61 protein-coding genes and 1 pseudogene (2 of these 62 running past the window's edge) are annotated in these 54,925 nt (G+C 68.8%); 34 read left to right on the top strand and 28 right to left on the bottom strand.

All coding sequences use genetic code 11. The annotated features are described in order from the left end of the window. From WKC72_RS02165 to WKC72_RS02100, 14 genes are all read left to right on the top strand, one after another. Window positions 1–1,376, top strand: the 3' portion of a protein-coding gene (locus WKC72_RS02165; protein WP_370181594.1) for an aldehyde dehydrogenase. 133 nt of this gene lie to the left of the window's left edge; 1,376 of the gene's 1,509 nt are visible here — the last part of the coding sequence; its start codon lies off the left edge, out of view; it ends in the stop codon at window positions 1,374–1,376. 190 nt (window positions 1,377–1,566) lie between these two features. After that, window positions 1,567–2,496, top strand: coding sequence for a VOC family protein (locus tag WKC72_RS02160; RefSeq protein ID WP_005254764.1), 930 nt, complete (start codon window positions 1,567–1,569; stop codon window positions 2,494–2,496). After that, the gene (locus WKC72_RS02155) at window positions 2,493–3,275 is read left to right on the top strand and encodes an alpha/beta fold hydrolase (RefSeq protein WP_370181593.1); all 783 of its coding nucleotides are present in this window, start codon (window positions 2,493–2,495) and stop codon (window positions 3,273–3,275) included. Before WKC72_RS02160 ends, WKC72_RS02155 begins: the two co-directional genes overlap by 4 nt. A 14-nt stretch (window positions 3,276–3,289) precedes the next feature. Beyond that, a complete protein-coding gene (locus WKC72_RS02150; RefSeq protein WP_005248926.1) occupies window positions 3,290–3,796 on the top strand; it encodes a cupin domain-containing protein in 507 nt (168 codons plus the stop codon). A gap of 2 nt (window positions 3,797–3,798) precedes the next feature. Continuing rightward, window positions 3,799–4,548 carry a 3-oxoacyl-ACP reductase family protein gene (locus WKC72_RS02145; RefSeq protein ID WP_037228344.1) on the top strand — a complete coding sequence of 250 codons (750 nt, stop codon included), beginning with the start codon at window positions 3,799–3,801 and terminating at the stop codon, window positions 4,546–4,548. 16 nt (window positions 4,549–4,564) lie between these two features. Continuing rightward, the gene (locus tag WKC72_RS02140) at window positions 4,565–5,347 is read left to right on the top strand and encodes an SDR family oxidoreductase (protein WP_112301545.1); all 783 of its coding nucleotides are present in this window, start codon (window positions 4,565–4,567) and stop codon (window positions 5,345–5,347) included. Then, window positions 5,340–6,989: a thiamine pyrophosphate-binding protein gene (locus WKC72_RS02135; protein ID WP_370181591.1), complete on the top strand. Its 1,650-nt coding sequence runs from the start codon at window positions 5,340–5,342 to the stop codon at window positions 6,987–6,989. The genes WKC72_RS02140 and WKC72_RS02135 overlap by 8 nt, the downstream gene beginning before the upstream one ends. After that, window positions 6,986–8,116: an FAD-dependent monooxygenase gene (locus WKC72_RS02130; RefSeq protein ID WP_370181589.1), complete on the top strand. Its 1,131-nt coding sequence runs from the start codon at window positions 6,986–6,988 to the stop codon at window positions 8,114–8,116. The genes WKC72_RS02135 and WKC72_RS02130 overlap by 4 nt, the downstream gene beginning before the upstream one ends. Then, window positions 8,117–9,265: an MBL fold metallo-hydrolase gene (locus WKC72_RS02125; RefSeq protein ID WP_037228335.1), complete on the top strand. Its 1,149-nt coding sequence runs from the start codon at window positions 8,117–8,119 to the stop codon at window positions 9,263–9,265. It abuts the gene before it with no gap. A gap of 88 nt (window positions 9,266–9,353) precedes the next feature. After that, window positions 9,354–10,088, top strand: a complete 735-nt coding sequence (locus WKC72_RS02120; RefSeq protein ID WP_037228332.1) for an MBL fold metallo-hydrolase — start codon at window positions 9,354–9,356, stop codon at window positions 10,086–10,088. A 110-nt stretch (window positions 10,089–10,198) separates the two neighbouring features. Next, window positions 10,199–11,158, top strand: coding sequence for a PDR/VanB family oxidoreductase (locus WKC72_RS02115; RefSeq protein WP_052032926.1), 960 nt, complete (start codon window positions 10,199–10,201; stop codon window positions 11,156–11,158). A gap of 12 nt (window positions 11,159–11,170) precedes the next feature. Further along, complete coding sequence (locus WKC72_RS02110; RefSeq protein ID WP_005248918.1) at window positions 11,171–11,383, top strand: recombinase-like helix-turn-helix domain-containing protein; 213 nt, start codon at window positions 11,171–11,173, stop codon at window positions 11,381–11,383. A gap of 1 nt (window position 11,384) precedes the next feature. Continuing rightward, the gene (locus tag WKC72_RS02105; protein ID WP_037228329.1) at window positions 11,385–12,416 is read left to right on the top strand and encodes an aromatic ring-hydroxylating dioxygenase subunit alpha; all 1,032 of its coding nucleotides are present in this window, start codon (window positions 11,385–11,387) and stop codon (window positions 12,414–12,416) included. A gap of 20 nt (window positions 12,417–12,436) precedes the next feature. Next, complete coding sequence (locus tag WKC72_RS02100) at window positions 12,437–13,126, top strand: TetR/AcrR family transcriptional regulator (RefSeq protein ID WP_037228327.1); 690 nt, start codon at window positions 12,437–12,439, stop codon at window positions 13,124–13,126. Window positions 13,127–13,135: 9 nt separating this feature from the next. Here the strand turns inward: WKC72_RS02100 and WKC72_RS02095 are convergent, their stop codons facing one another. Continuing rightward, entirely contained in the window at window positions 13,136–13,696 is a 561-nt protein-coding gene (locus WKC72_RS02095) for a MarR family winged helix-turn-helix transcriptional regulator (RefSeq protein ID WP_174233872.1), read from the bottom strand. Between the two features lie 108 nt (window positions 13,697–13,804). After that, on the bottom strand, window positions 13,805–14,170 hold the full coding sequence (locus WKC72_RS02090; protein WP_009477076.1) for a RidA family protein: 366 nt from the start codon (window positions 14,168–14,170) through the stop codon (window positions 13,805–13,807). A gap of 64 nt (window positions 14,171–14,234) precedes the next feature. Between WKC72_RS02090 and WKC72_RS02085 the strand changes: the two are divergent. Continuing rightward, a pseudogene (locus tag WKC72_RS02085) lies at window positions 14,235–14,348 on the top strand (uracil-DNA glycosylase); the annotation flags it as partial. 58 nt (window positions 14,349–14,406) lie between these two features. Next, complete coding sequence (locus tag WKC72_RS02080; RefSeq protein ID WP_370181588.1) at window positions 14,407–15,336, top strand: NADP-dependent oxidoreductase; 930 nt, start codon at window positions 14,407–14,409, stop codon at window positions 15,334–15,336. Between the two features lie 50 nt (window positions 15,337–15,386). Here WKC72_RS02080 and WKC72_RS02075 read toward each other — a convergent pair whose 3' ends face one another. The 5 genes from WKC72_RS02075 to WKC72_RS02055 are packed head-to-tail and all read right to left on the bottom strand — an operon-like array spanning window position 15,387 to window position 18,760. Then, window positions 15,387–16,325, bottom strand: a complete 939-nt coding sequence (locus WKC72_RS02075) for a CopD family protein (RefSeq protein ID WP_370181587.1) — start codon at window positions 16,323–16,325, stop codon at window positions 15,387–15,389. 5 nt (window positions 16,326–16,330) lie between these two features. Next, window positions 16,331–16,864 (bottom strand): copper resistance CopC family protein, encoded by a 534-nt coding sequence (locus WKC72_RS02070; protein ID WP_112301550.1) that lies wholly within the window; start codon window positions 16,862–16,864, stop codon window positions 16,331–16,333. Further along, window positions 16,861–17,529, bottom strand: coding sequence for a YcnI family protein (locus WKC72_RS02065; RefSeq protein ID WP_128640343.1), 669 nt, complete (start codon window positions 17,527–17,529; stop codon window positions 16,861–16,863). The genes WKC72_RS02070 and WKC72_RS02065 overlap by 4 nt, the downstream gene beginning before the upstream one ends. 41 nt (window positions 17,530–17,570) lie before the next feature. After that, window positions 17,571–18,089, bottom strand: a complete 519-nt coding sequence (locus WKC72_RS02060; protein WP_037228316.1) for a hypothetical protein — start codon at window positions 18,087–18,089, stop codon at window positions 17,571–17,573. Between the two features lie 17 nt (window positions 18,090–18,106). Further along, a complete protein-coding gene (locus WKC72_RS02055) occupies window positions 18,107–18,760 on the bottom strand; it encodes a DUF6474 family protein (protein WP_370181586.1) in 654 nt (217 codons plus the stop codon). Window positions 18,761–18,922: 162 nt separating this feature from the next. Between WKC72_RS02055 and WKC72_RS02050 the strand changes: the two genes are divergently transcribed. After that, window positions 18,923–20,479 (top strand): TM0106 family RecB-like putative nuclease, encoded by a 1,557-nt coding sequence (locus WKC72_RS02050; RefSeq protein ID WP_128640341.1) that lies wholly within the window; start codon window positions 18,923–18,925, stop codon window positions 20,477–20,479. Between the two features lie 37 nt (window positions 20,480–20,516). Continuing rightward, entirely contained in the window at window positions 20,517–21,191 is a 675-nt protein-coding gene (locus tag WKC72_RS02045; RefSeq protein ID WP_128640340.1) for a YoaK family protein, read from the top strand. A gap of 24 nt (window positions 21,192–21,215) precedes the next feature. Here the strand turns inward: WKC72_RS02045 and WKC72_RS02040 are convergent, their stop codons facing one another. Both WKC72_RS02040 and WKC72_RS02035 read right to left on the bottom strand, forming a co-directional pair. After that, the gene (locus WKC72_RS02040) at window positions 21,216–21,845 is read right to left on the bottom strand and encodes a class I SAM-dependent methyltransferase (protein ID WP_370181585.1); all 630 of its coding nucleotides are present in this window, start codon (window positions 21,843–21,845) and stop codon (window positions 21,216–21,218) included. 33 nt (window positions 21,846–21,878) lie between these two features. Further along, window positions 21,879–22,646, bottom strand: a complete 768-nt coding sequence (locus WKC72_RS02035) for an SDR family NAD(P)-dependent oxidoreductase (protein ID WP_005562584.1) — start codon at window positions 22,644–22,646, stop codon at window positions 21,879–21,881. Between the two features lie 172 nt (window positions 22,647–22,818). Here WKC72_RS02035 and WKC72_RS02030 point away from each other — a divergent pair, with 172 nt between their 5' ends. Further along, the gene (locus WKC72_RS02030; RefSeq protein ID WP_128640338.1) at window positions 22,819–23,184 is read left to right on the top strand and encodes a hypothetical protein; all 366 of its coding nucleotides are present in this window, start codon (window positions 22,819–22,821) and stop codon (window positions 23,182–23,184) included. On the opposite strand, the gene WKC72_RS02025 is transcribed toward WKC72_RS02030, so the two are convergent. The 5 genes from WKC72_RS02025 to WKC72_RS02005 form a co-directional block, all read right to left on the bottom strand. Further along, window positions 23,178–23,525 carry a UBP-type zinc finger domain-containing protein gene (locus tag WKC72_RS02025; RefSeq protein WP_370181584.1) on the bottom strand — a complete coding sequence of 116 codons (348 nt, stop codon included), beginning with the start codon at window positions 23,523–23,525 and terminating at the stop codon, window positions 23,178–23,180. The genes WKC72_RS02030 and WKC72_RS02025 overlap by 7 nt on opposite strands. Further along, complete coding sequence (locus WKC72_RS02020) at window positions 23,518–24,966, bottom strand: ATP-binding protein (protein WP_370181583.1); 1,449 nt, start codon at window positions 24,964–24,966, stop codon at window positions 23,518–23,520. Before WKC72_RS02020 ends, WKC72_RS02025 begins: the two co-directional genes overlap by 8 nt. A 13-nt stretch (window positions 24,967–24,979) precedes the next feature. Further along, window positions 24,980–26,656: an FAD-dependent oxidoreductase gene (locus WKC72_RS02015; RefSeq protein ID WP_112301557.1), complete on the bottom strand. Its 1,677-nt coding sequence runs from the start codon at window positions 26,654–26,656 to the stop codon at window positions 24,980–24,982. An 82-nt stretch (window positions 26,657–26,738) separates the two neighbouring features. After that, the gene (locus tag WKC72_RS02010) at window positions 26,739–27,449 is read right to left on the bottom strand and encodes a TMEM165/GDT1 family protein (RefSeq protein WP_370181582.1); all 711 of its coding nucleotides are present in this window, start codon (window positions 27,447–27,449) and stop codon (window positions 26,739–26,741) included. A gap of 276 nt (window positions 27,450–27,725) precedes the next feature. Continuing rightward, complete coding sequence (locus WKC72_RS02005) at window positions 27,726–28,253, bottom strand: hypothetical protein (protein ID WP_005248897.1); 528 nt, start codon at window positions 28,251–28,253, stop codon at window positions 27,726–27,728. Between the two features lie 199 nt (window positions 28,254–28,452). On the opposite strand from WKC72_RS02005, the gene WKC72_RS02000 reads away from it, so the two are divergent. Then, a complete protein-coding gene (locus WKC72_RS02000) occupies window positions 28,453–29,802 on the top strand; it encodes a hypothetical protein (protein WP_370181581.1) in 1,350 nt (449 codons plus the stop codon). A 3-nt stretch (window positions 29,803–29,805) separates the two neighbouring features. Here the strand turns inward: WKC72_RS02000 and WKC72_RS01995 are convergent, their stop codons facing one another. Further along, on the bottom strand, window positions 29,806–31,245 hold the full coding sequence (locus WKC72_RS01995) for an amidase (protein WP_370181580.1): 1,440 nt from the start codon (window positions 31,243–31,245) through the stop codon (window positions 29,806–29,808). Between the two features lie 114 nt (window positions 31,246–31,359). Continuing rightward, window positions 31,360–31,983: a superoxide dismutase gene (locus WKC72_RS01990; RefSeq protein WP_005248891.1), complete on the bottom strand. Its 624-nt coding sequence runs from the start codon at window positions 31,981–31,983 to the stop codon at window positions 31,360–31,362. A 257-nt stretch (window positions 31,984–32,240) separates the two neighbouring features. Here WKC72_RS01990 and WKC72_RS01985 point away from each other — a divergent pair, with 257 nt between their 5' ends. Together WKC72_RS01985 and msrA are read left to right on the top strand one after the other, a co-directional pair. Next, entirely contained in the window at window positions 32,241–33,434 is a 1,194-nt protein-coding gene (locus tag WKC72_RS01985) for an acyltransferase family protein (RefSeq protein WP_370181579.1), read from the top strand. Beyond that, window positions 33,394–34,104: a peptide-methionine (S)-S-oxide reductase MsrA gene (gene msrA, locus WKC72_RS01980; RefSeq protein WP_037204971.1), complete on the top strand. Its 711-nt coding sequence runs from the start codon at window positions 33,394–33,396 to the stop codon at window positions 34,102–34,104. Before WKC72_RS01985 ends, msrA begins: the two co-directional genes overlap by 41 nt. A gap of 9 nt (window positions 34,105–34,113) precedes the next feature. On the opposite strand, the gene WKC72_RS01975 is transcribed toward msrA, so the two are convergent. Both WKC72_RS01975 and WKC72_RS01970 read right to left on the bottom strand, forming a co-directional pair. Further along, window positions 34,114–34,581: a DUF1772 domain-containing protein gene (locus WKC72_RS01975; RefSeq protein ID WP_037228292.1), complete on the bottom strand. Its 468-nt coding sequence runs from the start codon at window positions 34,579–34,581 to the stop codon at window positions 34,114–34,116. 2 nt (window positions 34,582–34,583) lie between these two features. Beyond that, window positions 34,584–35,414 carry an NmrA family transcriptional regulator gene (locus WKC72_RS01970; protein ID WP_128640333.1) on the bottom strand — a complete coding sequence of 277 codons (831 nt, stop codon included), beginning with the start codon at window positions 35,412–35,414 and terminating at the stop codon, window positions 34,584–34,586. 81 nt (window positions 35,415–35,495) lie between these two features. Between WKC72_RS01970 and WKC72_RS01965 the strand changes: the two genes are divergently transcribed. Further along, window positions 35,496–36,437: an AraC family transcriptional regulator gene (locus WKC72_RS01965; RefSeq protein WP_037228289.1), complete on the top strand. Its 942-nt coding sequence runs from the start codon at window positions 35,496–35,498 to the stop codon at window positions 36,435–36,437. 108 nt (window positions 36,438–36,545) lie between these two features. Continuing rightward, a complete protein-coding gene (locus WKC72_RS01960) occupies window positions 36,546–37,139 on the top strand; it encodes a hypothetical protein (protein WP_370181578.1) in 594 nt (197 codons plus the stop codon). 6 nt (window positions 37,140–37,145) lie between these two features. Here WKC72_RS01960 and WKC72_RS01955 read toward each other — a convergent pair whose 3' ends face one another. After that, entirely contained in the window at window positions 37,146–37,457 is a 312-nt protein-coding gene (locus tag WKC72_RS01955; protein WP_370181577.1) for a DUF3303 domain-containing protein, read from the bottom strand. 26 nt (window positions 37,458–37,483) lie between these two features. Further along, complete coding sequence (locus tag WKC72_RS01950; RefSeq protein ID WP_037228283.1) at window positions 37,484–37,897, bottom strand: ester cyclase; 414 nt, start codon at window positions 37,895–37,897, stop codon at window positions 37,484–37,486. A gap of 127 nt (window positions 37,898–38,024) precedes the next feature. Between WKC72_RS01950 and WKC72_RS01945 the strand changes: the two genes are divergently transcribed. Next, entirely contained in the window at window positions 38,025–38,504 is a 480-nt protein-coding gene (locus tag WKC72_RS01945) for a RidA family protein (RefSeq protein WP_128640331.1), read from the top strand. Here the strand turns inward: WKC72_RS01945 and WKC72_RS01940 are convergent. Then, window positions 38,501–39,430: an LLM class F420-dependent oxidoreductase gene (locus WKC72_RS01940; protein WP_370181576.1), complete on the bottom strand. Its 930-nt coding sequence runs from the start codon at window positions 39,428–39,430 to the stop codon at window positions 38,501–38,503. The genes WKC72_RS01945 and WKC72_RS01940 overlap by 4 nt on opposite strands. Window positions 39,431–39,471: 41 nt before the next feature. On the opposite strand from WKC72_RS01940, the gene WKC72_RS01935 reads away from it, so the two are divergent. Next, the gene (locus WKC72_RS01935; RefSeq protein ID WP_370181575.1) at window positions 39,472–40,338 is read left to right on the top strand and encodes a S49 family peptidase; all 867 of its coding nucleotides are present in this window, start codon (window positions 39,472–39,474) and stop codon (window positions 40,336–40,338) included. Here the strand turns inward: WKC72_RS01935 and WKC72_RS01930 are convergent, their stop codons facing one another. Further along, window positions 40,339–42,120, bottom strand: a complete 1,782-nt coding sequence (locus WKC72_RS01930) for a hypothetical protein (protein ID WP_370181574.1) — start codon at window positions 42,118–42,120, stop codon at window positions 40,339–40,341. A 456-nt stretch (window positions 42,121–42,576) separates the two neighbouring features. Here WKC72_RS01930 and WKC72_RS01925 point away from each other — a divergent pair, with 456 nt between their 5' ends. From WKC72_RS01925 to WKC72_RS01915, 3 genes are read left to right on the top strand one after another with little or no spacing between them, the layout of a single operon-like run. Then, complete coding sequence (locus WKC72_RS01925; protein WP_370181573.1) at window positions 42,577–43,560, top strand: DUF4328 domain-containing protein; 984 nt, start codon at window positions 42,577–42,579, stop codon at window positions 43,558–43,560. Next, entirely contained in the window at window positions 43,557–44,321 is a 765-nt protein-coding gene (locus WKC72_RS01920; RefSeq protein WP_112301569.1) for a glycerophosphodiester phosphodiesterase, read from the top strand. Before WKC72_RS01925 ends, WKC72_RS01920 begins: the two co-directional genes overlap by 4 nt. 33 nt (window positions 44,322–44,354) lie before the next feature. Beyond that, on the top strand, window positions 44,355–45,269 hold the full coding sequence (locus WKC72_RS01915; RefSeq protein WP_370181572.1) for a DUF5926 family protein: 915 nt from the start codon (window positions 44,355–44,357) through the stop codon (window positions 45,267–45,269). A 68-nt stretch (window positions 45,270–45,337) separates the two neighbouring features. On the opposite strand, the gene WKC72_RS01910 is transcribed toward WKC72_RS01915, so the two are convergent. Beyond that, window positions 45,338–45,883 carry a ferritin gene (locus tag WKC72_RS01910; protein ID WP_037228262.1) on the bottom strand — a complete coding sequence of 182 codons (546 nt, stop codon included), beginning with the start codon at window positions 45,881–45,883 and terminating at the stop codon, window positions 45,338–45,340. A 228-nt stretch (window positions 45,884–46,111) separates the two neighbouring features. On the opposite strand from WKC72_RS01910, the gene WKC72_RS01905 reads away from it, so the two are divergent. Further along, window positions 46,112–47,302, top strand: a complete 1,191-nt coding sequence (locus WKC72_RS01905) for a lipase family protein (RefSeq protein ID WP_037228261.1) — start codon at window positions 46,112–46,114, stop codon at window positions 47,300–47,302. A gap of 10 nt (window positions 47,303–47,312) precedes the next feature. On the opposite strand, the gene WKC72_RS01900 is transcribed toward WKC72_RS01905, so the two are convergent. From WKC72_RS01900 to WKC72_RS01885, 4 genes are all read right to left on the bottom strand, one after another. Further along, window positions 47,313–47,864, bottom strand: coding sequence for a ferritin (locus tag WKC72_RS01900; RefSeq protein ID WP_037228259.1), 552 nt, complete (start codon window positions 47,862–47,864; stop codon window positions 47,313–47,315). A 23-nt stretch (window positions 47,865–47,887) separates the two neighbouring features. Then, window positions 47,888–49,099 carry an LCP family protein gene (locus WKC72_RS01895; RefSeq protein WP_235214550.1) on the bottom strand — a complete coding sequence of 404 codons (1,212 nt, stop codon included), beginning with the start codon at window positions 49,097–49,099 and terminating at the stop codon, window positions 47,888–47,890. A 264-nt stretch (window positions 49,100–49,363) separates the two neighbouring features. Further along, window positions 49,364–50,182: a CPBP family intramembrane glutamic endopeptidase gene (locus WKC72_RS01890; protein WP_037228257.1), complete on the bottom strand. Its 819-nt coding sequence runs from the start codon at window positions 50,180–50,182 to the stop codon at window positions 49,364–49,366. 37 nt (window positions 50,183–50,219) lie between these two features. Further along, window positions 50,220–50,984, bottom strand: coding sequence for a DUF2470 domain-containing protein (locus tag WKC72_RS01885; protein ID WP_007298301.1), 765 nt, complete (start codon window positions 50,982–50,984; stop codon window positions 50,220–50,222). Between the two features lie 116 nt (window positions 50,985–51,100). Here WKC72_RS01885 and WKC72_RS01880 point away from each other — a divergent pair, with 116 nt between their 5' ends. The 4 genes from WKC72_RS01880 to WKC72_RS01865 are packed head-to-tail and all read left to right on the top strand — an operon-like array spanning window position 51,101 to window position 54,892. Continuing rightward, window positions 51,101–51,793 carry a hypothetical protein gene (locus WKC72_RS01880; RefSeq protein ID WP_370181571.1) on the top strand — a complete coding sequence of 231 codons (693 nt, stop codon included), beginning with the start codon at window positions 51,101–51,103 and terminating at the stop codon, window positions 51,791–51,793. A 54-nt stretch (window positions 51,794–51,847) separates the two neighbouring features. After that, window positions 51,848–52,765, top strand: a complete 918-nt coding sequence (gene pheA / locus WKC72_RS01875) for a prephenate dehydratase (protein WP_112301574.1) — start codon at window positions 51,848–51,850, stop codon at window positions 52,763–52,765. Then, a complete protein-coding gene (locus WKC72_RS01870; protein ID WP_112301575.1) occupies window positions 52,762–53,433 on the top strand; it encodes a histidine phosphatase family protein in 672 nt (223 codons plus the stop codon). The genes pheA and WKC72_RS01870 overlap by 4 nt, the downstream gene beginning before the upstream one ends. Before the next feature lie 55 nt (window positions 53,434–53,488). Further along, window positions 53,489–54,892 (top strand): lipase maturation factor family protein, encoded by a 1,404-nt coding sequence (locus WKC72_RS01865; RefSeq protein WP_370181570.1) that lies wholly within the window; start codon window positions 53,489–53,491, stop codon window positions 54,890–54,892. A gap of 1 nt (window position 54,893) precedes the next feature. Here the strand turns inward: WKC72_RS01865 and WKC72_RS01860 are convergent, their stop codons facing one another. Beyond that, on the bottom strand, window positions 54,894–54,925 hold the end of the coding sequence (locus WKC72_RS01860; protein ID WP_370181569.1) for an ESX secretion-associated protein EspG. Its footprint extends 763 nt past the window's final position; 32 of the gene's 795 nt are visible here — the last part of the coding sequence; its start codon lies beyond the right edge, outside the window — the gene reads right to left on this strand; the stop codon is at window positions 54,894–54,896.

Raw genomic sequence — 54,925 nt, 5'->3', positions numbered from 1 at the left:
TGCAGGTGATCCACCAGGCCACCGCCGACGACGCCGACGAGGCGGTCCGGAAGGGCCGCGCCGCCGCCGACGACCCGGCATGGCGGGCGCTGCTCCCGCACCAGCGGGCCAAGTACCTGCACCGCATCGCCGACACCATCGAGGCGAACACGTCCCGGCTCGCGCTGCTGCAGAGCTACAACACCGGCAAGACGGTCGCCGAGACCACGGCCCTCGTCGGCAGCGCGGCGGGCACGTTCCGTTACTTCGCCGCCGTCCTCGAAACCGCGGACGACGACCTCACCACCCCGCGCGGCAACTTCCTCACGATGAGCGTTCTCGAGCCCATCGGCGTGGTCGGCGCCATCGCACCGTGGAACTCGCCGGTGGCCAGCGACGCGCAGAAGATCGCCCCCGCCCTGGCGGCAGGCAACGCCGTCGTCCTCAAGCCCGCCGAGTGGACGCCGCTGGTGTCGCTGGAACTGGCGCGGCTCATCGACGAATCGGGATTGCCGAAGGGTCTGCTGTCGGTGCTGCCGGGCAAGGGCTCGGTGGTCGGCGACGCCATCGTCACCCACCCCGGCGTCGGGAAGGTGACCTTCACCGGCGGCACCAACACCGGACGGTCCATCGCGCACGCCGCAGCCGACAAGCTGATGCCCGTGTCGCTGGAACTCGGCGGCAAGTCGCCGACAATCGTGCTGGACGACGCCGACCTCGACGCCGCCGTGAACGGCGTGATGTACGGGATCTTCTCGTCCACCGGGCAGAGCTGCATCGCAGGGTCCCGGCTGTTCGTCGACCGCCGCATCTACGACGAGTTCCTCGCGAAGCTGGTGGTCAAGACGCAGCAACTGCGCCTCGGTCCCGGCCGCGACCCCGACACTCAGGTCGGGCCGATGGTCCACCGCAAGCACCGCGACAGCGTCGCCGCGTACGTCGACCTCGCTCGCGAAGAGGGCGGACGAGTGTTGTGCGGCGGGGCGATCCCCGACGACGAGCGACTGCGCGACGGCGCGTACTACCTGCCGACGATCATCGACGGGCTCCCCAACGGGTCACGCACCTGCCAGGAGGAGATATTCGGACCCGTCCTCGTGGTCCTGCCGTTCGACGGCGACACGGATCTGGTTGCCCAGGCCAATGATTCGGTGTTCGGTCTGGCGTCCGGAATCTGGACCGGCGACTACCGTCGCGCCTGGAAACTCGCCCGCCGACTGCAGGCCGGCACCGTGTGGATCAACACCTACAAACAGTTCAGCATCTCGACGCCGTTCGGCGGCGTCAAGGAGAGCGGACTCGGGGTGGAGAAGGGGCGCAGCGGTATCGCCGCCTACTCGCGGCAGAAGAGCATCTACTGGGGCCTCGACGAGGAACCCAACCCGTGGGCAAATTGAGCGACCCGCTCGTGGGCAGATTAATCTGCGTCGCCGAATGTCACACGAGTTCCGTCTGACTGAACCGCTGTCACATCGGCCCACGGGGAAGCTGAAGTAGTAGGTCGTCCGGAAAGAAATTTCCGTCAGCTCTGTACGACCTATTACTTTAGCGCTAAGATATTGAGACCTAAGCAACTGGAGGCATGCGATGAACCAACCCATAGCCCGGCTGCGGTGCCTGCGCTCCGTCGAACTGCGCACGCAGGCCAGCATCGAATCCACCGACTTCTACTCGGAGGTCTGGGGGCTGCGCGTGGTCGAGCAGGGCACGGACGGTGCCTGGCTGCGGGGGACCGGTGAGCACCACCACGCGCTGCAACTCACCCAGGCCGAGCGGAACGGCCTCGGCCGCATCACGTTCGCCGTCGCCACGCCGGCCGAGGTCGACGAGGCCGCCCGCCGACTCGAACTCCGCGGCGTCCCGATCGTCAGCGGCCCGGGGCCGGTCGACGATCTCGGCGGCGGCTACGGCGTGAGCCTGGTCGACCCCGAGGGCCGCGTCGTCGAACTGCTCGCCGACGCACTGGCGGTCCCGAAGCTCGGCCGCGAGGACGCCGTGCCGGTCGGCGTCACGCACGTCGTCCTCAACACCGTCGACATCGACGCCGCGGTGACGTTCTACTGCGACGTCCTGGGCATGCGGGTCTCCGACTGGTCCGAGCACCAGATGGCGTTCCTGCGCTGCAACACCGACCATCACAGCATCGCGTTCAACCAGGCCGAGTGGACGTCGGTCAATCACGTCGCCTACGAGATGCCCACCGTGGACCACTTCATGCGCGGCATCGGCCGGTTGCGTCATCACGGCACCGTGCCGCTGTGGGGTCCGGGCAAGCACGGCCCCGGCGACAACACGTTCTCCTACTTCGCCGACCCGGCAGGGCTGGTGTGCGAGTACACGTCCGGCATCGCGCAGGTCGACGAGGACCGGTGGCTGTGCAAGGTGTGGCGCCGGGTTCCGGAACTCTCCGACCTCTGGGGCACCGCGGGCCCGCCGTCCAAGCAGGTCCGCGACCACATGGCCGGCATTCCCGACCCGGGTGCGTTCGAGCGCTTCGACCTCGGGCGGGCGTCGTGACGCACGTCGTCGAATCCGGTTCCGGCCCCGCGCTGCTCCTGCTGCACGGGATCGGCGGCAGCGCCGACAGTTTCGCGCCGCAGTTCGACGAACTGTCGTCGTCGCTGCGATTGCTGGCCTGGGACGCTCCCGGCTACGGCCGCAGCGAAGACCCCGGCCGACCGTTCGACCTCGACGACTACGCCGACGCCGCCGCCGACGTGATCCGCGACCGTTGCGGTGACGCGGGAGCGCACGTCCTGGGAATGTCGTGGGGTGGCGTGACCGCCACCCGGCTGGCGATGCGCCACCCGGGGCTCGTGCGGAGTCTGCTGCTCGGCAGTTCCACCGTCGGCTCGGGGGCGGACGACGACGCCGCCGCCCGCATGCTCGCCCGGGCCGCGACGCTCGAGCAGGAGGGCGCGGAAGCGTTTGCCGCCGAACGGGCCCCGCGCCTGCTGTCCGGTACGGCCGACGACGAACTGACCGCGAAGGCCACGGCGATCATGGCCTCGTCGATCCGGCTGCCCGGCTACGGGTACGCCGCCGAGTCGATGGCGGCCACCGATCACACGGCCGATCTGCCGAAGATCGACATCCCCACACTCGTCCTCGGTGGGGACGAGGACGGGGTGACCGGGGTTCCCGCGAGCCAGGTTCTCGCCGGAGGAATTCCGGGCGCCGTGTTCGTCACCATCCGGGGTGCCGGACACCTCGCGAACCAGGAGCGGCCGGAGGCCTTCAACGCCTGGGTCGAGTCCTTCATCCACATCACCGAACGCCTACGCAACCACCTCTAGAGAAGGAGCACGACATGACACTCGAATACGGCACCGCCGACCTGAAGGAATTCACCGACTCGCTGATCCTCACCCGTGGCTCCCGCCACGAGGACTGGGACACCCTGGGTTTCCAGGCCAAGGCCGGCGACCAGTTCAAGCGCGCGCAGATCCGCTACGTCGGCTCCGGTGCGACGGGTAACCACGAGAACGACAACCGCACCATCGTCTCGCGCGGATTCACGTTCTCCAACATGCTGCTTCCCCCCGGAGCCGAGGGCCCGGAGCACACCCACCACGACGCCGAGGAAGCCTTCTTCGTCCTCGAGGGCGAGGTGGAGGTCGGCGTCCACCGCGACGGCCAGGTGGAGAAGCGCACCCTCGGCTACCGCGACATGATCGTCGTGCCGGCCGGGGTGCCGCGCAGCCTGAAGAACAACGGCGACAAGGACGCTCTGTTCTGCGTCATCATCGGCGCGCAGAAGCCGCAGATCCCGACGTACCCCGAGACGTCGGCCATGCACGGCGTCACGCGGGACTGACCATGAGTCTCGACGGCCGCAGCATTCTCGTCACCGGGGCGGGGCGGGGTCTCGGCCTCGCCCTGGCCCGCCGGCTCGGCGAGGACGGCGCCACCCTGTGGCTCGCCGACATCCGCGAGGACTGGGGCGAGGACGCGGCGGAGAGCCTGCGCGCCGACGGCGTCAAGGCACAGTTCGTCCGGGTCGATCTCCGCGACGCGGAGTCCGTCGACGCGATGGCGGCCACCGTCACCTCCGGCGGCCCGCTGTACGGCCTCGTCAACAACGCGGCCCTCGCGGACGGCGTGGGCGGCAAACCGATTCACGAACTCGGCATCGACGAGTGGGACCGTGTGCTGGGCGTCAACCTGCGCGGCACGTTCCTCGTGAGCAGGGCGATCGTTCCCTCCATCATCGGGAATGGAGGCGGACGAGTCGTCACCATCGGCTCGGACGCCGCCCTGTACGGTTCGCCGCGCCTCGCGCACTACATCGCTTCCAAGGGTGGGGTGGCCGCGCTGACCCGCGCCATGTCCCGCGACCTCGGCCCGCACGGCATCACCGTCAACACCGTCTCGCCCGGTCTGACCGAAAGCGAATCGGCGCAGCAGGTTCCGGAGCACCGGCACGAGCTGTACCGCCTCAACCGGGCGCTCGAACGGCCGCAGCAACCGTCGGATCTCGTCGGCGCGGTCGCGTTCCTGATGGGACCCGAGGCGTCGTACATCACCGGTCAGCAACTCGTCGTCAACGGCGGATTCGTCCTGAACTAGAGAAGGGGACCACGTCGTGGACCTGCAACTGAAAGACCGCACCCACCTGGTGACCGGCGGAAGCTCGGGGGTCGGGCTCGCCACTGTCGCGATGCTGCTCGAGGAGGGTGCCAACGTCGTCACCTGCGCGCGCGACCGCGACCGGCTCGACTCCGTGATCGCGCCGCTGCCCGGCAGCGACCGTGTCCTCACCGCGTCCTGCGACGTCCGGGACCCGGCCGCGGTCGCTGCGCTGGTCGACGCCGGTGTCGCCCGATTCGGCGGCCTCGACGGTCTGGTCAACAACGCAGGCAAGTCCCGCATGGTCCCGCGCGGCGAGGCGACGCTCGACGACTGGCGCGACGAACTCGACCTCAAGTTCTCCAGCGTCCTCAACACGGTCGAGGCCGCCCTGCCGGCGCTGCGCAAGTCCGACGCCGCGGCCATCGTCAACATCTCGGCGGTGCTCGCACGTCAGCCCGAGCCGCGGCTGGTCACCACCAGCGCCGCCCGGGCCGGGCTGCTGAACCTCAGCAAGTCGCTGTCACTGGAACTCGCCGCCGACGGCATCCGCGTCAATTCGGTGTCGCTCGGACTGGTCGACACCGGCCAGTGGCGGCGCCGCTACGAGGAATCCGGCACCGACGCCACATTCGCCGAATGGGAGGCGGAGATCGCCCAGGACCGCGGCATCGGCCTCGGCCGGTTCGGCCGCGCCGACGAGGTGGCCGCCATGATCGTGACCCTGCTGTCCCCCCGCTCGTCCTATGTGACGGGCACCAGCCTCGACGTCTGCGGAGGCGTCGCGCGTTATGTCTGAGAGGAACACCATGTCTGTGGGTAATGGGGGCGACCTGCTCGTCCAGGTGCTGCGCGAGGCCGGGGTCGACACCGTCTTCGGCATCGTGAGCGTCCACAACCAGCCCCTGGTGCAGGCGGTCAGCAAGCACCTGCGGTTCGTGCCGGTCCGGCACGAGGCCACCGCCGTCAGCGCGGCGGACGGGTACGCCCGGGCCACCGGCGGACTCGGCTGCGCTCTCACGAGTACCGGCACGGGTGCCGGCAACGCGGCCGGGTCGCTGATCGAATCGCTCAGCGCCGGAACGTCGGTGCTGCACGTGACGGGCAACGTCGAGAGCCGGTACCTCGGCTCTGGTCGCGGGTTCATTCACGAGACCAAGGATCAGCTGGGGATGCTGACGGCGACGTCGAAGCATGCCGCCACCATCCTCGACACCGACAGCGCCGGAAAGGTGTTGCGGGAAGGCGTCGCTGCCGCCCTCGCCGCGCCCGGCGGCCCGTCGAGCATCGAATGGCCGATCGACCTCCAGTACGCGGAGCACGTCATCGACGTGGTCGAGCCGGTGTCGGAGTCGCCGCGCACGCCGGACGCCGACGAGCTGGCCGTCGCCTTCGCCCTGCTGCGGTCGGCGGAACGCCCGGTGATCTGGGCGGGCGGCGGTGTCGCGACAGCCGGTGCCGAGCTGACCGAACTGGTGGAGCAGTGGGGAGTCCCGTTGCTCACCAGCAACTCCGGCCGCGGCGCCGTGCCCGAGGACCATCCGCTGTGCATCGGCAACTACGGCAACACCCCGGTCGGGCGTGAGCTCCTCCAGGATGCCGACGTGCTGCTGTCGCTGGGCACCCACTTCCGGTCCAACGAGACCGGCGACTACTCCATGCCCGTCCCCGCCGTGCACGTGCAGGTCGATATCGATGCGGCCGCGGTCGGACGCGTCTACCCGGCGCAGGCCGGGGTCACCGCCGACATCGCCACGTTCCTCCGTCAACTGCCGGGCCTGGCGCCCGTCGACGCCGCCTGGACCGAACGTGCCCGCACCACCCGTGAACTCGTCCGCAGCAAGCAGCGCGCCGGACTCGGCGACCACGCGGTGCTGTGCGACGCCGTGCGTGCCGCGTTCCCGCAGGATTCCGTGATCGCCCGCGACGTGACCATCGCGTCGAGTTCCTGGGGCAACCGACTGCTGCCGATGTTCGACCCCAAGTCCAACGTTTTCCCCCGCGGCGGCGGCATCGGACAGGGCCTCGGCATGGCCATCGGTTCCGCACTGGCCGACGAGACCCGGCCCACCCTCGCGCTCGTCGGCGACGGCGGCCTGGCCGTCCACTTCGGCGAGATCCTGACCATGGCGCAGGAGAAGCCGTGGCTGGTGCTGCTCGTGTTCAACGACGGCGGCTACGGCGTGCTGCGCAACATGCAGAAGGGCGGCGGCGAAGACACCTACGCCGTCGACCTCGTCACCCCCGACTTCCCGTTGCTGGCGCAGTCCATCGGCGTGCCGTACCTGCGGATCGGTGGCGCCGCCGAGGCCCACGAGGTGCTCGCCGACGCCGTGTCGCGGCAGGCGCCGGTGATCGTCGAGGTCGATCTCGCCGCCTACGGCGACATGCCGGCACCGTTCACGCCGCCCGTCACGGTGCCCGGAAAGGGTGCACAGTGACCACGGTTGCCGTCTGCGGCGGCGGCATCGGCGGACTCGCCACGGCGATCGCCCTCCGCAAGTTCGGTCTCGACGTCACGGTCTACGAGCAGACGAGGCAGTTCGCCCGCGTCGGCGCCGACATCAACCTCACCCCCAACGCGGTCCGGGCTCTCGACGGACTCGGCATCGGGCCGGCGATCCGCGAATCCGCCGCCCGCCCGCAGTTCCGGATCAGCCGCACGTGGGACACGGGTGCCGAAACGTCCCGGCTGCCGATGGGCGACAGCGCGGAACAGCAGTACGGTGCACCGCAGTTGACCATGCACCGGGGCGACCTCATGACCGCGCTCGAGAACCGGTTGCCGTCGGGTGTCGTCGAAATGGGTCGCCGCGTCAGCGGCGCTGCGGACGGCCGCATCGAGTTCACCGACGGCAGTGCCGTTTCCGCGGACGTGATCGTCGGTGCCGACGGCATCCACTCGGCGGTCCGGACCTCGCTGCTCGGGCGCGAACAGCCGACGTTCACAGGGGTCGTGGCGTTCCGCGCCGTCGTCCCCACCGAACGCGTCGGCAACCTGCCCAACCTGGACTGCTTCACCAAGTGGTGGGGGCCGAATCCGTCGACGCAGATCGTGACGTTCCCCCTCAATCAGGGCAAGGACATCTTCGTCTTCGCCACCTGCGCGCAGCAGGAATGGACCGAGGAATCGTGGACCACACCCGGTTCCGTCACCGAACTGCGTGAGCTGTACCGCGACTTCCACCCCGAGGCACGAGCCTTGCTCGACGCCTGCGACGACGTCCTGAAATCGGCTCTCTACGTTCGTGACCCGCTGGAATCGTGGACCGACGGGCGCGCCGTGCTCCTCGGCGACGCGGCCCATCCGATGATGCCGTTCATGGCGCAGGGCGCCGGTATGGCCATCGAAGACGCCGTCGTCCTGTCCCGCTGCCTGAGCCTGTTCGACGACCCCGCAGTCGCGCTGCAGACCTACCAGGACACGCGACTGCAGCGGACCTCGCGCATCCAGCGCGGCTCTCGGTCCAACGAATGGCTGAAGGTCGCGGGCAACGGCGACTGGGTCTACGAATACGACGCCTGGCACGTGCCGTTGGAGTTGGCCGCGGCCCGAGCGGGCGCATAGATGGAACCTGTCGGTCGACAAGGGCTGTCGAGGCGAAGGGCGCTGGCGCTGCTGGGGTCTGCGGCCACCGCCGTCGCCGCGACGAGCTGCGCATCGCACACCTCGGACGCGCAGCCGAGCGGCGCCACGCCACCGGACGCCTACGAGTTGTCCGGTGACGTCGACGGCTACGCGACGACGCTGATTCTGCTCGGCACGGCGGCCGGACCCATCGCCGTGCCGGGGCGGAGCGGCACGTCCAGTGTGCTCGTCGTCGGCGACAGACCGTACCTGATCGACGCGGGTCCGTGGTCGAGCCGCAAGCTGATCCAGGCCGGTATCGCCGCGGATTCGCTCGGTGGCGTCTTCGTCACGCACATGCACAGCGATCACATCGCCGACCTGTTCAACGTCTTCTGGCTGCCGGGCGGGACCCCGTCCTACACGTTCCGCAACGTGGTGCCGGTGTACGGCCCCGGCTCGGCGGGCCGACTGTCGGCACCGCGCGGCGGACAGAGTATTCCGATCCAGAGTCCGGCATCGCCGACACCCGGACTGACTGATCTGTTCGCGGGCGTCCTCGACGCATTCGCCTACGACATCAACATCCGCAACGTCGAAAAGGGTGCCCAGTCCGACTACGGACAGCGGTTGTCGCTGCACGACGTACTGCCGCCGGAGTCGGCGGGCGCGTCCGCCGACAACACCGCCCCGGAGATGGAACCCTTCCCGGTCTTCGAAGACGACCGCGTCCGGGTCACCGCGACGCTCGTTCCACACGGCCCGGTCTACCCGTCGCTGGCGTACCGGTTCGACACGGCGGACGGTGCCGTCACGTTCTCCGGCGACACCGCGAAATCGCCGAACGTGGTTCGGCTCGCTCAGGGATCCGACATCCTCGTCCACGAGGTCATCGACGTCGACTTCTACGCCGCGACTTCAGGTCCCGCACTGGTCGAGCACATGATTCAGGCGCACACCACCGCGCAGGACGTCGGGCGCGTCGCCACGGACGCGGATGTCCGCCAGGTGGTTCTCTCCCACATCGGACCGGGCGACCCTCGGCAGGTCACCGACGACCAGTGGGAACGCGGCGTGAAGTCCACGTTCGCCGGCACCGTCACAGTCGGGCACGACCTCGTCCGGATCGGCGTCGGGCAACGACGGTGACCCCGTCGCGGACCCGCAGGATCTTGCGCGCCGCCGCTGTCCCGAGAAGGCTGGATCTCACGACACCGTGACGTGATCGGAGCCAGGGATGGACACCACGATTACCGAGATCGCTCCCGACATCTACCGGCTGTCCACGTATCTGGACGAGCCGAACCTGATCATGAACCAGTTCCTCGTCGACGGTGAGGAACCGCTGCTGTTCCACACCGGCCAGCGTGCGCTGTTCCCGTCCGTGTCCGAGGCGGTCGGCCGGCTGATTCCTCTCGACAGGCTGCGGTGGATCACGTTCGGGCACGTCGAGGCCGACGAGTGCGGCGCGATGAACTCGTGGCTGGCGGCCGCGCCGAACGCCGAGGTCGCGCACGGGGCGTTGGGGTGCTTCGTACAGGTCAACGACCTCGCCGATCGGATGCCGCGTCCCCTGCAGTACGGCGACGTGATGGAGACGGGCACCAGACGGGTCCGTCACCTCGACACTCCGCACGTTCCGCACGGGTGGGACGCCGGGCTGGTTTTCGAGGAGACGACGCAGACACTGTTCTGTGGCGACCTGTTCACCGCGTTCGGTCATCACCCGCCTGCCACGGAGGAGGAGATCGTCGGCCCGGCGATCGCGGCCGAGGACATGGGGAACGCGACGTGCTTGACGCCGGCGCTCGGACCCACGATCCGGGGACTCGCCGATCTCGAGCCCCTGCTGCTGGCGCCGATGCACGCGCCGGTGTTCACCGGTGACTGCGTGCAGGCTCTGCACGACCTCGCGCAGGCGTACGAGGAGCGGCTCGCGGCCGAGACCGTGCGGTACCGCGAAGCGGAGTAGCTCGGCCTGTACTCGACGAATTTCCCCTCAACTGTGGCGCACGATACATCTTAGTGCTAAATTATTGAGCACTAAGGAACTATGCCTTCGGTTGAGCCTGGGAGTGAGCGATGACAACAGACGCAGACACCGTCCCCATGATGGTGCGTCAGATGCGGGTCGAGTCCTCGGGCGTGGTCTCGCTCCGCCTCGAACGACAAGACGGCGGCGCGGTCGACCGGTGGACGCCGGGCGCCCACCTGGACCTGCACCTGAACCGCGGGACCATCCGCCAGTACTCCCTGTGCGGAGACCCCGACGACAAGACCGGGTACCGCGTCGCGATCCTCCACGAGGTGACCGGCCGAGGCGGCTCCCGGCACGTCCACGAGACGCTGCGGCCCGGCGACAGCCTGTCGGTGAGCGCGCCCCGCAACAACTTCGAACTCCTGCCCTCGCCGCGCTACGTGTTCATCGCCGGCGGCATCGGCATCACGCCGATCCTCGCGATGATCGGGGAAGCCGAACGCATGGGCGCCGAATGGGAACTGCACTACGGCGGCCGTGCCCGCGCGTCGATGGCGTTCCTCGACGAACTGTCCGCATACGGCGACCGCGTGCACGTCGTCACCGAGGAGGCCGACGGCATCCTCGATCTGGCCGCCATCCTCGGCGCCGCCCGCGCGGAGACACTCGTCTACGCCTGCGGCCCCGAGGGCCTGCTCGGCGCGGTCGAGGGATACACCGGCTCCTGGCCGGACGGCGCGATCCGGCTCGAGCGGTTCAAGGCGAAGGAGATCCCCGCCGACACCCTCGCCGGCGACCGTCCCGTCCGCGTGATCTGCGAACGATCCGGCATCTCGGCCACCGTCGCCCCCGACCGGACCATCCTCGACACCCTCGAGGAATCCGGCGTCGACGTCCCCAACTCCTGCCGCGAGGGCATCTGCGGAACGTGCGAAACCCGCGTCCTCGCCGGCACCCCCGACCACCGCGACTCCCTGCTCTCCAGCTCCGAGCAGGAGTCCGGCACCACCATCATGATCTGCGTTTCCCGCGCCCGCTCCGACGAGCTCGTGCTGGATCTCTAGAAGGGAAGAACCATGAGCCTGTATCTGCAACCACGCCAGTCCGGCACGGCACCCACCCCGTACGAACGGAAGCTGGCCGGTGCGATCGAAGAGGTCTTCGGCACCGGTGTGCACCACCTCGAAGGCCTGGTGAAGGGTTTGAACGCCCTCGGCATCCACAGTCCCGGCGGCGACGCCTGGACCACCGACACTTTCACGGACGAGATCCGACGGATGGGGGCCTGACATGGTGAACCGACTGCGCAAGGCGGCACTGACCGGCGACGAGATCTTCGCGACCGGGATGCGCGACCAGTGGCACGCGGTGTGCCCATCCGACTTCGTCGCGCGCGGCGACATGAAGAAGGTGCGGCGCCTCGGCGAGGACTGGCTGCTGTTCCGTCAGTCCGACGGCACCCTCCGCATGCTCGCCGACCGCTGCCCGCACCGCGGCGCCCCGCTGTCGCAGGGCCAGCACCTCGGTGATCGGGTCGCCTGCCAGTACCACGGCGTGCAGGTGGACGGCGGCGGCACCGTCGTCTCCGTCCCCGGAATGCCCGGCTGCAACCTCGAGGGCAAACGGCTGGTGACCAGCCTCCCCGTGCAGGAAGTGGCCGGCGCCGTGCTCGCCTGGTTCGGCACCGACCCCGACGCCGAACCCGCGCCCCTGGAACTGCCCGAGCGCCTCACGGACGACGGCATCTCACACTTCCTCTGCTACGCGGAGTGGAAGGCGCCGTGGCGGTTCACGCTGGAGAACCTGCTCGACCCGATGCACGGAGCGTTCCTGCACCGCGAATCGCACTCGATGTTCGGCGGCGAGACGTCCGCGAAGTTCCGGATCCGCGAAACCGATCGCGGGTTCTTCTTCGAGAAGACCGACCAGCGGGGTGTGAACTTCGACTGGGTCGAGTTCTGCCGTACCGGCATCGACTGGGTGGATCTCGAGATCCCGTACCCGCCGACCGCCGGCCCGGGTGGCTCGTTCGGCATCGTCGGCATGGGAACGCCGATCGACGCCGAGACCACCGCGGTGTTCTTCTGGCGCTACCGCCGCGTCGAGGGCTGGGAACGCGACGTCTGGCGGTTCCTGTACCGCACCAAGCTCGAGGAGCGGCACTGGGTGGTGCTCGAGCAGGACCGCACCATGCTCGAGGCGATGGCATCCGACGCGGACCAGGCGGAGAACCTGTACCAGCACGACCTCGGCGTCATCCGGCTCCGCCGGCTCTACCGGGCGCAGGCCGAGGCCCAGGCGAAGGCACTTCAGGAGGCGTAGGGTCGCGCGGGTTGACGTGAATGAAATGTCAACTAAGAATGTGTGACGGCCGACACGTCGGGCGCCGGCCGGGGTACGAGGAGGCGCGAGCGGTGCTTACGAACGGTGACGATCGAGGTCGGCTCGCGTTGGTCGAGGCGGCGGGGCGGTGCTTCGCCGAGCTGGGATACGAGCGCACCTCCGAGGCGGTCATCGCCGCTGCCGCCGGGGTGTCGCAGGCCGAATTCTCCGCCCGGTTCGCATCCCGGGACGACGCCTTCCGTGCCGTCGCCGCCGCGGTGTTCGACACGTTCGTCGAGGCTCAGCGCATCCCGGTCCCGCCGGACGCGGACCCGCGCAGCGTCCTGCGGGCGGCCACCGCGGCGTTCATCGAGACCGTCTACAGCAGCGGACGCCTGTTCACGATGATCGAGGACCGCGCCGCCGTCGACCCCGTGATCGGGGAACAGCTCGAGGCGGCACACAACCGGATCCTCGGCCGGTACATCCGATTCATCGAACGGCTCAACCAGGCCGGGATCGCGACGCCGTGCGCCGAACCCGCCCAGCTCGCCCGCAAACTGTCCGAGGCGCAGTGGACGGGTGCGGCGCGCCTGATCGGTGCGTCGCAGGACGAGCAGCGACGGTTCATCGTGGAGATGACGGCGGCGTCCGAACGGTTCATCGGATTCGGTGAGGTCGCCGACCTGACCGTCCGCGCGGCCAGCTGACTCTTCCGGTCAGGCGGTGGGGGCCTGGTTCTCGACGATCGAGTGCTCGAGCTTGCGGAGCAGTTCGGCCAGCGCCGCCTGATCGTCCGTCGACATCCCGCTGAGGATCTGCGACTCGTTGGCGAAGTGGGCCTCCGCGACCTTCTCGATCACCCGCAGTCCCTCGTCGGTGAGTTGGGCGTGCACGATCCGGCGGTCCTCGGCGTCGCGCTCCCGCTGCACGAGTCCCGCCTTCTCCAGGCGGTCGACGCGCAGCGTGACTCCACCGGTGGTGACGAGGGCGGATTCCGCCAGCTGTCCGGACGTCATCCGGTACGGCGGACCCGAACGTCGGAGGGCGGCCAGAACGTCGAACGACGCCATGTTGATGCCGTGCTCCTCGAACACGGCGGCGAGGGACGTCTGGTAGCGCAGATACGAACGGTGCAGGCGGCCCAGCACTTTCAGCGGGCTCACATCCAGTTCGGGCCACTGGTGGGCCCACTGGTCGACGATGTCGTCGACGGCATCGCGATCTGGAACGGGGCGTTGCGTCACCGGGCGCACCTCCTGGATCCTCGAGGGTCTCATCTGTTTAGTACCAAGATATCTAACGAAGCATAAGTGACGGCGACGCGCCGCGGGTCCCCGCCGATTCGTCGGAACGGGGACCCGCGGCGCTGCCGGGCAGGTGCGGTGTCAGCGTCCCTCGACCGCCGCGACGGCGTCGATCTCGGCGATGGCGCCGTAGGGGAGGCTGCTGACCTCGAGGAACGTGCGCGCGGGACGCGGCTCGTCGAAGATGCGCTCGAACTGGCGGTTCGCCTCCTCGCGCAGCGACAGGTCGGTGACGTAGTAGGTGAGCTTGACGACGTCCTTCAGCTGTCCGCCGACGGTGGCGAGGCGATCGACCATGCGGTCGACGGCGGCGTCGAGTGCCTCGGTGCGGCCAGGGACGGCGGTGCCCTCGGCATCGACGGACAGTGCGCCGGAGACGAACGCGAGTCCGCCCGCGACCACGGCCGGGCTGTAGGGGTGGTGGGCGGTGACTTCGGTGAGAGACATGGAGGCTCGCTTTCTCGGTGGGCTTCTCCGGTGATTATATCTTAGCGCTAAACTAATTGACAGGGAGAAGCCGAATCGCACCGAGAGCGTCGCATGCCGGCCGTGGCTGATCGCCGAACTGGCGGCCGTGCAGCCCGACGTCGATCCGGACGTCTTCGCGATGATCCACCCGCTCGCCGCATGATCCAGCAGCCGAATCTCTGGCGCGACGGACCGCCGAGGACGAGATTGTTGGCATGACGAATTCCAACCCGAAGCAGACCATGAAGGCAGTCTCCTACTCGTCCTACGGTGGTCCCGAGGTGCTCGAGACCCACGACGTGCCGGTGCCCGAGCCCACCGGCAACCAGGTACGCCTCGTCATCCGGGCCGCCGGGGTGAACCCGATCGACTGGAAGCTGCGGTCGGGGTCGATGGCCGAGGTGATGTCGGTGCAGTTCCCGAAGATCCCGGGTAGCGAAGTGGCCGGCGTGGTCGACGCGGTCGGTCCGGACGCGACCGGTGTGGTGGTCGGCGACGAGGTGTTCGGCTGGTCCGACACCGGTGGCTACGCCGAGTACGCGCTCGCGTCGATCGTCGTGCCGAAGCCGAAAGGGTTGAGCTGGACGGACGCCGCCACCATCCCCGTCGCAGGCGAGGCCGCCACTCGCGGACTGCGGCTCCTGAAGCTGACGTCCGGTGAGACGTTGCTGGTGAACGGCGCGTCCGGGGCGGTGGGAACCATTGCGGCGCAACTGGCGCTGGATTCGGGCGTCACCGTGATCGGCACCGCGAGCGAGAAACACCACGACGCGTTGCGGGAGCTGGGCGTGACCCCCACGACGTACGGCGAGGGACTGGCGGCCCGGGTCCGCGAACTCGCCCCGAACGGTGTGGACGCCGTCCTCGACGCCGGCTTCGGCGGACTCGAGGCGGCGATGGAACTGCGTGGAGGCACCGACCGGATCGTGACGCTGTCGGACGGTGCCGCGTTCGGGCTGGGAATCACGTTCTCGTCCGGCAACGCCGGCGATCGGAACGCGGAGACACTGCGCCGGCTGGGCGCCCTCGCCGCGGACGGGAAGCTGGCCCTCCCGCCGGCCCGCACGTTCCCGCTGACCGATGCGGCCGACGCGCAGCGCGCCGGCGAGAAGGGCGGCAGCCGCGGGAAGATCCTCTTGCGCTGACGCGCCCGTGAGTACTTATTAACCGCCGGACGTTAATAAGTGCTCACGGGTCAGGCGGTGGTGGCCAGGGCGGCGGCGAGACCGAACGGAACGGCCATCACCACCACCTCCACGATCGCGCGCCGCAGGGACGCTTCGGCGCTGATCCGGTGCGCGGCCGCCTGCCCGACCCACGTACGCCGCCACCACCAGCCGAGCCCGAGGAGCGCCGCCAACGCCACCGCCTTGGCGAGGACGATGCGGCCGTACCCGGTGTCGAACAGCGGCGTCACCCCACCCAGCCGGACCGCGGCGTCGACGACACCGGTCGCGGTCAGCAACCACACGCACCGCCACGCGACGACGGAATACCGCGGCAACCACGACGACCAGTCGCCGCGCGACCGGAGCATCAGACCGAGAGCGGCGAGGAGCCCGAACCACACGGCGGCGGCCAGGGCATGGACGACATCGAGAACCGAGCCGAGAACCTGCTGCGACATGTGGCCGGTGATCGGCCGGGCCACCAGGGCGAGCGCCGCGAGCACCAGCACCGGGACGGGGAGCCGGGCGTCGCTGCGGCGGAACGCGACCGCCGACCACGCGGTGGCCGCGGCCGTGCACACGAGAACGGCGAGGTCGACGCGTCCCGCGCTGATCTCGGTCACATACGACCCGAACCGACCGACCGACAGTTCCGACAACGCCAGGGCGTCGGCCTCCGCCGCCGTCATCGACAGCAGCACGGCCTCGGCGAGCATCCACGCACCGGCGACCGCGGTCGACAACCGCCACAGCCGTTCGTCCCGCACGAGGGGACGGCTGTCCGCGCGACTCCACCAGCCCAGCGCGGCGAGACCGAGCACCGCCGAACCGAGCACCAGGCACAGCGCGCGGACCGCGCTCGACGGTGAGGGGTCTTCCGGTTGCGCGATCGCCCAACCACAGGCGACTCCGACGAGCGATGTGGGTACAGCGAACAGCAGCCAGGACTGTCGCGCCGTACCCACCGTGCTCAGTTCTCGCCGCGCGGCTTGCGGAGCGCGAACCACAGCCCGCCGCCGAACACGAGCACACCGGCAACGATGAACGGCCACAACGGAACACCGCCGCTACCGGATTCACCCGAGCTGTCCGCCGCGGCGCCGGGCGTGCCCGACCCCTCCTCGGTGAGGGTGAACGTGCGGGTTCCGCTCACCGGATGCCCGTCGGCGGACGTGACGCGGAATGCGACGGTGTACACGCCGGCCGGCCCCAGCTCGCCGAGTTCGGCACTGACCGTGGGTCCCTCGACGGCCGGGTCACCCTTGGTCCACAGGTTGCCGTCCGGACCCACCACGGTGAGGGACGCGAACGATTCCTGCAGCGCCTCGTTGAACGTGACGCTCACCCGTTCCGGGCCGGCCGCGATCTCCGCGCCGTTCTCGGGGGTCGAGCTGATCACGACGGAATGGGCGACCGCGGTGCCGGCCCCGAGCATGCTCGCGAGCATGGTCAGCAGCCCGACCGCGATCACCTTCACCGACGTGAAGGTGGTGCGTCTTCTCATGAGCGACGGCTCCGGACCATGGCGCCGAGGCCGAGGGCCGCACCGAGCGCGCCGAGGACCAGGCCGATGCCGCCCAGCCAGCGGGCGGTGTCGTCGGTGCCGGACGCCGTCGTCTCGGTCTCCTCGGACGTCGTGGCGCCGCCCGCGTCGTGGCTGTGGTCGTCGCCGCTCGCCGCGGCCAGCGTGAGGGTGGGTGCCGGCTTGTCGGGCTCCGCGCCGTCGGCGCCGACCGCCTGATCCCAGTTGACGACCTCGCCGTCGCTGTACGTCTGGGCTGCCGGGAACGACACCTCGTCCTGCTCCGGCAACGGTCCGGCGGACAGTTCGAACTGCTGGAACTGGCCGGGCGCGACACCGACACCGGGGTCGGCGGTCCAGGTCACGGACTTCGCCAGCTTGGACGTCGGGTCCTTCTCGACGACGGACGTCCACCCCGGCAGCGGGGTGGTGCGGGCCGACTTCAGGTCGGGGAGTGTGACGGTCAGCTTGGTGGTGGATGCCGTCTCGGACTCGGTGGGAACGCGGAACGTCAGTACGGAGTAGCCGCCCTGTTCGGCGCCGGGGGCGACGACCGTCACGTGGGCGGCGGCGACACCGGCCGCGAGCAGCATGGCGCCGCCGGCCGCACCGGCCGTGAAAAGGGCACGGGAAACGAGGGAATTCATGGAAGGTCCTTTGAGGGTCTGAACGGAGAAAGAGGTGAGAGTCAGACCAGGACCGGGGGACCGCGACGCGAAATGCTCGCGCGCAGCAGGGCGTCCACGGGGTTCGCGGGACGCGCCGGGACGTGCGTCGTCGTCACCACCGAAATGCGCTGCGGTGCGCCGCGGAGCACCACCCGCCAGACGTGGACGAGGGGGCCGTACAGCCGCTCGGCGTTCGCGATCAGCAGCGCGCAGATCACGGTGGCGGCGGCGTGCGCGGCCAGCATCGGCACGGCGGGGACCGCCGAGTGCACGTGCGAGGTGAGCGTGAGCGCGAAGTGTCCGGCCACCTGGCCGACACCGAGGACACCGGCGAGCGCGAGCGGTCCGTGGACACGGGCGGGCAGCTGCGCGGTTACCGCGCCGACACCGCTGCACGTGACGAACAGCAGGGTCAGGGCCGCGGATTCGGGGAGGCCGCCCCCACCGATGCCGTGCGCGGCGACCGCGAGAGCGGCCACGAGCGCGCCGACCGCCGAGCCCCGAAGGGTGGCGGTCGCGGCGGGGCGGGCGGGGGACATTGCGGTGGGTCGGTCGTTCAGCGCACGCCGAGGCGGGCGAGGAGATCGGCTTCGACTCCGTCGAGTTCGGACGAGATGGCGTGATGGGCGGCCTTGCGGCGGGCTTGCGGCATCTGCTCGGCCGCGCGGACGGCGGTGCTGAGATCACCGAGGCGGTCGCGGATGGCGGCGGCGAACTTCTGCGTCTCCGCGTCGTCCGGCTTCTGCCCGAGGATCTCCGTGGTGGAGCTTTCGGCGCCGGCGATGCGGGCGCTGAGCTTGGCGCCGTGCCCGGTGAAGTTGGTGAGCTGGTCGATGTCGACGCCCATCCGGTCGGCACGGCGGGCATCGATCTGCCCGCGCACGACCGTGGCGGCGCGGTAGGCGATCGGCAGCAGCACCGGCGTCAGCAGGCGTGCGACACCGAGGTACTTGCGGACGGCGGCGACCGTGAAACCCTTCTGGGCTGCGGCCTTCTCCTCGGCCTTCAACGCAGCGATCTGAGCCTTCTCGACCTTCTTCAGCGACCTCAGCTCGGCAGCCTCGAGCTTGCGGCCGGCCTTGGCGGCCTGCTTGTCGCGCTTCCGTTCGTTTCGCGCGCTCAGCTTCGCCTCCACTCCAGCCTTGTGCCTGAGTGCCTTGGCTTCCGCCTTGCGGGTGGCTCGGGACTTACGTTTCTTCAACAACCCCATCGAAAAGACCCCTTTTCCTGGTGTTTCAGCGCAGCCCACGCTACCAACTGCATCCGGTGCTTCGGGATCAGCCTAGGGGAGCACATAATCTTCGTCATCGTGTGTTCCCATATCGGTCAGCAATCAGAACCCGACGCCTCTCCCGGAAAGGCGTCGGGGACGGTGATCGATGCCAGCGCACTGACGCGGTGCCGCCACCGGGTGCACCTCGATGCGGCGTTCCCCGAACAACTCGCGGCCGCACCCGAGGACCCGGGGGTCCGCCAGCGTCAGGATGCCGCCGCCGCCAAGCGCGAAGACGTCCGCCGGATCCTCACCGATCATGCGCCGGAACGGTGGGTGCAGATCGACACCGAGCAGAGCCTGCGCCTGCGGGCCGAGGACACCCTGGCCGCGTGCGAGGCGGGCGCGGACCGGATCTGGGGAGCCGTGCTCCCACTCGACCGGGTCGCCGGCCGGCGGGCACGCTGCGAGATCCTCATCCGTGACGAGGACCACGGCGGGTACATCCCGGTGATCGTCGTCAACCACAAGGTCACCGACCCCGGCCGCGGCGCGGTGACATCGGACATGTTCGAGTGGAAGCCGCGGGAGGACGCGGCGCGGAAGCCGCGCAGTCAGGTCCGCGACCAGATGCGCGTCGCGCAGGTGTACCGGATGCTCGAGCGGCACGGGTACGCGAGTCCGGCCCTCGTGGCAGGCGCGATCGGCTACGGCTCCGACGTCATCTTCGTGCACGACCTCACCACCATCCTCGACGACTACGACGAACGCTTCGCCGACCGGCTCGCCGTCGCCCGCGGGGAATCGGCGACCGTGCCGTCGAGGATCGGCGAATGCCGTTCCTGCCCGTGGTGGCCCGGCTGCGAGGAGCAGCTGACCCAGACACACGACGTGAGCCTGGTGGCCACCGGTTCGCGCGCCGACATGCTGCGCGACGCGGGCTGCCACACCATCGACGACCTCGCGGCGTGGGACCGCGAACCGCTCGAGGACTGGCCGCACGGCGCGTTCGAGGACGCCGTCGTCACCGCGAAGGCGTGGCTCGCCGGAGCGCCGCTGGTGCGGCGGTTCCCGGAGATCCGGGTGACCCGTGCCGACGTCGAGGTCGACGTCGACATGGAGAGCTACCAGGAACACGGCGCCTACCTGTGGGGCACGCTCCTCAACGTGGACGGGGTGTCGGCGTACCGGCCGTTCGTCAGCTGGGATCCGGTGCCGACGCAGGACGAGGCGCGGTCGTTCGCGGAATTCTGGACGTGGCTGATGGCCGAGCGGGAAGCGGCGGCGCTGAGCGGCAGGACCTTCGCCGCGTACTGCTATTCGCGGTCCGCGGAGGACAAGTGGCTGCTGGACTCCGCCCGCCGGTTCGCCGGCGCGCCCGGCATCCCCACCGAGGCCGAGATCCGCGAATTCATCGACAGCCCACAATGGGTCGACATCTACCAGGCCGTCAGCGACCAGTTCATCTGCCCGGGCGGCAAGGGTCTCAAGAAGATCGCCCCGGTCGCCGGATTCCGGTGGCGCGACGCCGACGCCGGCGGTGAAGCGTCGATGAGCTGGTACCGCGAAGCCGTCGGCTACGACGGCGAACCCGACCTCACCCAGCGCGAACGACTGCTGCAATACAACGAGGACGATGTCATCGCCACGAAAGTACTGCGCGAATGGATGTCGGATCGGGCCGAGAAGGAGATCCCGCTCGCGTCCGACCTCTAGGCTGCAAGACAGGGCCCGATTCGGTAGGGGTGGTCAGGTGGAGGTGCCGAAGACATCCACGACGCTGCGGTTCGCTCTGCTCCTCACCGCCGCGGGCGGCTTCCTCGACGCCTACACCTACATCAGCCGCGGCGGGGTCTTCGCGAACGCCCAGACCGGCAACGTCATCCTCATGGCCATCGACCTGTCGGAGCGGCACTTCCACGCCGCCCGGGCACACCTGTGGCCGATCCTCGCGTTCATCGTCGGTGTCGCGTTCGCGCACCTGCTCAAGGGCGAACTCGCCCACAGCGTCTTCGACCACCCGATCCGGATCGCCATGGGCGCGCAGGTCGTCGTCCTCGTCGCGGTCGCGTTCGTTCCCCCGGACGTCCCCAACGCGCTGGTCACCGTTCCCATCGCTTTCGTCGCCGCCATGCAGTTCGGCCTGTTCCGCACCATCGGGTCGCTGTCGTACATCGCCGTCGCCACCACCGGCAACCTCATGCGCTTCACCGAATCGGCGTACGCCGCATTCATCGAGAAGGTCCCCGAATCGCGTCAGCACACCCGGGTGTACGCCGCCATCGTCAGCAGCTTCGCCGGTGGGGCCGTCGTCGGAGCGTTCGCCACCCGCTACTTCGGCGGATCCGCCGCCTGGATCCCCGCCGCCCTCCTGTGCGGAGCCCTCGTGCTGTTCTACATCGACGACAGGCGGCGCCGCCGCCTGTGAGCGGTTGACGAGTCCCTGGACTCTTCAGGCACGCACGGGCGGCGAAGCCGCAACTCCGAGGGAATAGGCGCCGACGATCTTCGGCGTAGATGTCTCGTAGAACCGGTCGAGGTCTGTCATCTCGAATCCGGCGTTCGTCACCAGGGTGGGAATGTCGCGGGTGAGGTGGCATCCACCGGCGACCGTCTTCTGGATCGGTTCGAGCCGGCGCTGCCACCGCTGGACGTTCTCGTCCGGGGCGAGACCGTGCTCGACGAAATGCAATGTGCCGCCCGGTTTCAGGACACGCCGGACCTCCCGGAGCGCGGCGTCGACGTCCGGGATGGTGCACATCGTCCACGTCGACAGTGCGGTGTCGAAACTGTTGTCCGGGAAGGGGAGCGACTGGCCGTCCAGGCCGGACCGTTCGACCGGGGTCGTCGACGCGTCCAGGCGCTTGCGCGCCAGCTTCCAGCCGAGGTCGGCGGGTTCGACGGCGCTCACCGAATCGACGGCGGCCGGGTAGAACGGGACGTTGAGGCCCGACCCGAATCCGATCTCCACCACGCGCCCGTGCAGACCGGCGCAGACGCGTCGCCGCGTCGGCTCCGTGAACTTCATCCCGCAACTGATGTCGACGAGTCGCGGAACGATCCGGTCCGAGTAGAAACCCATGCTCACCTCCCAGCGAGGGCGCGGCGGAGCCGCCTACCGCGGCGCCATGCGCAGAGCGCCGTCCATACGAATGGTCTCACCGTTGAGGTAATCGTGTTCGACGATCATCTGGGCGAGCTGTGCGTATTCGGCGGGCTGACCGAGGCGGGAGGGGAACGGGACACCCGCTTCGAGGCCCTTGCGGTATTCGTCGGTGACGCCGGCGAGCATCGGGGTGTCGATGATGCCGGGGGCGATGGTGTTGACGCGGATGCCGAACTGCGCGAGGTCGCGGGCGGCGGGGACGGTCATGCCGTGCACGCCGCCCTTGGACGCGGAGTACGCGATCTGGCCGATCTGGCCCTCGAACGCGGCGACGGACGCGGTGTTGATGATGACGCCGCGCTGCCCGGACTCGTCGACGGTGTCGGTCTTGGCGATGGCGTCGGCGGCGAGGCGCATCACGTTGAACGTGCCGAGGAGGTTGACGGTGATGACGGTGCGGAACAGTTCGAGGTCGTGCGGGCCCTTCTTCGACAGGATGCGGCCGGCCCAGCCGACGCCGGCGCAGTTGACGACGATGCGCAGCGGCAGACCCGATTCGACGATCTTCTCGATCGCGGCCTGGACCTCGTCGCCGCTGGTGACATCGGTGGCGAGGAGGGTCACGCCGTCGGGGACATTGTCGCCGGCGCGCTCGATGGACTGCTGCAGGTCGAGTCCGAACACGGTGGCTCCGGCGTCGGCGAGACGCTTGGCGGTGGCGGCGCCGAGCCCGGAGGCCGCTCCGGTGACCAGTGCGGCGGTTCCCTGAATTTCCACAGTTCGCATCCTTACGTTCCCGGCGACCTCCGTTGGCCGACCCTGGTGACCTGCACCATAACGCCCGCTCGGTGTGACGGCAGAGGCGAGGGAAACCTCGTGGGCGCGGGGAGCGGGTAGTTTGTCTTCTCGCGCGGATCAGGGGACGCGCACGACGACCGTAGGGGGACGGATGACCGAGGACCGGCTCGAAGTGGACCGCGACGCGTTGGTGCGGTGCATCGCCGCATGCGCCGTGCTGGCGGCCGACATGCAGGATCTTCGAGAGCGCGCGCACCGCGAACTCGCGCCCGAGAGCTTCGGTCTCGGCGAAACCCATCTGCGGTCGGCGGCGGTACTGGCTGCGCGGTTCCGGGCGACGGCGATCGGCGGCCCGGGCGTCGCCGTCGAGAACTCGGCGGCCGGGACGTTCGCGGCGCACGAGCGTTACGCGCTGGACCTGAAGGCGACGTTCGAAGCGGCGCTGGCCCGGTACGACGAACAGGACGCGGCGACGGCACACCGCCTCGAACAACTCCGACCACACGCGAGTCAGTGAATGAAGGCCTGCCAGTTCGGCGGAACCCGGGAGCCGGGACCGGGGATGGTCTGGTCGATCGGATGATGTTGCGGCGGGACGAGTTCGGGGCCCTCGAAGGCCGTCTCGGTGGCGTAGTTCCAAAACCAGTTCTCGCCCGGTTCGAAGCTCCGCACGACGGGGTGGCCGGTGTCGGCGGCGTGCTTGGTGGCGTGCTGTTCCGGTGAGGAGTCACAGCACCCGATGTGGCCGCACTGCGCACACCGGCGCAGGTGCACCCACCACCCGCCGTCGCTGTCGCATTCGGCGCATCCGTCTCCGCTCGGCGGCACGCTCGGGTCGATTCCCTCCAGCTCACCCATCTGAGGCTCCTTCTGCTTCTGCGACTTCGGGTTCGATCGGAATGCGGACCTGGAACCGGGTGTCGCCCGGTTCGGACTCGACGCGCAGGTCACCGCGATGCTTTTTCACGACGATGCGCCAGGAGATGTCGAGGCCGAGCCCGGTTCCCTCGCCCACGGGTTTCGTGGTGAAGAACGGCTCGAAGATGCGTGACCGGATCTCTTCGGGCACACCCGGTCCGGTGTCGCCGATCTCGATGAGCGCCATCTCGCCGTCGCGGCGGGTGCGGACGGTGAGGGTGCCGCGGCCGTCCATGGCGGCGACGGCGTTGTCGATGAGGTTCGTCCACACCTGGTTGAGTTCCGCGGCGTACGCGGGGATCTGCGGCAGTGTCGGGTCGTACTCCTTCACTACCGTGACGGAGTCGCCGATCTTGCGGCCGAGCATCACCAGCGAACTGTCGAGCAGTTCCCGCAGATCGACGCGCTGGTACGGGGCACGGTCCATCTGCGAATACTGCTTCGCGGCGTTCACGAGCGTGGAGACCCTGGCCGTCGAGTCGGCGATCTCATTCATCAGCAGTTCGGTCTCGATGGTGTAGTTGAGCCAGCGGATCGCGCTCTCGACCATCGATTCGTCGTCGACGCTGGCGACGATCCGCTCGAGCCACGGCACATCGAGACCCGCCTGCACGAACGTGGGCGCCAGGTCCCAGCCCCCGGAGACACCGTGGTCGTCGAACCAGTCGCCGAGTTCGTCCTCGCGGTCGGAGGCTTCGAGCGGGGTCAGCGTCGGCGCCTTCGCCACCAGTTCGGCGGCCTCCTCCTGCAACCGGATCAACGTGGCCAGCGCCTGACTGTCGTATACGCCCGAGGCGATCACGCTCAGCTTCTGCCGCATGTGCGACACCCGGTCGCGGAGCGATGCCGTCGCCCGGACCGCGGCCGCCGCCGGGTTGTTGAGCTCGTGCGTGAGCCCCGCCGACAGCGACCCCAGCGCGAGGAGGCGTTCCCGCTGATCGACGACCTGCTTCGCGCTCTGTTTACCGAAGAACAGCCCCTCCAGCAGGTGCACGGCCATCGGGAACCACTCACGCATCAGCTGCCCGAAACGGTCGGCGTCGAGGACGAAGAACCTCGACGGGGCGGTGACGCGCATCGACGCGGTGTACGTCTGGGGTGCGCGGTCACCGAGGTACGACTGCCAGGCCCCGGCGTACACGCCGCGCTGCGATGTCCGGTTGAACTCGATCTCCTCGCCACCCGACAGCTTGCTCAGCACGAGCTCGCCTTCGATCAGCACGTAGAAGCACGTCGCGACCTCACCCTCCGCGTACACGGGGCCGGGTTCGATCAGTTCGACGTGCCCTTTCTCGCACAGCTGCTCGAGCTGGTGGTCGGTGAGCTTCTCGAAGAGGAACAACGTCCTCAGCTCGGGGGGATTGCACGAAAGTTGGGTCATGGTCTGCCCCCGGTCACGGTTGGCCGATGTAGCGGTGGACGAGCATCACGGCCATGGCGCCTTCCCCGACCGCCGACGCCACCCGCTTCGCCGATTCGGAGCGCACGTCACCGGCCGCGAAGATCCCCGGGACGCTCGTCTCGAGGTGATGCGGAAGACGGTCGAGGGGCCAGCCGCTCGGTGGTTTCCCGTCGACGACGAGGTCTGGTCCGGACACGACGAACCCGTTCTCGTCCCGCGCGACGACGCCCTCGAGCCACTCGGTCCGCGGGGCGGCGCCGATGAACAGGAACAGGAACCCGGCGTCGACGGTCTCCTCGTCGCCGGTCGCGTTGTTGCGCAGCCGGATCTTCTCGAGGTGACCCTCGCCCTCGACGCCGATCACCTCGGTGCACGGCCGGACGCGGATGCGCGGGTTCCGGTCGATCTGCTGGACGAGGTAGTACGACATCGACTCCTCGAGCGACTGCGCCCGCACGACGATGGTGACCGAGCGGGCGCCCCGCGACAGGTAGACCGCCGCCTGTCCGGCGGAGTTGGCCCCGCCGACGATGTAGACGTCCTGGTCGGTGCAGCGGGCGGCCTCGGTGACGGCGGAGCCGTAGTAGACGCCGCGGCCGGTGAGGTCGTCGACTCCGGGCGCGGGATGACGTCGGTAGGAGACGCCGGTCGCCAGGATCACCGTGTGCGCGTCGAGGGTGTCGCCGTCCGCGAACCGGACGGTCCGTGCCGATCCGTTGACCTCGAGCGCAACGACGTCGCGGGTGGTGATCAGTTCGGCCCCGAATCGGGTGGCCTGCCTGCGGGCCCGTTCGGCGAGCTGCGCGCCGGACACGCCGTCGGGGAAACCGAGGTAGTTCTCGATGCGTGAGCTCTGACCCGCCTGCCCACCGGTCGCCGTCCGCTCGATCAGGGCGGTGCGCAGACCTTCCGAGGCGCCGTACACGGCGGCGCCCAGACCGGCCGGTCCGCCACCGACGACGACGAGGTCGTAGAAGTTCTCCGACGGGTCGGTCCGGAGTCCGAGATGCCGTCCCAGTTCGGTGTCCGACGGCTCCACCAGGCATTCGCCGTCGGAGCAGATCACCACGGGCAGGCGCCGGCCGTCCTCGCCGGCGGCGTCGAGCAGCCGCCCGCCCTCCGGCTCGTCCGACATGTACCAGCGGTACGACAGCTGGTTGCGGGCCAGGAACTCGCGCACTTCCGAGGACCGCGGTGCCCAGCGATGACCCACGACCTTCGTCTCTTCGGCGGGGTGCTGATCCGACGACGCCCACGCCTCGAGCAGGGCGTCGACCACCGGGTACAGCTTCTCCTCGGGCGGGTCCCACGGCTTGAGCAGGTAGTGGTCGAGGTCGATGACGTTGATCGCCTCGATGGCCGCGTCGGTGTCGGCGTAGGCCGTGAGCAGCACTCGCCGCGCGACCGGATACAGGTCCATGGCCTTCTCGAGGAATTCGATCCCGCTCATCGACGGCATCCGGTAGTCCGCCAGGATCGCTGCGACGGGATCCCCGCGCAGTTTCATCTGCTTCATCGCGTCGAGTGCGGACTCGCCGGATTCGGCGCGGATGATCCGGTACTTCTCGCCGTACCGGCGCCGGAGATCGCGGGCGACGGCGCGCGATACTCCGGGATCGTCGTCGACGGTGAGAATCGCAGGCTTGCCGCTTGCTACGGGATGGTTCACACACGCCCTCTCGTCCGTGAGAACTGCGAGGTACTCCAAGGCTTCCGAGTATTGCCCCAGGGCGCCTCTTTGTCGACCGGGTTCAGTCCTGGTGCTGCATCTGTTCGGGCTCTGCCGAAGCACCGCGGCGGCGCCGTGACCACACTGCGCGACCGGCAGCACCAGCCAGCGCCAGAACGACGACGGCGACGCCGGCGATCGGGCCGGCCGCGTTTCCGGGGAGCAGACCCTCGAGCAGCAACCAGATGCCGAACGCGAAGAACAGAACCGCCGCACCGATGCGGATGACACTCTCGGGCAGATGCTTACCCAGTACGGCGCCGACGACGATGGCCAGGGCGTCGGCCGCGACCATGCCGACGGTCGAGCCGATCCACACGCCGACCGTGTCGTGGTCGGTGGCGAGCGTGATGGTGGCGAGCATTGTCTTGTCGCCGAGTTCGGCGAGGAAGAACGCGGACGTGACGGCCAGGAACGCCGAACGGGTGGCCCGCCCGGCCTTGAGTTGCTCGTCCTCGCTGAGGTCGTCGCCGCGCAGCGTCCACGCACCGAAGATCAGGAAGGCGGCACCGCCGACGATGCTGATGGCCGCGGTCGGGAGTGCGACACCGAGGTAGTGGCCGACGGCGACGGACACCAGGTGGACCACGGTGGTCGCGACGGTGATGCCGGCGATCACGACCCACCAGCTGTAGCGCAGCGCGAACGTCATCGCCATCAGCTGGGATTTGTCTCCCAATTCTGCGACGAAGATCACGCCGAAACTCAGCAGTGCGGCGGTCAGCACGGGCATCCTCCTCCAGTAGTCGGTCGGAGGATGACAGGTGGATTCCTCCGGCCTGGCAGACGCGGGTACGTCTGTCCGGCCGAAGGTCTCGCCCACCGGCGCCGGGTGATCCGGCGACGGTTCGCCAGGCCGGGTCCGGTGCGGTGAAGCAACGAGCCAGTATGTCGACGCAGGCGATTGGGGGCTACTCCCCTTCGATGTCCGTAACGTTAGCGTGACTTATCCGAAAAGGCAAAGGCGGCAATAAGTTTGGGGCACCGACCGCAGAAACTTCGGGTTCCCTCACGAGGCCAGTAGCATGGCCAAAACGGCAGTGTCGGGATCGCTGATCGGGTCGATGCCCACCCGGCTGACCATGGACGTCACCGTCCCGTCCGCCTCTGCTTCCACCCACGCCGCCCGGTGTTCCAACCCCAGGTGGGGGAGACCGGGAAGCAGAACACAGCCCGAAGCGGCGCCCGCGCACTCCGGGAGCGACGGCGTGGTCTCGGACGGCGGGTGCAGCATCATCAGCGCCGGCGGCTGATGATCCGCGAAGCGACCGGGAGCGAGCGCGAACTCCCCGAGAACGGTGCCCTCGGCCACCACGAGGCCGACGGTCTCGGGCTCGGGCTCCTCGGGCAGGTCCTCGTGCGCGCCGAAGACGGTCGTGGTGTGGAGCAGCCCCGGAACGCACGCCACCCGCACGGCGAGCGCGAGCAACTGGGCCCATTCCTTGGTGGTGTCGGGCCAGCGCCCGGAAATGACGAATCCCCGCAAGGTACCCGCGGCCTGGAAGGGCGAGATGCCGATGTAGCCGTCCCTGTTCATCTCTGCCTCCTCGGTGTGATGACACGCTGCGAACACGACTGGTTCTGCACACCTCGTTGGGTACTTGAAGAATGCGCCCGACAGTGCCTGGCACACAAGAGCAGGGGAGTGCTAACCGGTCTTCGGGCGGGCAGACATCTCAGAGAATCCTCAGAATCGTCACAATGTGCCGCTACGAAGGCCACCTATCCTCACCGGAATGACCTCTGAGCGCGCACGGAATCCCGCGAATCACGCCCGAACCGAGTCGACGCGAAAGGTCCTCACTTCGCGGCGCGTCGCCGCGGCCGCCATGGCCGGCCTGGTCCTGGCGTCCGCGGGGGGACTCGGGTACGTGTTCCTCGGTGGCAGCGCGGCCGACAGCCGGACCGTGGCGATCGTCAACACGGACGCAGGCGCGACCGTGGACGGAAAACCGGTGCGTGCGAGCGACACCCTGATCGAGAAGCTCGAGGCGAACGAGGCCTTCGGCTGGCAGGTGGTCGACGCGGACGCGGCGGCGGGCGGCGACTGGTTCGCCACGGTGACCGTGCCCGAGGACTTCAGCGAGGCGGTGTCCTCGGTGTGGGGCGCGAAGCCGCGGCAGGCGACCCTCGACCTCGACGTCGCGGGTTCCGACACCGGTGCGTCCGAGGAACTCTCCGGAGTGGTGTCCTCCCAGATCGGCGCGGACGGCATCACGGATCTGCTGGCGGACATGTCCTCGTCGCGGACGCGGTTCCAGCAGGCGGGAATGACGGCCGGGTTCCTCGCGGCCGGCACGGCCGCGGCGGACGATGCGGCACAACAGCTCACGGAAGGCGCCGACACGCTGCTCCCGTATCTCGAGACGGCACGGTCGGGCTCGGTGCAACTGCTGGGCGTCGCCGACCAGGTGGCGGGCGTCGTCGACCAGACGTCGGGAACGGCCGACGACCTCGCGGACCGGTTGAGTGCGCTGGGCCTGACGCTGGGCGAGGCGAACGACAGCGCCACCCGGATGCGTACCAGACTCGACGAGGCGATCCGCGTTCTCGACGCCACTCCCGTTGCCTCGGACGTGGTCCCGTCGCTCCGTCAGGTCAGTGCCGACCTCGGTCTGTTTTCCTCACAGCTGGGTTCGGTGCCCGGTCTGCTGGGCGGCGGGGTCGGCCCCGACACGGACCTGGGCGAACTCGTGCGCGTCGCGATGGGCCAGCTGACCGACGCCAGCAATCAGCTGAGCAGCGGGGCGCGGCAGCTGAACGACGGCATCGTCCCGATCGCCGATCAGGCACCGGAGATGCTCGAAGGCGCCACCTCGCAGATCGTCGACGGGTTCGCGAAGCTGAAGACGTTGTCCGGGCAGCTGTCCACCGACCTCAACAACGGTGTCGCGGCGATGCCGGTGCGCGCGGCGGCACAGCAGAACCAGTTGGCGACGGTGCTCGCCGAACCGGTCGCGGTGACCCGCACACTCTCCGCGCCGTCACCGATCCTCACCGCCGAGCACCTCGCCGCCGGCTTCGGGGTCACCACCGTGCTGCTGGCGGGTGCCGTCGTGTGGATGGCCGTGCGGCGCAGGGCCTGACCGTCAGCGGGCGTCCTGGATGCGACGCCACGGCGTGGCCTGCTCGAGCTCGAACGCCAACTCGAGCAGCGTCCGCTCGTCGCCGTGGTCGGCGGAGAAGTGCGACGCCAGCGGCAGGCCGCGGGACGTCTCGTGCATCGGCAGCGAGATGGCCGGTCCGCCCGAAGCGTTGTTCAGCGGCGTGAACGCCGTATAGGCGATCAGCTTGTCGAAGAGCTCCTCGAAACTCTGTGTCGGCGAAAGGTATCCGAGTTCCGGCGTCGTGTGGGCGAGGGTGGGCGACAGGATCACGTCGTACTTCTGGAAGATCTGCGCGTAGTCACGGTACGTGCGACGCAACCGGTAGAGCACCCGTGGAGTCTTCGTGATGTTCTTGCGGTACATCGCGGCGAGTCCGCGCGTCAGGTTGTCCGTGGCGTCGCGGTCGAAGTCCGGTCCGAGCATCCGCTTGCCGTTGCTGGAGATGACGAAAGACAGGAACCCCCAGTAGATGCAGAAGTCCTCGACGAACGTGGAGTTCACCGGCATCGGGCACTCCTCGACGTGGTGCCCGAGGTCCGCCAGCAGATCGGCGGTGGCGTGGACCGACTTGCGGGTCTCGTCGTCCGTGCGGGACACGGTGACCGAGTCGACCACCACCCCGACCCTCAGCCGGGTGCTGCTCGGCCCCTCGACCAACCGGATGGGTGGCAGTGCCGGATTGCGGTAGTGGCGTTCGGCGGCCGCCATCCACCGTGCGGTGTCCCGCACCGAGCGGGTGACGGCGCCCTGCGCGATGATCCGGATCGGCAGTGTCTTGTCCATGGCGTCGGGGACCGTCCGCCCGCGGGACGGTTTCAGGCCGACGAGCCCACACGCGGCCGCGGGAATGCGGATGGATCCGCCACCGTCGTTGGCGTGCGCGATGGGTACCACCCCCGAAGCGACGAGCGCGGCCGAACCGCCCGAGGACGCTCCCGGCGAGAACGCGAGATTCCACGGATTGTGCACGGCCTCGGCGTCCATGAACTCGGTGGACGCGCTGAACCCGAACTCGGGCAGCCGACTCTTCCCCAGTGAGAGCACACCCGTGGACAGGTACTGCGTGACGAAGTCGCTGTCGACCCGGGCGGGCTGCGCCGCGAAGGCGACGCTGCCGTGCTGCGTGGGCAGGCCGGCGACGTCGACGTTGTCCTTGACGACGGTCGGCACTCCTGCGAAGACACCCTCGTGCGGTCGGTCCGCCTCCGTCCGTGCACGGTCGAAGTCGGCGAACGCCAGGGCGTTCAAGGCGGGCCCGACCGACTCGGCGCGCGCGATCGCCGCCTCCGTCACCTCGCGGATCGTCACCTCCCCGGAGGCGATCCGTGTTGCGAGGCCGGTGGCGTCGAGGTCGCCGAGCGCGTCGTCGCGGAATGCGTGGACGAGGGCGTCGTCCCGGGCGGGGTTGCTGAACTCGGTCACTTCCGAAGCCTATTGGACGCTCGGCCTGCTCGGAAGGACTTCCGGTCCCGAAACAAGCACGGGCGCACGGACACACCCGAGAGTGGTCCGTGCGCCCGTGGCTGCGAAGAGGAACTAGACGATCAGGCCCGCGGTCTGCGTGCGTGCCTTCTCGAATCGAGCGGCGACGTCCGCCCAGTTCACGATGTTCCAGAATGCCTTGACGTAGTCGCCCTTGACGTTCTGGTAGTCGAGGTAGAAGGCGTGCTCCCACATGTCGAGGAGCAGCAGCGGCGTGAGGCCGATCGGGATGTTGCCCTGCTGGTCGTACAGCTGGACGATGAGCAGGCGCTGGCCGATGGAGTCCCAGGCCAGGATGGACCAGCCGGAGCCCTGGATGGCGTTGGCGTTGGCCGAGAAGTGGTTGCGGAACGCGTCGAAGCCGCCGAACTGGTCGTCGATCGCGGCCGCGAGCTCACCGGTCGGCTTGTCGCCACCGTCGGGCGAGAGGTTGTTCCAGAAGACGGAGTGGTTGGTGTGGCCGCCCAAGTGGAAGGCGAGGTTCTTCTCGTGCAGGTTGACCACGGCGGGCAGGGTGTCCGACTCGCGGAGCTCGGCCAGCTTGTCGAGGGCCGTGTTGGCACCGGTCACGTACGCGGCGTGATGCTTGTCGTGGTGCAGTTCCATGATCTTGCCGGAGATGTGCGGCTCGAGAGCTGCGTAGTCGTACGGGAGTTCCGGCAGCGTGTAAACAGACACGAGGGTCCCTTCATCTATGGGCTGTGAGCCCTTGTGTTTCCGGGTGCCGACGACACGTGGGCACGCGTCTGACACCCGCCTTTGGCGAATCGTTCTCGGGTATATACCCAATCTCATTGGTACACCCTGCGCAACAGTTGGGGTCACCGAGCGATTCCCTCACAGGAAAGTTCGGGCACCCGAAAAAAGGCTGGCGCGGTGACACTGGATGTCGTGAGAATTCGTCCGACCGGTGAACGGAACCTTAAGCTGACGCGATGCCTTCGCTGATACCTGTTGCAGATTCGCATGCGGCCGCGCCGCGTGTGGAGCTCACGGGCGCGAACCTGCTCCGCTTCTTCGCAGTTCTGGCCGTGATTTATTCGCACATCTCGTTCTATCTGATCGACGACCTCGGAACCGGATGGTGGTTCATCGACGTCGTCTATCAAATCTTCATCGAGCGGGGCGGTCTCAACCAGCATCTGTCCTTTCTCGGGGTCGCCGTCTTCATGATGCTGACCGGGGTGTTGATCACCCGTTCGGCCATTCGTCACGAGCCCGGGCAATTTCTGGTCAACCGGCTCGGACGCATCCTGCCCGCATTCTGGGTGGCCGTTCTCGCCGCGATCGTGCTGGTCCGCCTCGGCATCAACGGCATGTTCAGCGGCCAGGACGGGGTGTCGAACGTCGACGCGGCCCTGAGTTTCGTGCTCGGCGGATTCTTCCTCAAACCCGAGGTGGCGGTTCTCGGGGTCACCTGGACCCTCGCCGTCCAGATCTTCTTCTACCTCGCCTGTGTGGCCGCGCGCCCCGTTCTGCGCACCCTGCCCATCGCGATGCCGATGGCGGGCGCCGCGCTCTGCGCGCTGATCCTGCTCTACAACCTGTACGCGCCACAGCCGTACACGGTCCCGATGCTGTCGAAGATCGCCGCGACCCTGCCTGCCGTGTTCCTGGGGCAGATCATCTACCTCGGCTGGGCGCGGCTCGCGGACTGCCGGTGGATCGTCGTCGCCGGGCTGGCCCAGGTCGAGGTCATCCGCCTCGCCACCGATTTCCGGGTGTACTGGGCGGGCGATCACTACCTCTGGACGTTCGCCGTCGTCACCGCGTGCGTCGTGCTGGTGGGCCGATACGACGGGCCGGCGGCGCACTGGGCCGTCGTGCGCTGGACCGCGTCGCGCAGTTACGCGATCTACCTCGTCCACACGCTGATCCTCTACCGCGTGTACGAGCACACGGTCGGCTCGTTCGGCGAGACCGGGGCGGTGATCGCATTTCTCGTGGTGACGGCACTGGTGTCGGAGGCGCTGTACCGGTGGGTGGAGGTCCCCGCCACGGGGTGGGTGACCGCGCGCGTCGAGCGGATGCGGGCGCAGTCGGCGCTCGCCCAGGAGACCACCTCGGCACCGCGCGTAGCATCGAATCATGTCTTGGTACGACGAGCTTCTGGGTCGAGCAGCCGCTAAGTCCGTGATGGTCACCGCCGAGGATGCCCTCCCGGGACGTAGCCAGCCGATTCCCGTTCCGGCGACGCACTTCGTCAACGGTCACCCCTTACAGCCCCCGTTCCCCGAGGGCATGCAGACCGCGGTGCTGGGCATGGGATGTTTCTGGGGCGCCGAGAAGGAGTTCTGGCAACTCGACGGCGTCTACACCACCGCGGTGGGATACGCCGGCGGCTACACCCCCAACCCCACCTACGAGGAGACGTGCTCCGGCCGCACCGGGCACACCGAGGTGGTGCTCGTGGTCTTCGATCCGAAGGTGATCTCGTACGCCGAGATCCTCAAGGAGTTCTGGGAGAACCACGATCCCACGCAGGGCATGCGGCAGGGCAACGACCAGGGAACGCAGTACCGTTCGGCCATCTACACGATCGACGAACAGCAGGTGGAGATCGCCGAGGCCACCGGTGAGGCCTTCGAGAAGAGGCTCGCCGAAGCCGGATACGGGGCGATCACCACGGAGATCGCCCCGCTCACGCAGTTCTACTACGCCGAGGACTACCACCAGCAGTACCTCGCGAAGAACCCCGGCGGTTACTGCCCCGTGCACGCCACCGGCGTCAGCTGCCCGGTCGGGCTGCTGAAGCAGGACGAGGTCCCGGCGCAGACCGACATCCTGCCGCCCTCGTAGACCCCGGTCTCAACCGCGGGTCGCGGACCACGTGAGCACCGCGGACGCCGCGATGGCGCTGACGGTGCGCACGTGGTTCCACCCGGTCCAGCCCGACACGTAGTCGCGCCAGTACGCCGCCGAGTCGGCCGCGGTGGGATCGATTGCGTCCAGCGCGTTGTTGTGCGGCACGTGGTAGACGATGGTCAGGACGATCCCCACGAGATACAGCGCGCAGGCGATCACCGCGTAGACGGCCGAATCGTCGTGCCGCACCACACTGACGACCGCGAGGGCGATCGACGTCAGTGCGGTGCCGAACAACGCGGTCATGAACCAGAAGTTCGGCGCCTCGCGGTTGATCGCCTGCATCGCCGAGATGCCCTGAGCCGGCTCCAGGCGTCCGAGCCCGCTCATGATGAACGTGGAGAACGCGAACATCACGCCGCCCACCACGCCGGCGCCCACCGCCGTGACGATCGTCAGATAACGCTCCATGGTCAGACCCTCCAGACACCGGCCGCTGCTGCGGCGCGGACGTAGTCGGTGAAGTCGCGGGGCGCGCGCCCCAGTGCGCGTTCCACCCCGTCGGTGAGTGATGCGTTGCGCCCGTCCAGCACTTCGTCGAACAGATAGGTGAGCAGGCCGATCGCGTCGGACGGTACCCCCTGCCCGGCCAGCGCCGTCGAATACTCTTCCGAAGTGACTGGGGTGTACCGGATCTCGCGACCCGTTGCCTCCGAGATCTCGGCGACGGCGTCGCCGAACGACAACAACCGCGGCCCGGTCAGTTCGTACAGTTCGCCGGCGTGGCCGTCCCCGGTCAGTGCGGCGACGGCGATCTCGGCGAGATCGTCCGCGTCGACGAAGGGTTCGAGCACGCGCCCTTCGACGGGCAGTGCGAGGTCGCCGGCAAGCAGTGAGTCGAGCATGAAGCTTTCGCTGAAGTTCTGGCTGAACCAACTGGACCGGAGGATCGTCCACTCGGCTCCCGCCTTGCGGATCGCCAGTTCGCTGCGCTCGGCCTCGGTTTCGCCGCGACCGGAGAGGAGGACGAGTCGCCGGGCGCCGTTCGCGACAGCCAGGCCGGCGAACTCCTCGACGACCTCCGCCGCTCCCGGCACCGCGAGATCCGGGTAGTAGGCGATGTACACCGAGGTGATTCCCTCGAGTGCGGGCCGCCACGTGTCTCTGTTCTCCCAGTCGAACGGGGGACGGCCGGTGCGGGAACCGCCCCGAGCGGGTACTTCCGCGGCGGCGAGCCGGGCGAGGACGCGGCTGCCGACCTTGCCGGTGGCGGTGAGGACGAGTGTGTGCGGTGTCGTTGTCATGTGTTTCAGTCAAGACGGCAACGTCGAGACTTTCCATGGTTGAAACGCGCTGATCCATACGCGAGCGTCTACGCTGGATGTGTGGATCCCCTCGCCGGTCTCATCAGTGGTCCCCGTGCCGCAGGCGCATTCGTGCTCCGCTCGATCATGGAACCGCCGTGGTCGCTGCAGATCGACGACCACGCGCCGCTCAGCCTTGTCGCGATGGGCCGCGGCGAAGCGTGGATCCTTCCGCACACCGGCGATCCGGTGCAGCTCACCGAGGGTGACGTCGCAATCGTCCGCGGACCCGAGCGGTACGTCGTCGCCGACCATCCGGACACCCCACCGCACGTGATCATCAACCCCGACCAGAGCTGCACGACGCTCCGCGGGGAACCGCTCGCCGAAGCGATGGACCTCGGCGTGCGCACCTGGGGAAACAGTGCGGACGGCCGCACGGTGATGCTCACCGGGACGTACCAGACTCCCGGCGAGATCAGCATGCGACTGCTGACCGCGCTCCCGGAACTCGTCGTGCAGCGCCGCGCCGACTGGGACTCGCGGCTCGTCACCCTCATGCACGACGAGGTGGTGCGGGACGAACCCGGACAGGAAGCCGTCCTCGACCGTCTGCTCGACCTGCTCCTGATCGCGGTGCTACGCGCCTGGTTCGCGCGACCGGCGGCCGAGGCGCCGTCGTGGGTGCGGGCGCAGAGCGACCCGGTGGTGGGCAAGGCGATGCGCATCCTGCAGAACAACCCCTCCCGCCAGTGGACCGTGGAGTCGCTCGCCGCGGAAACCGGCATGTCGCGGGCTGCCCTCGCACGACGGTTCACGGACCTCGTCGGCGAACCGCCCATGACTTTCCTCGCCGGCTGGCGGCTGTCCCTGGCCGCGGATCTGCTCCGCGAACCCGACGCCACGGTCGCGTCCGTGGCCCAGCGCGTGGGGTACGGGAGCGGATTCGCGCTGAGTGCGGCGTTCAAACGCGTGCGCGGAGTGAGCCCCAAGGAGCATCGTGAGATGGCGGGGAGCAGATGAGTGTATTACGGCACAGTGCCCAAAGACACACCGGATTGACTTGATCTTGTTTGCCTTGCGTACGACCCTGGATGGTAGGGAATTGTCGGCGAGAGGACCGGATCCGGAATGTGGAACAACTCTCAAGCACGGGGACTGCGTAAGCGGTCGGCCCGTCAGCGGCACAACCCGCTACTCCGGCGCTCGGACCGGATCGAGAACATGCTCACCCTCGCGGTCGTGGTGCTCGCGTTCGCGATGCTCCCGCTGGCCATCCTCGTGGGTGCCCGGACCATCGACAGTCAGCTAACGCTGGCGGAGAAGCAGGTCGCGGACTACCGCACCGTCTCCGCCACCACGGTCGCCGACTCCACCGGCGTGTCCGTCACCTCCGACGTCGCGCCGTCGGGCGTCGACACCGCCCCCGCCAAGTGGACGTGGGGCAACGAGACCCGCCACGCCGACATCACCGTCGACCCGGCCACTCCTTCGGGAACGAAGGAAGACATCTGGGTCAACGCCGACGGCAACCTCACCACCGAACCGATGTCGCCGTCGGCGGCACGAGTGGCCGGCGTGATCGCCGGGCTGTTCACCTGGTTCGCGGTGATGATGATCGCGCTGTCCGGCTTCCTCATCTGCCGCGCCTCCCTGAACCGCGCCCGCGACGCGCAGTGGGACCGCGACCTCCGCCAGTTCCTGGATTCGACCACTCGGCACTGAGCCCGCTCAGCTGATCGAGCCTCTGAACTCGACCGCCTGCTGCGCAGCCTGTGTGGTGACGGCGATGTCGGCGACCGGGTAGACGTGGAACTCGAAGAAAGGTCCGAATTTCGTCGGGCCGTCCAAGACGTCGTTCGGGTCATCCGCCTCGACGAAGGCGAATCCCCCGGTTCCGTCCAGGCGACCGAGGAAATGATGGAAGGTCGCCCCTTCCGCCGGCGTCCATCGTGCGAACACTTCCAGGCTCCGCCGCGCAGCTTTCTCGTTCTCGGCGGCGGACCCACCGTTACGCAGCGTCCAGGTAATCACGTACTTCATCGCACCCTCCCGAGGGTGTGGCGGGTTCAGCTCGCGGGGACCGCGCCGAGCTGCTGAAGGAATCCGAGCGTGTCCCACACCTGCCAGGTCTCGGCGATCTTGCCGTCGGCCAGCCGGTGGATCGAGATCGCGTCCACTCGGATCTTGTTTCCGGTCGGCGGAATCCCGTTCATCTCACCGACGTGCGTTCCCGTGCCGGTCCAACGCACGACGACGCGGTCACCGGCCGAGAACATCTCCTCGATGGTCCAGTGCCCGTCCACTCCGTCCTGGTAGGCCGCGATCGCCGCGGTCATCCCCGCGGGACCCGGCCCACCCGGGACCTGGGGATCATGCATCTCGTGGTCGCTGCTGAACAGCTCCTCCGCTATCTCGTTCTTCCGATCGTTGTTCATCTCCTCGTAGAATCGACGCACTACCGCTTCTTCCGCAGAACCCATGACAACCTCCGGCGCACTCGAGTCACACGGCCGTTCCGGTCGTACTTCGAGCATTCCACCGGCGGAAAGGGAACGGAATGTTGCTGAGCACGCCGAATGACCCGGGCAGTCGTCGAGCGGAGTTGTGATGGGTGCGGAGTCCCGACTACGTGATCTGGGGCTGGTGCTGCCGCGCGCCGTCCAATTGCCGCCGGGGATGGAGTTGCCGTTCAGCTGGGTACGCGTGCACGGCCGCAGAGTGCTGGTGTCCGGTCACGGGCCCCTCGCCGAAGACGGCACACCCGCCGGACCGTTCGGGTCCGTTCCCGCCGACGTGTCGGCCGCCGATGCCACGCACTCCGCCCGGCTCACCGCCCTCGCGGTGCTGGCGGGGGTCCGTCGCGCGGTGGGCGACCTGGACCGCATCGGTGCGTGGCTCACCGTCACGGGGTTCGTCAACGCCGAGCCGGGCTACGACCAGACGACCGCGGTGCTCAACGGGTTCTCCGAGTTAGTGCTCGACGTATTCGGCCCGGACGTCGGCGACCACGCCCGGACGGCGATCGGGGTGGCCGCGCTGCCCCTGAATCTTCCGGTCGTCGTGGCCGCCGAACTCGAGCTCGCCTAGCCCAGCTGCGGAACGACCTCGCTGGCGACCAGTTCGAGGTGGTCGAGGTCGGTGAGATCGAGGGTCTGCAGGTAGATCCGCTGCGATCCCGCCTCGGCGTAGCGGCCGATCTTGTCGACGAGCTCGGCGGGCGACCCGGCGAGTCCGTTCTCCCGCAGCTCGCGCACCTCACGTCCGATACTCGTGGCGCGTTTCGCGATCTCCTCCTCGGTGCGCCCGCAGCACAGGACGAGCGCGTTGGAGTACACCAACTCCGTCGGGTCGCGGTCGATCGCCTTGCACGCGAGCCGGACCCGTTCGATCACGTCCCGCGTCTCCTCGACGGACTGGAACGGGACATTGAACTCGTCCGCGTACTTCGCGGCCAGCGCGGGGGTCTTCTTCTTGCCGGTGCCGCCGATCAGGACGGGCGGACCCTGCGGCTGCCGCGGCTTCGGGAGTGCGGGCGAATCCTTGACCGTCAGATGCGTCCCGTCATAGGAGAACGTCTCACCGAGCGGAGTGCGCCACAGCCCCGTGATGACGGCGAGGGACTCCTCGAGCCGTTCGAACCGCTCCTTCAGCGGCGGGAACGGGATGCCGTACGCCTGATGCTCCTCCTCGTACCAGCCGGCGCCGATACCGAGGTCGACGCGGCCACCGCTCATCTGATCGACCTGCGCCACCGAGATCGCCAGCGGTCCGGGATACCGGAACGTCGCGGACGTGACGAGGGTGCCGAGACGGATCGCGGACGTCTCCCGGGCGAGACCCGCCAGTGTGATCCACGCATCGGTGGGCCCGGGAAGCCCCTCGGTGTTCATGGCGAGGTAGTGATCCGACCGGAAGAACGCGCCGTATCCGAAACGTTCGGCGGCCTGCGCCACCGCAAGAAGATCGTCGTAGGTGGCACCCTGCTGGGGTTCGGTAAAGATTCGCAACTCCATGTGAACCACTCTGCCCGATCCGTGATCGGTACGCTGATTTCATGGCCAAGATCCCACTGAACCTGCCGAAACCGCTGGCCGACAAGCTGCCCGACGCGTTCGGAGGCTCCCGCGCCGGCGTGGTGCCGGTGGTGCGGCTGCAGGGGATGATCGCGTCCGGCGGAGCGGGTTTCGGGCGGGTGCTGAGCGCGGAATCCGTCGAGGAACCGTTGCGGCGAGCGTTCACCACGCATGGTGCGAAAGCGGTGGCGTTGCTGATCAACAGTCCCGGTGGGTCGCCTACGCAGAGCGAATACATCGCCGCCCGCATCCGTCAGCTCGCCACCGAACACGAACTGCCCGTGCTCGCGTTCTGCGAGGACGTCGTCGCGTCCGGCGGCTACTGGCTGGCCTGCGCGGCGGACGAGATCTACGCGACCGCCACGTCGGTGGTCGGCTCCGTCGGTGTCATCTCGGCGGGCTTCGGGTTCTCCGAACTGATCGACCGGCTGGGCATCGAACGGCGGCTCCACTCGGCGGGCGAGGCGAAGGCCCGCCTCGATCCGTTCTTCGCGGAGAAGTCCGAGGACGTGCAGTGGCTCGAACAGATCCAGGAAGGCATCCACGACGAATTCCGCGACTGGGTGGTCGGCCGCCGCGGGGACAAGCTGAGGGCGGAGGGGGCCGAGCTGTTCAACGGCGACGTCTGGCTGGGACGCCGCGCCGTCGAACTCGGCATCGTCGACGGGATCGGCACACTGCGCGAGGTGGTGGAGAAGCGGTTCCCCGACGCCACCCTCGAGATGACCGGGCCCCGCCGCTCGTTGTTCGCGAAGCTCGGGCTGCCCGCAGCCGGCTGGGACGAGGTGGCCGCCGCGATCGTCGGGGCGGCCAGTGCCCGCGTCGCGTGGTCGCGGTACGGGCGGTAACTATTTCGGCACCACGACCCCGACCGGGCCCGCGCCGATGCACAGCGACAGGTCCGGGGTCAGGGTGCTCACCCGCACGCTCTGACCGCCACCGGTGAGCCGCACGAACACCGAGTTCGGGCCGCGGTGCACCGGCACCCGCACCGGGCTGCCGACTTCCATCGCGACGGCGATCTCACCGTCCGCGGTGGCCATGTAGTTGAGCTGCGCAGTCCACTCCCAGCCGGTCAGCGGTCCGTCGAGGGGGAGGGGCACGAAACTGCGCTGGTCCACCAGGTTCCCGCAGTCCGGGACGGGTCCGGGCTCGATCGCGCGCACCCAGGTGACCTGGGCGTCGACCACCGAACCCGCGTCGTCGATCATCCGGAGGTCGGGGGTGCTGTCGGAGAACTCGGGGCGGTCGCGCAGCGGGGCGAAGACCCGGCTCACCAGATTGTTCGGGTACGCCACCGGCAACAGGACCCAGATGGACGCGGGCTGCTGGAGGATCGGCGCGTCGTCCCGTTCGGCGAGCGACGCACGCGCGGTCGCGAGGTAGGCGGTGGTCGGGTTCTCCTCCCAGCTGCGGGTGAACGTGTACGTCGACCACAGGCTGCTCGCGACGAACGCGACCACGGCGGCGACGGCCACCAGCGGCCGCACCCGGACGGGGTCGGCGCGTCGTCGGGGTGCGCGGGCGATCACCGCGACGGCGATCGCGAGTATCACCGCGGTGTCCGTGAAGTAGCGCAAGGTCTGTGCGAGTTCGTAGGTGGTGTCGGCGCCCCAGCGGGTGACGACCATCGCGGTCACCGACAGCAGGAAGTACGCGGCCGTGAGTATCCATACCCAGCCGATGCGGCGCTTCAGCCGGACCGTCGTGACGACCGCCGCGACGAGGACGACCCAGCCGACCACTTCCAGTGCCGTCGACGGGGAGGCCCACGGGGGACTGGGAATCCACCGGTCCCACGTCCACGGCCCACCCACGAACGTGGGCAGCAGTCCGAGCGACGTGCCGTGGTGGAACAGTTCGAACGCCCGCGCCGCACCCGCCCATTCCCACTGCGACGCGACGGTGGAGAAGTAGAACGCCGCCCACACCGCGAGCACCGCCGCCGACGGGATCCAGAGGGCCGCGCCTCGCCGCAGCGTCGACCGCACCGGCCGCTCCCGCTCGCCGACGTGCGCGCGCAGGGCCACGGTCGCGAACGCGACGAACGGGACCACGACGGACTTCTCGAAGAACAGCAGCGACGCGATCAGCACGAGCGTGCCCGAGACCGCGTATCGCCGCCGTCCGGTGCGGCACAGCTCGAGGGCGTCGCGCGCCACCCACGCCAGTGCGATCTGCAGGGGCAGGGCATTGAGCGCCGCCGCCCACCAGGCGAACGCAGGCACGGTCAGCGGGGAGAACAGATAGATCGCCAGCGGAACCAGCAGGACGGGGCGTGGCCCGAGAAGCGTGCGAAGTAACCGGAAAACCGCATACGACGCCACCGCCTGCAGCGCGATCATCGTCAGCATCGGCAGGATCCACTCGTACGGCGCCACCCGCGTCGCGATACCCGCCACCAGGAAAGCCCCGGGCATGAGGTGACCGTCGTGGTCGTAGAGCAGGAGGTCGGCGGAGAGCAGCGGGAGGCTTCCGCCGCGTCCGGCGAGGATCAGATCGTCCCAGTAGAAGTCGCTGTTCGCGGCCACCCACGTCCGCACGAGAAGTTGCACCACGACGAGGGCGGCGGCCACCTGGAGGACACGGGCGGGCCCGAGGTGCCACCGCGATCCGACGTCGTCCGTCATCGTTTTCCGAGATTACAGATCAGGTGGAACCAAACCGCGCCGGGCTGCGTCAGATCAAGTGTCGGGGCATTTTCGCCCGGCACAGGTGGGGGAGACGACGGCCGGTCCGGAGTTCTCGGGTCGCTTCGCGGGCGATCCGAACTGGAGGGGTAATTCCGGGCCGAGCCGTCGGTCACCGAGTCCGATTGTTCACCGAGCTGCGATGTCAAGTTCATCCACCGTTGTGGACCGTTCATCGGAAGCTGTCAACAATTACGGATTCGCATGCGCTCTGACCTGTGTATGAGCACTACTCACACTGTCCATAACTGTGTATGAACCTGTGGAAACTGTGGATAACTCGGCATTTCTCGTGGTGTAGCTCACATATTCTCCCCAAAAAGGACGATTCGGTCGTGGGCTGCCCGCATTCGCGGGTCGTGACAGAATCGGCAATGTGAAGTGGGTGCGGAGGGCATGAGCGTCGTCGTTCAGGTGTGCGCGCGATGCGCGGCTCGGTGGCCGGTTCTCGGCTCCCCGACGCAGTGGTGCCCGCGCTGCCACGGTGTGCTGCTCGCCCCCGTCCGCACCGACCAGCACCCACCACCCGCAAGCCGGGGGTTCCGCTGGATCGCGCGATCCCCGCTCCGCAGGGGCGGTCTCGCGGCCGAACCGCCGACGGCCGGCCCCACCCCCCGCTACACCGAGATCCCCCGCTGGGGACTGCACGATCACGTCGAATCACCCTCCGCGCGCCGCGACTGGCCGGAACTGCTCGCCGGCAAGGCGGCCTTCTTCCTCACCCTCACCGCCGGTCTGTACGCGTTCGCCGTGATCGCCGAACTCGGCCGGTACGCCGTCCTCCTCCGCAACAGGACCCGGCTGATCGATCCCACCCTGCTCGCCGTATCCGACATCGCGGTGTTCCTCGGCCAGGCAGGCGGGATGCTCCTCGCGCTGCTGTCGGGGATCGGCGGAGTGTGCTGGCTACTGCGGATGCGTCGTCGTACGTTCGCCCGCGCCAAGACGTCCGACCCGCGCACCCCCACCGAGGTGATCGTCGGTTGCGCGGTGCCGGGCCTGAACCTGGTGATGCCGGGTGTGTACCTGCTCGAGGTGATTCGCCGCGACCCCCGCGCGGTCCTGCTGGTCCGAGCCTGGTGGAGCCTGTGGGTCTTCGGCGCTGTGCTCGTCGTGTTCAACTGGTTCTGGCGGTCCAGGCCGGGACTGCAGGCCATGGCGGACGGTGTCCTGCTGGCCGCGTTCACGGCGCTGGTCGCCGCCGCGACCGCGGTACTCGCACTGATGGTGCTCCGACGGCTCGAAGGCCGGACGCTGAAGGGGGCGAAGGAACCCGTCACCCGCTGGGTGATCGCCACCGGTCCGCCGCCGCAGAAGGACGCGGAGAAGTCCGCAGAGACGACGCCCGACGGCAGCGACCGGGAAGTCGTCGCGTCGTGAGCCCCGACCGGCGCGGACCGCTGGTGGTGGCGCACCGCGGCGCATCGGCGGCGATGCCCGAACACACGCTCGCCGCGTACGAGCTGGCGCTGGAAGAGGGCGCGGACGGACTCGAATGCGACGTGCGGCTCACCCGGGACGGCCACCTCGTGTGCGTCCACGACCGCACCGTCGACCGGACGTCCACCGGGACCGGCGTCGTCAGCGAGATGACCCTCGAGGAGCTGGCGGAGTTCAATTACGGCACCGAAGACGAGCCGGCCGAACTCCTCGAGCTGAGCGCGCTCATCGCCCTCGCCCTGGACTGGTCGGCGCGCCCGGTGAAACTCTTCATCGAAACCAAGCACCCCGTCCGGTTCGGCGGCCTCGTCGAGAGCAAGGTGCTCGCCGAACTGCAACGCTTCGGCATCGCCGCACCACCGTCCGCCGACCACTCCCGCGCCGTCGTGATGTCGTTCTCCGCCGGAGCGGTGTGGCGGATCCGGCGGTCCGCGCCGATGCTCCCGACCGTGTTGCTCGGCGAATCCGCCCGCTACCTCGGCGGGGGCGCCGCGACCACCGTCGGCGCCACCGCGGTCGGTCCCTCGGTGAAGACGCTGCACGAACACCCGGACATCGTCGACAAGGCCGCCGCCGCGGGACGAGCCACCTACTGCTGGACCGTCGACAACCGCAGCGACGTCGAACTGTGCCGCGAACTCGGGGTCAGCTGGGTGGCCACCAACCACCCCGGCCGCACCAAGAAGTGGCTGGCGTCCTGACCGGACCGGCGCCGGCGTGTAGGTTTTGGCGTCGTGGCAAAGAAGAGCAAGAGAAACAGTGGTCCGAAGCCCGGTAGTGCCCGCGCCGAGAAGCTCGCGCAGCGGCAGGCGGAACGGGAGAGCGCCGCAGCGGCGGTGACCCGGCCGTTCGAAGGCCTCGCCGCCGAATGCGACCTGGTGGCGCTGCGCGAGTTCGTCCCGTCGGCGACCGCCCCGCTCCCCGTCAAGGATTCGTCCCGTCCGGTGACCCTCGCGACCGTGCTGCCCGGTGCCGTCGCGGCGCTGGTCCGCGACGAAGGTGACAGTGCCACCGGGTTCGTCGGTGTGCAGGTCCAGGCGCATTCTGCGGATCTCGGCGCCGATCTGGCCGCGTCCGTCGCCTGGGTCCGTGACGCCGCGGCCGGCGAATCGCTGGCCTCCGCCAACCCCGGATCCGAGACCCCGGCACTGGCCGACGTGATCGACGCGGACGCACCACTCGACATCACCGTGCACCAGGATTTCAACTGGTGGATCCCCGAAGGCGTGGAGCCGGCCCCCGAGGTCGCGACCACGGTGCAGCACGCGAATGCGGCGATCATGCCGTCCGCGCGAGTCGAGGCCGAGTGCGTCGTCGCGGCATGGTGGGTCGATGCGGGCGAGAAGGCGCACATCCGCTGGGTGCGCCCGGAGAACGAGGACGATCTGATGCTGGCCCTGGCGCGCGTGCACGCGACCGGCGGTCTGCACCTCGGTGAGGGTTCGCGCTACGCCGGGTCGTTCCGGACGCACGGGCTGCTGGTCCCGGTGTTCGACCTGGACCGCGAGAAGCATGCGAACGAGTGGGCCGCTGCCACCGTCGAACTCGGTCAGCGACTGGGTGAGGCGCTCGCCGTCGACGCGCCGCTCACCACCGAGGAGCGACGCGCCCGCGACGGACTGCGTGGCCGCCAGGTCACGTTGCGATAGGCCCTTCGGGCCCGTGAGTGGTTGAGGAGTGCAGAGACTCGTCAACCACTCACGGGTGGCGGAGCCGCCTAGATGGAACCGCCGGCCGCGTGCGGTGCGCCGGACGTGTCTGCGACGCCGCTCATCTCGCGTGCGACGAACTCCTCGAGGTCGAACAGGTTGCTGCCCGCGCGGTCCGCGATGGTCAGCAGCGTCGTCATGCTCGCGACCTCCTCGACCTGCTCCTTGAGGAACCACTGCATGAACTGCTCGCCGAGGTAGTCGCCCTCCTCGCGGGCGGTGCTCGCCAGCTGCACGATCTGCTCGGTGACCGTCTTCTCCTGCGTCAGGGCGAGTGCGATCGGCTCACGTGCGTTCTCGAACTGGCCCTTCGCCGCGTCGACACCCGACAGTTCCACGGAGATGTCGCGGTCGAGGAAGTACTGGACGATCATCATGGCGTGGTTGCGCTCTTCGACGGCCTGCTTGTAGAAGTGCTTGGCCAACTGCGGCAGGTCCGCATTGTCGAAATAGATGGCAGTCGCGATGTACTGGTGTGACGCGTTGAATTCGTTGCGAATCTGGTCGTGGAGCAGAGCGTGGAATTTCGTCTTGTGCGCGTCAGTCGAAGTCATGAAATGGATAATATCGCTGGTCAGGGCGGGTGTCATCCAAGTTGAACCTAATTTTGGGAAGCTTGCCCAAACTAAAGTCAACCTAATTTCGGGACCATTTTGATGTCATTTTTCTAACCTGAACTGGCGACGGATCTCCGACGGGAACGGGGCAATCGGCGTCGGCGGGGCCTCGCCCGTGTATAAAATTCACAGCGTTCTGACGGCGCGGCCCGGAGGGGCAGGCACATGTTGAGACGATCCGGTACGTGGCTAGCGTTGATCCTCGGTGCCCTTTTTCTGGGGGCGACCATTCCCGCCCCGGCGCAGGCCGAACCGCTGTATCCCTGGCCGGATCCCGACCCGTTCTATCTCGCTCCGCCGGACCTCGGGGTCCTTCGTCCCGGCGACGTCGTGCGGACGCGGCGCATCGACACCTGGATGTACGCGAATTCGGACGGGTGGCAGGTCGCGTTCCGGTCGACGAACTCGACGGGACATCCGATCCTGGCCGTCACCACGGTTCTGCTTCCCCGCGGCGTCGCGAATCCTCCGCTGGTGTCGTATCAGGCCATCGTGAATTCGCTCGGAACCAAATGTGCTCCGTCGCGGTCGTTGTTCAACCTGGAACTGCAGGAGTCGCCGGGCCTGTATCTGGGTCTGCAACGCGGCTGGGCGGTCTCGGTGCCCGACCATCTCGGCCCGACCGGCGCCTACGGTGCCGCGAAACTCGGCGGCATGATCACCCTCGACAGTGTCCGGGCGGTGCAGCGGGTGGCCGAACTGGGGTTGTCGCACAGCCCCGTAGCGCTGGCCGGGTATTCGGGTGGGGGAATGGCCAGCGCGTGGGCCGCGGCGCTGGCCCCGAGTTATGCGCCGGAGCTGAAACTCGACGCGGTGGTGGCGGGCGGGATTCCCGCGGACCTCGAGCAGATGGCCCAGGGCCTGGGATTCAATCCGCATCCGGGGTTCGGGCTCGCGTTCGCTGCCGCGATCGGCTTGGAACGCGAATACCCGGACCAGCTACCGATTTCGTCGCAGCTGAACGCGACCGGGCTGTGGCTGCGCGAGTGGATGTCGAACGAATGCCGCCGGTTCCTCCTGTTTCACGGCGCCTTCCGCAGCGCCGGACAGCTGGCCGCCTCGACCAGCCTCATGGCGAGTTCGGGCGCGCACCAGGTGTTGCGCGACAACAGTCTGCGGTACTTCGAGGGTGTCCCGACCGCGCCCCTCTACCTGTGGCACGGCACCCTGGACGGGCTGACACCGTTCGATTCGGTTGCCGAGACCGCGCACCGCTACTGCGCCGCGGGCGCCAGACTGACGTTCGTCCCGTACGAGATATCCGAGCACATGACGACGGCAGTGGTGGGCTTTCCCGACGCGTACGAGTACGTGGCCGCGCGGTTCCGCGGCGAACCGGCGCCCACCCGCTGCTGACCCGAAAGGGTCAGACGCCGCCACCCGCCCTCTTCGGCGCACCCGGCCGGATCGGCGAGTTCCCGCTCATCTCGCGGGCGATGAAATCCTCGATGTCGAACAGGTTGTCGCCGGCGCGTTCGACGATCGTGAGCAGGGTGTGCATGCTCGCGACCTCCTCGACCTGTTCTTCGAGGAACCACTGGATGAACCGCTCGCCGAGGTAGTCACCGGTGTCGCGGGCCGTCCGGGCGAGCTTGGTGATCTGTTCCGTGACGACGCGTTCCCGTTCCACAGCCAGGGCGACGGGGGCGCGCACCGAATCGAAATCGGTGACCACGTCGTCGATGCCGGGGACTGTCACCCGGAGATTGTTGTCGATGAGGTACTGGATCATCATCAGCGCGTGGCCACGCTCCTCGGCGGCCTGCGAATAGAACCGGCGAGCCAGTTGCGGGAGATCGTGCGAGTCGAAATAGACGGCCACCGCGATGTACTGCTGGGATGCGGTGAACTCGTTGCGGATCTGCTGCAGCAGGAGGGCATGGAACTCGCTGGGGGTCTTCGTCGCCGATTGAGACATGGGTGTCAGTTTACGGCCGTGCGTCACGGTCCGGTGGTGACCAGTTCGGCCGGGACCTGACGGTCGTTCGCCAGCGCGTCGAAGAACTGCGACGCCCGGTCGTGATCCCAGAGCAGCACGTTCCCGGCACCGTCGACGTCCTCGAAACCGCCGACGGGAACGGTGGTGGTGATCATGTCGCCGCGTACCGCCCACGCGAGCGCGGCGAGGTGCCAGATGTGGTCGCTCTCGTCGACACGCAGCGACGCGGCGGTGTCGGTGACGAGAGGCCAGACGCGGAACGGGTTGAGCCACGTCGCGGGACTGGTGGCCTTCGACATCAACGCCGCCATGAACATCCGCTGATGGTTCATCCGGTCGATGTCGGCGAGCGCGGTCGCGCGGCTGCGGACGAAGCCGAGGGCCTGCGCCCCCGACAGTTCCTGGCAGCCGGGCCCGAGGTTGATCCCCGCGAGCGGGTCGTCGATGGCGGTGTCCAGGCACATGTCGACGCCGCCGATCGCGTCGACGATGCCGGCGAAACCACCGAACCCGATCTCCGCGTAGTGGTCGATGTGCAGACCGGACGCCTCCTCGACCGTCTGGGTCAGCAGTTGCGGACCACCGAACGCGAACGATGCGTTGATCTTGTCCTCGCCGTAGCCGGGGATCGACACGTACGAGTCGCGCGGGATGCTCACCATCGTCGCCGGGCCGCCGCCGCTGGGGACGTGCACCACGATGATGGTGTCGGTGCGGTCGGGGCCGCTGTTGCCGCCGGTCGACAGTTGCTGTTCCTGCTCGGGGGTCAGCCCGGTGCGGCTGTCCGAACCGACGAGCAGCCAGTTCGTGCCGGGGGTGTCGTCGATCCGGCCGGGGTAGTCGGCCAGCGCGTCGATCCGGTTCAGCGAACTGTCGAGGTAGTACGTCATGCCCGCGAGCGCCAGAACCAGCACCAGGAACAGGATGCCGATGCGCCGGCCCCAGTTCCGCGTGCGCTTGGGACGTCGCTGCCCCGGGGGCTCCGGGGTCCGCGGCGGTGCGAGCGGCGGGGGTGGCGGTGGCGTGCGAGGGGGACGCCGGTCGGGCACCCGGGGCGGCGGTGGCGGCGCGTCACGGTAGGGCTGCGGCGTCTGGGTGGGCGCGTAGCCGCGCGGACCCTGCGGCGGCGCCGACCGGGACAACTGTGGTTCGGGGGCCTGCGACCACGCCTGCTGGGGCGGCGGCGGGGCGCCGCGTCCGTCGCGGCGGATCACCTGGGTGCCCTCCGGCGGCGGCGCCGGGGGACCCTGCCGGGGAGCGGGGTGTCGCGGGCGGGGCGCAGGAGGTCCCTGTTGCGGGGGACCCTGCGGTGGCACCCGCCGCGTCTGCGGAGGAACCCGCTGGTCAGGAGGCGGCATTCGGCGGTTCGGGGGCGGCGGCACCTGCTGCCCGCCCTGCGTCCGCCGGGGCGGACGGGGCGGCAGCGGAGGATAGGGGGCGTCGCCGGTCACCCGCACGACTTTACTGGTCCGGCCGGATTACGGAATCCAGCCGACGTGCCCGCGCAGTGCGGCGTAGCCGACGAACGCGACCGAATCGATGGTGGCGTGGGCGATCACGAGAGGCCACAACCGTCCAGTCTTCTGCCAGTACCGGCCGAACACCAGACCCATGGCGACGTTGCCCAGCCCACCGCCGAAACCCTGGTAAAGGTGGTACGTCCCCCGGAGCACCGCCGACGCGAGCAGTGACGAGTTCTCGCTCCACCCGAGCTGCCGCAGCCGGGTGATCAGATACGCGACGACGAGCACTTCCTCCGCGCCGGAGTTCGCGATCGCCCACAGGATCAGGGCCGGCAGTCGCCACCAGTGATCGCCGATCGTGCTGGGCACCACGGTGAGGTTGGCGCCGATGGCGCGGGCCAGCAGGTAGAAGCCGAGCCCGGGCAGACCGATCAGGGCGGCGAGCCCGACCCCCTGCGTCCCGTCGGGACGCCACCGGAATCGGCCGAGCCCGACGTCGCGCGGGCCGAGGCCGCTGCGCCACAGGAGATACAGACCCAGCGCGCCCCAGGCGAGGAGTTTCACGACGCCGAGCAATTGCCGGGCGACATCGATGATCTGGTTCTCCGCGCGGGAGACGTTGAGGGCGACGGCCTGATCGGCGAGGTTGCCCGGGGTCAGTAGCGATTCGGACAGCGACAGCAGTCCCGACAGTCCGCTCGTCCCGAACGTGACGAGCAGGACGATCGTGATCTCGATCCACAGGGCCCGCCGCTCGGTCCCGGTGGCCGGCGGAGCGGCCGGTTCGGGTGAGGCGGGCCGTATCCAGGAGGCGAGCGTTGCACGCGAGATCACGCGGCACACGCTAGCGCGCGCCGAACCGGAATGGCGATCAGCCGCGCGCGCGGAGTCCGTTCACGAACGGGCATCCCACCAGCAGCCGGATCGCCCTGCTCAGCGCGACGGCGTCGTCGACCGGCGCGGAGAACGGCATCCAGATGTCGCGGTCGCCGTGATCGTTCTCGACGCGCAGTCGCAGTCCGTACCGGTCGATGCCCAGGGGGCGGACGCGTCCGCGTCGCATGTGGGGCGGCAGTTTGCGGGACAGCATGTCGATGAGGTCGCGGTGGTCCTCGTCGAGATGCTGGAGCCAGGCGGTCTCCATTTCCCAGAACGGGTCGGGCCGGGCCGCGAGCAGGTCGTCGAGGGCGACGGGTTCGGCGCCACTGGAATCGGCGACCACCGCCGATTCGAGGCGGAGCTGCAGCAGCGTCGCATCGTGCCCGACGTCGAGAAGTCCGGGGTGCGGGTATTCGGATGCCACCTCGTCGGCCAGCGTGCGGGTGTGTGCCTCGCAGAGGGCGTGGAGGTTGCCGCGCAGCCAGACGAGTGACCGCACGGGCTCACGCAGCGCGAGCGGTGAGTTGTCGGTCAGCTCCAGCACGGCGGGGATCCCGCCGCCACCGGCGAGCCAGGACAGGGTGGCGGCCGCTGATTCGGTGGGCACGGCGACCACGACGTCGCCGCTGGACCGCAGGTGGTGTACCGACGTGACGGTCGGTGCGCTGCCTTCGACGGCGAGTACCGCGTCCTGGGTCCGTGCGCACGAGCTACGCACACGCTCGGCGGTGGACGGACCGGTGGTCGTGACGGGCATGGAGCCTCCTTCAGGGTTCCGCGATACTGAGGTAACCCTAACCTAATGTGGGCGAGTCGGCGATGGCAAGACCCCGAGACGAATCCGGTCCACGAGGTGGGCATTACGGTGGGGAGGTGGCTATACCCCTCTCCCTCGGTGTCCCGCGCTCCCGCGGGCCGCAGTCGTTGCTCGCCGAACTTCTCAGCGGATCCCAGGACACCGGCCCGGCCGCAGGCGGCGCACTCGGACCGCGGGTGGTTCCGGCGTCCGCACTGCTCGACGCCGCCGGGACCGACGCCGGCCGCATCATCGTGGGTCTCGACGTCGACCCCGCCGCTCTCCGCACCAGCGAGCAGGCCTCCTACGAGGCGGTCCGGTTCCACCTCGACTGCCCAGCGGGCCACCTCGGCGACGCGGTGGCACTCCGGCTGCCGTCTCCGCTCGCGGTGTTCGTCACCGCAGACGGCAGCGACGACCCCGGTCTCGCCGAGACGGCGCAGCAACTCGCGGACGCCGGCCGCATCCCGGGCCTTGCGAGCGGACACTCCGTCGGCGACGTCGCCGACTTCCTGGCCGTCCTCGCGCACGCGGACGTCGGATACGTGGCGAGGGCGCGTGACACGGCCGAGGTGCTCGCGCTGCTGTCCGGGACGGTTGCGTCCCTTCGCGGCGACGACGTGCGGGCAGCGCTCGCGGCACCGGATCCGGCGAGGCTCACCTCGCTGATCCCCGAGGCCGCGGAGGCCGTCCGCGAGGTCCTGCTGGGGGTCGAGGTGCACGACCCGGCGCTCGTCGCCCGTGAGCTGGCGGACGCGGGTCTGCGGTAAACATTCACCGTCAATGCGCCGGACCGTCAACGCTCGGTGCGTAATCTCGTAGGCGTGCCAAAGATCGCGTATTTCGGACCGTCGGGAACCTTCACGGAGATGGCGCTCGCCCAGCTCGAGGCCGCGGGTGCCTTCGACGGGCAGGTCGAGCGGGTCGCCGCGACCAGTCCGCCCGCCAGCCTGGCCAAGGTGCGCGACGGCGTCGTCGACGGTGCCGTCGTTCCCATCGAGAGCTCCGTCGAGGGGGCCGTGGTGCCCACCCTCGACTCGCTCGCGCTGGGCGACCGCCTGCAGATCGTGGCCGAGACCGAGCTCGACGTGGCGTTCACGATCCTCGGCGGGGCCGGCATCGAGCGGCTCGATCAGGTGCGCACCGTGCGGGCGTACCCGGTGGCGGCCGGTCAGGTGCGAATCTGGCTGGAGGAGAACTGCCCCGGCGCCGAACTCCAGACGGCGTCCTCCAACGCGGGCGCCGCCGAGGACGTGGCGAACGGCCTCGCGGACGCCGCCGTGTCCACCGCCCTCGCCGGCGATCGACTCGGGCTGCGCAGCCTCGCCGACGGGGTGGCGGACGAGAAGAGTGCCCGCACCCGATTCGTTCTCGTCACCGCCCCGACCCAGGTGCCCGCACGCACCGGCGGCGACCGCACGTCGGCCGTGCTCGAACCCCACAACACGCCCGGCTCCCTCGTCGGTGTGCTCTCCGAGTTCGCTACCCGCGGAATCGATCTCATCCGGATCGAATCGCGCCCGGTGCGCACCACCCCCGGCCTGTACCGATTCTTCGTCGACTGCATCGGGCACATCGACGACCCGCTCGTCGCCGAGGCGTTCCGTGCGCTGCACCGCAAGTCGCACGTGCGGTTCCTCGGGTCCTGGCCCGCGGCGAACCCCAGCGGCCCGCCACCGCCGTCCGACGGAGACGCAGCGGACTGGATCGAACGAATCCGTCAGGGAGAGAGGGAATCGTGAGCGGCAAGCTGATCCTGGTCCGGCACGGGCAGACCGAGGCCAACGTCGAGCGCAGGCTCGACACCCGGCTGCCCGGTGCCCGGCTGACACCCGAAGGGCTCTCCCAGGCGGAACGGCTGGGCACCGACCTCGCCGCGAAGGCGACGACGGCAGCCCTCGTGTCCTCGCAGGCACTGCGCGCCCGGCAGACGGCGCGCTTCGTCGAACTCGCGTCGGGCATCGCCGTCCAGGTGCGGGAGGGCCTGCACGAGGCCCAGGCCGGTGAACTCGAGGACCGCACCGACGAGGAGTCGCACAAGCTGTTCATGAAGACGTTCCACCTGTGGCACACCGGCGAGCTGGACGCCCGGGTTCCCGGCGGGGAATCCGCCCACGACATCCTCGAACGGTATGTGCCGGTCGTGGACTCCCTCCGTGAGCAATACCTCGACGACCCGGCGGACTCGGGGGACGTCGTGCTGGTCAGCCACGGCGCCGCGATCCGGCTCGTGGCAGCGCAACTCGCCGGGGTGCCCGGGCTGTTCGCCTCCAATAATCATCTGGCCAACACGCAGTCCGTGGAGCTGACGCCGCTCGCGGGCGGCGGCTGGGAGTGCGTGCGCTGGGGAACCGTCGAGCCACCGTTCGAGCACCGGGTGATCCCCGGCGCCGACGACCCGATGGGGTGACGTCGTTGCGCGCACCCTGGGGTTGCGCGACGATGGAGGAAACCGTCCTCGAGGAGTGACGGCGGTGGATTGGTTCGTTGGCGATGACTATTCGCTCGGTCGGCTGCTCGTCACCGAGGGGCTCGCCGCGATCTATCTCGTCGCGTTCGTGGCCGCGAGAAACCAGTTCAGGCCGCTCGTCGGAAGCAACGGGATGCTGCCCATCCCGCGCTTTCTCCGCGCCGTCACGTTCGGTCGTTCACCGAGCATCTTCCATTTCCACTACTCGGACAGATTCTTCGAGGCGATCTGCTGGACCGGCGCCGGACTGTCACTGGCCGCGCTGCTCGGTCTGACGCAGGTCATCCCGCTCGCCGCGTGCATGCTCGTGTGGTTCGCCCTGTGGGTGCTCTATCTCTCGATCGTCAATGTCTCCCAGATCTGGTACAGCTTCGGCTGGGAGTCGTTGCTGCTCGAAGCGGGTTTCCTCGCGATCTTCCTGGGCAACGCCTCGGTCGGTCCGCCGATACTGGTGCTGCTCGTGCTGAGGTGGTTGCTGTTCCGCCTCGAATTCGGGGCCGGGCTGATCAAGATGCGCGGCGACCGATGCTGGAAGGACCTCACCTGCCTGTACTACCACCACGAAACCCAGCCGATGCCCGGACCGCTCAGCTGGTACTTCCACCGGCTGCCGAAGCCGCTGCACAAGGTGGAGGTGCTCGGCAACCACTTCGCTCAGCTGGTGGTGCCGTTCGGGCTGTTCGCGCCGCAACCCGTCGCCGCCGTCGCCGCGACGATCATGATCGTCACCCAGCTGTGGCTGGTGGCGAGCGGTAACTTCTCGTGGCTGAACTGGACGACCATCGTGCTGGGACTGTCCGTGATCCCGGACAGCGTGTACGAGAAGGTGCTGCCCTTCGACGTCCCGGCCGCCGACGACTCGGCGCCGATGCCCTTCGTCGTGCTGGTGATCGCGGTGACGGCGCTCGTGGTCGTGTTGAGCTACTGGCCGATCCGCAACATGGTCTCCCACGGGCAGCGCATGAATGCGTCGTTCAACAAATGGCACTTCGTCAACACGTACGGCGCGTTCGGCAGCATCACCCGGGTGCGTTACGAGGTGATCGTGGAGGGCACGTCCGACGCGCACGCGAGTGTGCACTCCGTGTGGAAGGAGTACGGCTTCAAGGGAAAACCGGGTGACGTCAACCGGCGGCCACGCCAGTTCGCGCCGTATCACCTGAGGCTCGACTGGTTGTTCTGGTTCACGGCGATCTCTCCCGGCTACGCCGAACCGTGGTTCCGGGGTTTCGTCGAGCGGTTGCTGCGGAACGACCGTGACACGCTGAAGCTGTTGCAGTACAACCCGTTTCCTGAGGATCCGCCGAAACACGTACGTGCGCGCATGTATCGGTACGAATTCACCACCTGGAAGGAGCGCCGCGAGACCGGTGCATGGTGGAAGCGGCAACCGGTGTAGGTCAGCGGAGCCGGTCGGCCAGCGACTCCAGCG

Origin of the sequence: Rhodococcus wratislaviensis, from assembly GCF_041228765.1 — a bacterium.
In the GTDB taxonomy this organism is placed as follows: domain Bacteria; phylum Actinomycetota; class Actinomycetes; order Mycobacteriales; family Mycobacteriaceae; genus Rhodococcus_F; species Rhodococcus_F wratislaviensis.
The sequence above is the reverse complement of the archived record's forward strand: the minus strand, read 5'-3'. Positions and strand labels throughout refer to the sequence as shown.

Bases quoted from the DNA above. Each gene is read 5' to 3' on its own strand.
- WKC72_RS02000 (WP_370181581.1), top strand. From the start codon at position 28,453: ATGACCTCTGAGCGCGCACGGAATCCCGCGAATCACGCCCGAACCGAG.
- WKC72_RS01970 (WP_128640333.1), bottom strand. From the start codon at position 35,414: ATGACAACGACACCGCACACACTCGTCCTCACCGCCACCGGCAAGGTC.
- WKC72_RS02105 (WP_037228329.1), top strand. From the start codon at position 11,385: ATGGTGAACCGACTGCGCAAGGCGGCACTGACCGGCGACGAGATCTTC.
- WKC72_RS02120 (WP_037228332.1), top strand. From the start codon at position 9,354: ATGGACACCACGATTACCGAGATCGCTCCCGACATCTACCGGCTGTCC.
- WKC72_RS02020 (WP_370181583.1), bottom strand. From the start codon at position 24,966: ATGACCCAACTTTCGTGCAATCCCCCCGAGCTGAGGACGTTGTTCCTC.
- WKC72_RS02160 (WP_005254764.1), top strand. From the start codon at position 1,567: ATGAACCAACCCATAGCCCGGCTGCGGTGCCTGCGCTCCGTCGAACTG.
- WKC72_RS01930 (WP_370181574.1), bottom strand. From the start codon at position 42,120: ATGACGGACGACGTCGGATCGCGGTGGCACCTCGGGCCCGCCCGTGTC.
- WKC72_RS02135 (WP_370181591.1), top strand. From the start codon at position 5,340: ATGTCTGAGAGGAACACCATGTCTGTGGGTAATGGGGGCGACCTGCTC.
- WKC72_RS01885 (WP_007298301.1), bottom strand. From the start codon at position 50,984: ATGCCCGTCACGACCACCGGTCCGTCCACCGCCGAGCGTGTGCGTAGC.
- WKC72_RS02060 (WP_037228316.1), bottom strand. From the start codon at position 18,089: ATGTCCCCCGCCCGCCCCGCCGCGACCGCCACCCTTCGGGGCTCGGCG.
- WKC72_RS01975 (WP_037228292.1), bottom strand. From the start codon at position 34,581: ATGGAGCGTTATCTGACGATCGTCACGGCGGTGGGCGCCGGCGTGGTG.
- WKC72_RS01955 (WP_370181577.1), bottom strand. From the start codon at position 37,457: ATGAAGTACGTGATTACCTGGACGCTGCGTAACGGTGGGTCCGCCGCC.
- WKC72_RS01940 (WP_370181576.1), bottom strand. From the start codon at position 39,430: ATGGAGTTGCGAATCTTTACCGAACCCCAGCAGGGTGCCACCTACGAC.
- WKC72_RS02080 (WP_370181588.1), top strand. From the start codon at position 14,407: ATGACGAATTCCAACCCGAAGCAGACCATGAAGGCAGTCTCCTACTCG.
- WKC72_RS02090 (WP_009477076.1), bottom strand. From the start codon at position 14,170: ATGTCTCTCACCGAAGTCACCGCCCACCACCCCTACAGCCCGGCCGTG.
- WKC72_RS02065 (WP_128640343.1), bottom strand. From the start codon at position 17,529: ATGAATTCCCTCGTTTCCCGTGCCCTTTTCACGGCCGGTGCGGCCGGC.
- WKC72_RS02025 (WP_370181584.1), bottom strand. From the start codon at position 23,525: ATGGGTGAGCTGGAGGGAATCGACCCGAGCGTGCCGCCGAGCGGAGAC.
- WKC72_RS01950 (WP_037228283.1), bottom strand. From the start codon at position 37,897: ATGGGTTCTGCGGAAGAAGCGGTAGTGCGTCGATTCTACGAGGAGATG.
- WKC72_RS02010 (WP_370181582.1), bottom strand. From the start codon at position 27,449: ATGCCCGTGCTGACCGCCGCACTGCTGAGTTTCGGCGTGATCTTCGTC.
- WKC72_RS02115 (WP_052032926.1), top strand. From the start codon at position 10,199: ATGACAACAGACGCAGACACCGTCCCCATGATGGTGCGTCAGATGCGG.
- WKC72_RS02110 (WP_005248918.1), top strand. From the start codon at position 11,171: ATGAGCCTGTATCTGCAACCACGCCAGTCCGGCACGGCACCCACCCCG.
- WKC72_RS02095 (WP_174233872.1), bottom strand. From the start codon at position 13,696: ATGAGACCCTCGAGGATCCAGGAGGTGCGCCCGGTGACGCAACGCCCC.
- WKC72_RS01945 (WP_128640331.1), top strand. From the start codon at position 38,025: ATGGGTGCGGAGTCCCGACTACGTGATCTGGGGCTGGTGCTGCCGCGC.
- WKC72_RS01900 (WP_037228259.1), bottom strand. From the start codon at position 47,864: ATGTCTCAATCGGCGACGAAGACCCCCAGCGAGTTCCATGCCCTCCTG.
- WKC72_RS02145 (WP_037228344.1), top strand. From the start codon at position 3,799: ATGAGTCTCGACGGCCGCAGCATTCTCGTCACCGGGGCGGGGCGGGGT.
- WKC72_RS01905 (WP_037228261.1), top strand. From the start codon at position 46,112: ATGTTGAGACGATCCGGTACGTGGCTAGCGTTGATCCTCGGTGCCCTT.
- msrA (WP_037204971.1), top strand. From the start codon at position 33,394: ATGTCTTGGTACGACGAGCTTCTGGGTCGAGCAGCCGCTAAGTCCGTG.
- WKC72_RS01910 (WP_037228262.1), bottom strand. From the start codon at position 45,883: ATGACTTCGACTGACGCGCACAAGACGAAATTCCACGCTCTGCTCCAC.
- WKC72_RS02055 (WP_370181586.1), bottom strand. From the start codon at position 18,760: ATGGGGTTGTTGAAGAAACGTAAGTCCCGAGCCACCCGCAAGGCGGAA.
- WKC72_RS01960 (WP_370181578.1), top strand. From the start codon at position 36,546: ATGTGGAACAACTCTCAAGCACGGGGACTGCGTAAGCGGTCGGCCCGT.
- WKC72_RS01925 (WP_370181573.1), top strand. From the start codon at position 42,577: ATGAGCGTCGTCGTTCAGGTGTGCGCGCGATGCGCGGCTCGGTGGCCG.
- WKC72_RS02030 (WP_128640338.1), top strand. From the start codon at position 22,819: ATGACCGAGGACCGGCTCGAAGTGGACCGCGACGCGTTGGTGCGGTGC.
- WKC72_RS02070 (WP_112301550.1), bottom strand. From the start codon at position 16,864: ATGAGAAGACGCACCACCTTCACGTCGGTGAAGGTGATCGCGGTCGGG.
- WKC72_RS01985 (WP_370181579.1), top strand. From the start codon at position 32,241: ATGCCTTCGCTGATACCTGTTGCAGATTCGCATGCGGCCGCGCCGCGT.
- WKC72_RS01935 (WP_370181575.1), top strand. From the start codon at position 39,472: ATGGCCAAGATCCCACTGAACCTGCCGAAACCGCTGGCCGACAAGCTG.
- WKC72_RS02005 (WP_005248897.1), bottom strand. From the start codon at position 28,253: ATGAACAGGGACGGCTACATCGGCATCTCGCCCTTCCAGGCCGCGGGT.
- WKC72_RS02100 (WP_037228327.1), top strand. From the start codon at position 12,437: ATGAAATGTCAACTAAGAATGTGTGACGGCCGACACGTCGGGCGCCGG.
- WKC72_RS02125 (WP_037228335.1), top strand. From the start codon at position 8,117: ATGGAACCTGTCGGTCGACAAGGGCTGTCGAGGCGAAGGGCGCTGGCG.
- WKC72_RS02040 (WP_370181585.1), bottom strand. From the start codon at position 21,845: ATGGGTTTCTACTCGGACCGGATCGTTCCGCGACTCGTCGACATCAGT.
- WKC72_RS02150 (WP_005248926.1), top strand. From the start codon at position 3,290: ATGACACTCGAATACGGCACCGCCGACCTGAAGGAATTCACCGACTCG.